Genomic DNA, 57,671 nt, shown 5'->3' on the forward strand with positions numbered 1-57,671 from the left:
TACCAGGTAGATAGGCCGGGCGTGTAAGCCGGGTAACCGGTTGAGCGGACCGGTACTAATAGGTCGAGGGCTTGACCAGAATAGAAGTCGGAGGTCGGAAGTCAGAGGTCGGATTTAAGAAGGAAATCGCTTACGCGATTTCCGGGGAAATTCGACTGAAGAGATCCGGTTTCCGGCTGAAAAGGCGAACTAAACTCCGCTGTGAAGTTTTGAGGGAATACTAAAAGAATAAGTTTTCCGGTGGCCATGCCGGAGGGGAAACACCCGTTCCCATCCCGAACACGGAAGTTAAGCCCTCCAGGGCCGATGGTACTTGGGGGTCAACCCCTGGGAGAGTAGGTCGCTGCCGGAAAATATTTTTCATACCCCCGGTCTATAACCCGGGGGTATTGTTATTTGGTGCGCTCACGAATTGAACGACTTGAGCGAGCAAAAAGCAAGACCAGCAAATATGGAAAGTGATTTTTAGGCTACTAAGTCACATATTGGATTAATTTCCCATAGTATGGTTTAGGAAAATGTTTAGTGACGGAGGTTTTTTGGTGTACCCGTTTCGTTATAAACAGTCTTTCGAGAACAACTGGTATTATGTGACCGATCCTTTGGGTTTCCAGAGCCTGCAGGAGCACGGCAGGCTGATTACTTACCTGATTCCCTTCTGGTACGGCGTGACCTGGGAGGGCGGCCTTGCCGATCAATCTGACCCCCGCTCCCTGGACCTCATTCGCCGCTTAAATCTGCCCGTTTTGGCTATCGTGCATAACTATGCCAGTCCGGAATACCGCACCCTCATTCACGCCTTGTTGACCGATGATACCCTGCGCCGGGCACTGGTCAACAGCATTTTAAACATGCTCCGGCGCACCAGGTTTGCCGGGGTGAATATTGATTTTGAATTCGTGCCCCCCGAGGACCGGCCATATCTAACCAAATTTATGACCGAACTTTATCAGGTCCTGAAGCCGGAAAGGTTTTTAACCACCATTTCCGTACCGGCCCAACTGGATGACAATCCCCGCCATCCATTTTCCGGGGCTTTTAGTTACCCGGAACTGGGCGTGGTGAGCGACCAGGTGTACCTTCTGGCCTATGATGAACACTTTGCCATGCCGGGGCCGATTGCTTCCATCGGTTTTGTGCAACGGGTTTTAACTTATGCCCTTTCGGTAATCCCCCGCATAAAAATCCGGCTGGGCATTCCCGTCTACGGTTATGATTGGACAGAAGGGGTGAACATACCGGAAACGCTATCCTACCGGCAGGCCATAGAGCGGGCCAGGGAACAAGGGGTTGCCCCCCGTTATGACGAAGAGGCCCAGGAATGGACCTACACCTACCAGGTGGACGGCGAAACCCACATCGTATGGTTTGAAGATGCCCGCAGCTTTGCCGCCAAACTGGCCCTGGTGCGGCGGGAAAACTTACGGGGAATTGGCGTGTGGCGCCTGGGTCTTGAGGACTCCCGTATCTGGGCTCTGGTTGGCACGCTTTAACTTTTGTTATCACACGGGGTTAGTCTATAAAATAATTAAATCGATTAGATAAAGGAAATGTGTAACCAGGTAAAGAAATGTAAGACCTCAAAACACCAGGAGGTCTTTTTTTATGACTGACTATCGCAAGTTGTGGTCTGATTTGGGAATGGACCTGGAAAAGCATGACCGGTTAACCAGTGCTTTACCTCTAATTTATGAAGAGGTTTACCTTCAGCAACCGGAACGCCCGCAGGCCATGGAGTACTTCGACCTGGTGGTGGCCGAAATTCATAGCCTGAGGATCGTCGAGCTGGTGGAGCACCGCCGGCGGGGAGGCAAAGTTTGCGGGGCCTTTTGCGTGTTCGTACCCGTGGAGATTATTCGTGCTGCCGGAGCCGTTGCCGTCGGCCTGTGCGGCGGGTCCCAGTTCTGGGTTCCCGACGGGGAAAGGGTTTTGCCCCGCAACCTTTGCCCGCTGATTAAAGCGTCGGTAGGTGCCCGTCTTAGCGGTACCTGTCCCTATTTCCAGTCCTGCGACCTCTTAATTGGCGAAACCACCTGCGACGGCAAAAAGAAAGCCTGGGAAGTCCTGGGTGAATATGCTCCCGTCTACGTAATGGACCTGCCCCAGATGAAACGGCCCCAGGACCTGGCTGCCTGGCGCGGGGAGATCGAGTTGTTCCTGGCCAGAATAGAAGAGTTAACCGGCTGCCGGGTGACCCCCGGGAGGCTGGCGGAAGAAATCCGCCTCCAGAACCGGCTGCGTCAAGCACTGGAACGCCTTTACCATACCCGCAAAGCCGATCCGGTGCCCATAAGTGGGAAGGATGCCCTGCTGGTTACCCAGGTTAGTTTTTACGACGATCCCCGTCGCTTCATTGATAAAACGGAAGCCCTGGTCGCGGAAGTCGAGGCACGCATTGCCTCCGGGCAGGGGGTATTTCCACCCGGAGCCCCGCGCATTCTTGTAACCGGCACTCCGATGGCCATTCCCAACTGGAAGCTGCATCACATTATTGAGACGGCCGGCGCCGCGGTGGTATGCGAAGAAACCTGCACCGGTACCCGCTTTTTCGAGCACCAGGTGGATGAAACCGGACGGACTCTGGAAGAGCAGTTGCAGGCCCTGGCCGAGCGCTATCTGAAAATTAACTGTTCTTGCTTTACTCCCAACTCAGGGCGCCTTGAAGATATTTTCCGCCTGGTTGAAGCTTACCAGGTTGACGGTGTCATCTATTATAACTTGCAATTCTGCCACGGATATGCGGTTGAATATTATACCGTGGAGAAGGCTCTCAAGGAACAGGGTATTCCGGTTATGAAAGTGGAAACCGACTATAGCGAAGAAGATACCGGCCAGCTGCGCACCCGGGTGGAAGCCTTCCTGGAAATGTTACGCTAGCCGGCCCCGAAAGGATGAAAGAATTTAATGACCGTCCTGGGAATTGACATCGGATCCCGGACCATTGCCATTGCAGTTTTAAATGAAAGGGGAGAGCTGCTGGCCGGCCATGTAGCGGACAGCGGGCCCCGCCCCCTGGAGCGTGCCCGGGAGATGGCCGGGAACCTGTCGTCATTCCGGCGTGTAGTGGCCACGGGCTACGGGCGCCACGGCGCCCGGGCGGATTTTGCCACCGATTTGATTACCGAGATCAAGGCCCACGCCCTGGGTGCCCGTCACCTTTTTCCCTTCTGCCGCACCGTGCTTGATATCGGCGGCCAGGACAGCAAGGTGATCCGGTTGGACGAACAGGGCCGGGTGGTGGACTTTATTATGAACGACCGCTGTGCCGCCGGAACGGGTAAATTTCTGGAGGTGATGGCCCAGGGGTTGGGTCTACCTCTGGAGGAAATAGTAGCCGCTGCTTGTACAAGTGATGGGGAAATAACCTTAAACAGCATGTGCACCGTTTTTGCCGAATCGGAGGTGGTATCGCTGCTGGCCGCGGGCCAGCCCGTGGGGGCCGTGGCCCGGGCCGTGCTCAACTCTATTTGCGATCGTACCATGAACCTGCTCCTCCGTTTAGGTATTGAGCCGCCGGTGGTTTTCACCGGCGGGGTGGCGGCTATCCCCGGGTTACCCGCTTATTTTGCACGGCGCATGGATCTTATGGATTTGCAGGTTCCCTCGTCTCCCCAACTGGTAGGTGCCCTGGGTGCGGCCCTGTACGGGATAAAGGTAAAGAAGGCCACGGGATAGCTCCCGTGGCTTATTTACGTGCGTTCATTTTTTCCCGGAACCAGCGGTGGATGTCATCCAGGGCCGGGGGCGCCACGTAGAACACATGGATGTTCGGGGGGAACTGGACCCCGTGATCTTCCCGGATAAAAAGCAATCCTGCTTCTCCGTCTCCCAGGGTTTCATCAATCCGGCGGGAGATATGGGCAAATCTTTTTTCGCTGGCCTCCCGGTAGAACTTGCTGATGATATCAAAAGTTTTCTGGCTCATGACTACTGAAAGGCAATTGCCCCAATCCATACTTTCGGTAAACAGTTCCATGTCCTCGGTGGCTTCCAGGCTGGCCCCCCGGTCGCACTTTTCCTTGATGATCCGGTAGCTTTTTTCGTGAAATTTCTCAATAATGCTCAGTCCAGTCTCCCCGCTTACGGTAAGGGATTCATGGTAAATTTTTTTGATTGGCCCCATTTTTTGTTCCAGGCCGTTTAATTGCTGTTCTACCTGCTGCCAGTAAGCATTGACCTTTTCGGAAAGATCTTCCGGCATCTCCCTGGGGGTATAAACTAAAGGCACCAGATAAATTTTTCTGCCCGCCTGAAAATTATCAATGGAAGGCTTTTCAATCCTGCCGAGCACTTCAGACATAACTGCAACCTCCTTGTTACCGGAACTTTGTCCCCTCTGAATATAGCATATCGCCGTGCTTTTTGCCAGCCGCCATAAACTGTCCCCTGCGGTGGAAGGGCAGCCACTAAGGTAAATCCCAAATCTCCCGCCGCTTTATAAAAACTTTCCCTTTTTCAGGAGGAACTTGTGGTTAGCTGGCGAAAAATGACAACAGGTTCTTTTTGTTGCCTAAAATCAACGGAGGATTGCTATGCTGGCTATTGTGAAAAGTACGGCCCTTTACGGACTGAACGGGCAGGTAGTGCAGGTAGAGGTTGATGTAAGCAACGGGCTGCCTTGCTTTGACCTGGTGGGGTTGCCCGATCTAGCTTGCCGGGAATCCCGGGACCGGGTGCGCGCCGCCATGAAAAATTCCGGCTTTGAATTCCCGGCACGGCGCATAACGGTAAACCTGGCCCCGGCCGACCTGCGCAAGGAAGGCCCCCTTTATGACTTGCCCATTGCCGTGGGCATTCTTGCCGCTACCGGGCAACTGGATCAGTCCGCCGTAGACCGCTATGTGTTTCTTGGTGAGCTGTCCTTGAACGGGCAGGTGCGGGGGGTGGCCGGGGTGTTGCCCAATGTTCTGGCCGCCCGGGAACAGGGTTTACGGGCGGTGGTGGTGCCCCTGGATAATGCCGCCGAAGCTGCTCTGGTCAAGGATGTACAGGTTTACCCGGTACAGAGCCTGGGACAGCTAACCCGCTTTTTGCTCGGGGAAGAGGAAATTTCACCCTATAAGGTGGATCCGGTCCTGTTGATGAACCGGGTTGACGAAAACGGGGCGGACATGGCCGATGTGCGCGGCCAGGCCACGGTACGACGGGCTCTGGAAGTGGCGGCCGCCGGGGGACACAACCTGCTGATGGTGGGAACCCCCGGTTCGGGTAAAACCATGCTGGCCAGGAGGTTGCCGGGCATATTGCCCGATCTTACCTTTGACGAAGCCCTGGAAATTACTAAAATATACAGTCTGGCCGGGTTGTTAAAGCCCGGGGAGCCCCTGGTGACCCAAAGGCCCTTTCGCTCGCCCCATCACAGTGCCTCGGCGGTGGGCCTGGTCGGAGGCGGGCGCCATCCCCGTCCCGGAGAGATCAGCCTTGCCCATCACGGCGTCCTTTTCCTCGATGAGTTGCCGGAATTTCACCGGGACGTGCTGGAGGCTTTGCGCCAGCCCCTGGAAGATGGAGTGGTAACCATCTCCAGGGTAAGCGGTGCGGTGACCTATCCCGCCAGTTTAATGCTTGTGGCTGCTGCTAATCCGTGTCCGTGCGGTTACCTTGGCGATCCGGTCCGGGAATGCACCTGCACCCCCTATCAGGTGCAGCGTTACCTGGGGCGTATTTCTGGCCCCCTGCTGGACCGCATTGACATCCATCTGGAGGTTCCCCGGGTGGATTATGAAGACCTGGCCCGCCGGGAGCCAGGCGAACCGTCGTCAGAGATCAAAAAGCGGGTGGAAAAAGCCCGGGCCATACAGCGCCGGCGCTTTGGTTCTTCCGGGATTACCTGTAACGCCCGCATGACCCCGGCCCAGGTTCGCCGTTATTGTTCCCTCACCCGGGAAGCCCGCTCGTTGTTTTCATCCGTTTTCCGACAGTTGAACCTGAGCGCCCGTTCCCATGACCGGGTGCTCAAGGTAGCCCGTACTATCGCCGATCTTGACGGGAGCGATGTCATTGACGCCGCCCACCTGGCCGAAGCGGTGCAATACCGCAGCCTGGAGGCGAGGTACTGGCCAGGATAGGGGACTGGAACAAAACGTCCCTTATTTTGTCATAAATTTTGAAGGTTCAGATGGGTCATAGGAGTCGGGATGAAATATGGTATGATTGACGTTATGACTCCCGGTATGGTAGGATTTGACCGCGAGGAGGTGCTGGCGATGGAGAAGATAACCGTAAGCCTGCCTTCACCACTTCTGGCTGTCCTTGACGGGTTGGCTCGTAAGTGGTCCACCACCAGGAGCGATGCCGTTGCGGAGCTTATCCGCCGGGTCGAGCAGGAAGAGTTAGAAGAGCAGTTGAAAGAAGGTTACCTCGCGCTGGCGGAAGCCAATAGGAAGGACGCTGGGTTTTTCCTCCATGCGCAGGCCGAGGTGGTGTTGCGGGATGGAAATTAAGCGTGGCGATGTTTTTCTGGTGGACTTTAACCCGGCGCGGGGGAGCGAGCAGGCGGGCATAAGGTCTGCTTGTTCAGAACAATGTTGGTGGTACGAAACCATTCTGCCGGAAGTGAGTCCGTTTCCTGAAAAAGGGAGCGGGCTTTTCTTTATGGTAGTACCTGCTGGACGTCCTATCTAAGCAGGCTTCAAGATGAAACCTGTTTTTGGTAACTGTTGGTCCAAGAGAGGACGGACAATAAAATAGGCATATGTTAATATTTCAAGCAGGAAAAAGTGGAAAAGTGTAGAATTTCATAGCAAAAACAACCAGGTTTCTCATTTAGGTTGTGGAAACCATATAGGAGTGCGGCTATGGAAAGTTCGTGGATTTCAATTATAATTCCCCTAGTGCAATTAAATGCTTCAATGTCACAGACCTCACTGGCTACCGTGATCGTATGGGTCTTCTGTCTAATTATATTTGGTTGTTCCTTGAGGGGTTTCGTTCCTAAGCTTCGCAAACTTAGGTTAGGGTTAAAGGAATTCGCCTCGAATGTTGAAGCACTGGTCGCTCGGCAAATTGACTTTGATACCCTCAGCCACCGTTTAAATTCCCAGGATAATCCCGTGGTGGCAAGGGCCTGGAACGATTACGATTCGACGCTCCTCAAAGTGCCGGAGGGTGAGAAAGGCATACGGGTCTACTCCACAATTTCAGCTAGATTCATCTTTAACTCAGATGACCTTTTCCTTGAAAACTCAGGCCTGCATTCCGTAGCCCCAGCTCTTCTTACCGGTTTGGGTATTTTAGGTACTTTTTTGGGGTTGAGTTTGGGACTTACCAATGTCAATCTCGCAAGCGAGGATTTAGTCACCTTAAAGCAGGGTATAAGAAGCCTGCTTGCAGGGGCACATACGGCTTTTGTCACTTCGGTATGGGGAATTGGTCTCTCTATAACCCTGACCTGGCTTAAAAAAATATATTTCAATCAAATTTCCGTATTGTTGGATAGGATATGCGATTGGCTCGATCAGTCGTTTCCCAGAAGACTAGCCGAGGCGTGGCTTTCTGAAGTATATAGGGAGGCCAGGGAACAGACCGCGGAACTGAAAAAATTCAACGATGAGCTTGCCTGGAGCATAGCCGCAGCCCTCGATGAAAAACTGGCGGCGCGGATAACGCCGGCACTTGAAAACCTGCTTGGCGCAATAGAAAAGCTCACAGAGACCGGGAGCGCGGAGGTAGCCCGGGTCATATCCCGTGAGGCCGGTGCAGAAGTAGTTAAGCTGGGAGAAATCCTCCAGCAAGCCTCTGATGTTTTAAGCAACACCTTACATGCGTCCTCTGAACTTCAGCGGAACATCGGCGAAACCGTAAGCCGACAGCTGGCGCTGACCGCTTCGCATGTTGAGGAAAGTCTCGGGAATTCCGTTGTCCGGTTTGGAGAGCTCACCCACCAGGTGGAGCGTGCGGTGGAACAAGTGCGTCAATCCATAGCCGAGCAAATCTTACAGCAAAAACAGTACTTTGAGGAATCCATGAATAGGTTACAGGAAACCACGAAAAGTTATCTGGAAGATTTTCTGGTAAAGGTTGACCATGCCGTCGGGCATGTAAGCGAACGGAGCAGCAATGTGGTTTCAGAAGTGGGCCACGAGATCGGCAGATTGTTAGAGGAACTAAGTGTTCATGTGAAGGAGTTGGGTGATGAATATACGGCCAGAAGGAACGATTTACGGGCGGCCGTGGACGAAATTACCACCCTGCTGGCCATGATTGAGAAGTTGGTTGGAGAGGCGTCCAGAGTTTTGGATGCCTACCGGGAAAGCGCCCAGCCCGTGCGGGAAGCGGGCGTGATCCTCGCGAAGTCGGTAGAGACATTTACGGAAGCGGGAACCACGTTGCGGCAGGCAACGCAGGAGTTCAGTGGACTGTGGGACGAGTACCGCAGGCACTCCGCCCAGGTAGTGTCGGAAATAAGGCAGGCGCTTCAGCATACCGAGTCCGCATGGCGCGCCTACGAAAGCCGGTTGGGACAAATACGGCAGGAACTGGAGTCTGTCTTCGGAGTTATTGAGGACGGGCTGCGTAGGTACGCTGAAACGGTCCATGAGGGAATGAGCAGGTACCTTAAAGAGCTGGATGGGGAAATGGGCAAGGCAATTGGGAGTCTGGGTGCCGCCGTGGGTGAACTGGGAGAGACGTTGGCAGATTTCCTTGAACAGCTTCATGAGCGGAGGTAAAACCGCTACGGGGGTGACCGGATTCACATGAATTCTCGCTTTGCTTTTAGTTACCGCCGTGAAGGTGAAGAGAATCCCTTTCTCATTTCCATCAGTGACCTTATGGCCGGGCTTCTTACCATTTTTATGCTGGCACTTGCTTATTACGTCCTTAGTTTCGGCCAGCAGACGGCAAAACTCACGGAAAATGAAGATAAGAGGGCGGAAATACTTGAAATTCTGAGAAAGGAATTACAAAATGCTGGTATTACTGTACGTGTAGATGAAGGAGTACTGCACCTGCCGGAAGGCATTCTCTTTGACGTGGGAGAGGCGGAAATTAAGGAAGAGGGCTGGCGGGCCATTAAGGTACTCGCGCCCGTTCTCAGCGACGTTCTGCAGCGCCCTGAGTACGCAGGTACGGTCGAAACGGTGTTTATAGAAGGACACACCGATAACGCCCCCATCAGTACGCCCCGCTATCCGTCGAACTGGGAACTCTCGACACAGCGAGCCATAAATACTTGGAATGCCATGCAGAAGGTGTGCCCGGAGCTGGGAAACTTAACAAACAAGAGCGGTCAACCTCTGTTTTCGTGCAGCGGCTATGCCGACACCAGGCCTATTGCGTCGAACGACACCGTGGAGGGCAGGAGGGCCAACCGGCGCATCGACCTGCGCCTCACAATGACGCCTCCGGGAAAACCAGAGTGAGGTAAGGTACAATGTCCGTTGGCAGAGAATTTCTTGAGAATTTTAAGCGGGTGATCATTAACGTTTTAAAACCGCCTGAAAGGTTTCCCGAGCCTCAAAAAGTTCGGGCAGCAGCGGCTAAAATTGCCGAAAAGTTCGAAGGAGAGCCCAAGAGTCCTGAAGACTTTGATCTTCAGCGGCTTGCCAGTATGGTTTGGGGTCTCTGGTTACGTGAGCATCGTACTGGACTGGAGAAGATTGACTACCCTAGATTAAGAAAAATTCCCTGGATACTTTATGGAGGCCCTCGTCCCGTCGCAGCAGACCCGGATCTAACTGCTGCTCTCCTGGATCTTTTGGCCAGGAAATCCCGGGTAGCTTTTAGCCGGTTGCCGTACGTGTATCTTCTTGGATATGCTCCTGACCTGCCTGGCACGGAAATGATAAGGCGGGCTGTTCATGATTTCCTTATTGGTTACGTCGGAAAGCGCCATCAATTTCTACTATGGAAGGAAGCCCTGATTTTTCTTTTTGTTCCTCAGGGACCTCGTAATACCGCCCATTGGCTCATGGAGCAAAGCGGCGAGCCCACTGCTGTACTGGGCTCTCTAGGTATAAGGGGACAGTTGCTTGCAGGGAGATTCGTCCGCCAGGTTGCAGCGCAAGTGTTGGGCGCCGTGTCCAAACGTTTTCCGGCCCACCTGGAGCTTTTGTTGAAGCTTTTGGTTGACGACGGAGGCCGGGTTCGTTTCCCCGACGTACTTTGCGAGGCAGCCTCTTTATTGATACCTGAAGCAGATAATCTCGATTCCGAGGACGTAAGGAAACAGCTAAAGCAGTTTTTCCTTAAACATTTGGGGGACCCCCGTTGGCCGGAAGGGCGAGTGAAGTGGAGTAGGGTTTCGGAGAAGGCCCGCCGCATAATGACGAAATGGCTTGCAGAGGAAGACATCCTTTTCTTTTTCGACATGCTCAGCCGGGTTGTGGACCAGACTACCTGGGAGTACAGGCGGGCCTTCTGGTCGTTTTACTTACCATATATTGATGCCACCTGGGTAGTGCTTTCTGCAGACGTCAGGGCACAGATAGGGGAACCGGCCGAGCAACGCATTCGCTCGGGTGCCTGTGGGGAGTTCAGTGGAAGCAACCAGGGCCGCAGCATGCTGGCCATTGAAATGGGTGGCTGGGTCTTCCTGGAATGGACACACTCCGGGTCCTGTCGGGGTTGGCGTAAGCAGGATTTCCCGTTGACTTTGGGGAAGCAACGTTACCGCATAAGCGAGGTTAATAGCATCTGGCGCAGCTGTTCACATTCACATGAAGTAAGGCACTATGGGTCGGAGAACTACAGGTGGCAGAACGAATTTGCCGCGTGGCTCTCCAGTGAACTCGGGTTGCCGGACTAGTTTTTAAGGTTTAATTGGGGGAGGCTCTTTTCATTGTCCAGGGAAAGACTTTACTGGGAGGTTACCGACAACGGCTTTCTATTCAGGTTTCGGGATTTATCGAGTGACCTAACTGAATGGGGTCGGGCCGACCTGGATCCATCGGATTCCCTTGCCGTCCAGATGCTTGAGCAGTTAACTTCCGAAGGGCGGGGTCACTATGTCGACAACGGCGTACTAATTCCACACGAGATGGTGGCCGACCTGGACGAGGAGGAACGGACGATCCTCGGCCTACCAGAACCATTTCCTTTCGACGTGGAGATAAAATCTTCCGGAACGCTGGACGCGCCGGACTTCAGATATCTTCTTCTTTTTATGAATGGTAAGGACCAACCCTTTGTAAATCCAGCACGGCAGGGCGCTTACTTAAGAGTGGGTGCGGATCAGGAATATCTTTTAACGGGCGACCTTTTTCGTCTGATCGAGTCCGTAGAAAGATTCAATGCCCGGGCGGGATCTATACCCCGCGCTGCCCCGGAAAGACTGCTGCGGTTCGCAGAAATTGCCGGCCTTGCCCGGAACGTCGGCGCCACCCTCGATCATTACCTGAACAGTCAGAGCGTGGTGACTCCGGAAAGGGTTTCTGTCCGGTTGCGGAGTTTGCCTGACGGGTCACTGGAGGTGGACCCGATATTCTGCGAGGAAGTTCCGGGCAAAGATGAGGGTTCCGAAGTACGGCCCTTACTTTCCCAGGAGGCAGAAGCAGACTTTCTCAAAAAGTTTGATGCCCTTCGGAACGTCAGGGACGTTTATCCCCTGCAGGACGGCGTCAAGGTGGTTCTCGGTGAGCGCCAGAAGGAGGCGCTCCGCCGGGTAAAGGCGTGCCGACGGCTTACCGGTGCAGAAAAGGAGGCCTTCCTGCGGGCACCGCAGGAATTTTTAGATCCCGAATTGATCGACCTCGATCACCTCGATCACTTCAGTGACCGCGTCGTAGAAATCGGCGTATACAGGCCCCGCTTCTTCCCGTTCCTGAGTGCTACCGGCGAATCGTGGTTTCCGGAGGGCGGAGTAATCGTCGAAACTGCCGGAGGGTCGAAAGGGGTCTACGTCTCTCCCGAGGAGGTTCCGGCCCTTAAAGAGCGGGTTCAGGAAGCCCTCAGCAGCGGCAAAACCGAAATCCGGTGGAAGGAAGAGGTTTTGCCCGTATCAGCCGACCTCACTGAGGCCCTTAAAGAACTGGACATCGCTTACAAAACAGTAAAGGATTCTTCTGTAGAATCACTGGCGCGGGCCAGGACGGTTACCAGGAAGATACTGATAATTAAGGACAATTTCGAAGAACTGGTTTATAAATGTGAAGAGAAGCCACGTTCCGTCGAAATCGGCAGGCTTCCGAAGTACCTCAAGCCCGAAGTCCGGCTACTCGAGCACCAGTACGAAGGCATTAAATGGCTGCAGAACGCCTGGGTTTGTGGCCGTCGGGGTGCGCTTCTGGCGGACGACATGGGCCTGGGGAAGACCCTTCAGGCGCTTGTGTTTATGGCGTGGATCCGGGAACTTATGGACGAGGAATTCATTGAAAAGCGTCCCATGCTGGTGGTAGTTCCGCAGGTCTTATTGACTAACTGGGCGGAGGAGTACACCCGGTACTTGAAGCCGGAAGTTTTCGGTCCACCGTTAATTTTGCATGGAGATGTACTCCGGAGACTCCGCTATGATGGAGGAGAAAGTGAAGGTGAGGAACCGGGGACGTACATCAGGAAAAAACGGCTGAACGTTGAATATGTGAAAAAAAGGAGACTTGTTATTACTACCTACGAAACCGTGCGTGACTATCAGGTTTCGCTTGGCCAGGTTGACTGGGGCGTGATGGTACTCGACGAAGCCCAGAAGATTAAAAACCCTACCGCCCTGGTAACGATGGCCGCGAAGGCCATGAAGTATGAATTCGGAATTTGCCTGACGGGAACTCCCGTTGAAAATTCCTGGATCGACCTTTGGAGCATACTGGACTTTGCAATTCCCGGGCATCTCGAACCCCTCACCGATTTTGCCCGCAAGTACCATTATCCCCTGAAGAAGCAGGGTACGGATGTGGAAGCCCTGGGGCGCGAGTTGAAAGAAAGGGTAGCTCCGTATTTTCTGAGGAGAACGAAGGAGGAGAATTTAAAGGGGCTGCCCGAAAAAAAAGTGATGTACTACCGCGTTCCCATGCCAGATTGCCAGTTGCGGCGGTACATGGAGTGTGTTACGCAAGCTCGGCGTACTCTTCCGGACCCGCAGGGCGGCGGGAGTGGTAGACACATATTAAGGGCCATTCAGTTGCTTTACGAGATTTCGCTTCACCCCGATCTTCCCTGTTTGAACGAGGCCAGTCTTGCTTCTCAACCGGCCGGGGTGTTTATTTCGGCATCGGCTAAGCTCCTGAAGACTTTTGAAATCCTGGACGACGTGCGCCGGGTGGGTGACAAGGCGGTAATCTTTTTGCGCAGCCGAAAGCTGCAACGGCTGCTGCAGCGAGCAATATATGAGCGCTACGGGTTAAAAACGGCAATTGTCAACGGTGAAACGCTGGGTGAGGTGCGTAAACGGCTGGTTGACGAGTTTCAGGCAAAGCCCGGTTTCAACGTGATCATTATGTCTCCCGACGCGGCGGGGGTCGGACTGAACGTGGTGGCCGCCAACCACGTGATCCACCTCAGCCGTCCGTGGAACCCGGCTAAAGAGGACCAGGCGACAGACAGAGTCTACCGGATTGGACAGAAGAAAACGGTATTTGTACACATACCGCTGGCCGTTCATCCCCTATTTGAGGGGGGATCTTTTGATGAAAAGCTCGACCGCCTTCTGTCCAGAAAGCGACAACTAAGTACTACGGTCCTCCTGCCCCCTCAGGTCGAAGAGTGGGAGAAGCTATCTTTAGCTGAAGACGTCATTGCTTGTGATGCCGGGGAGCCGGAAGAAGGGTCATTCCTCACACTAAGGGATGTAGACGAAGCGGCACCCACGATTTTTGAAATGATTGTGGCCGCGCTGTTCAGGAAGATGGGTTACGTGGCGGAACCGACGCCAACGCACGACCGGGGGGCCGACGTAGTGGCGGTAGTCGGTGAAAGTGGAGGCGCTCGGGGCATGCTTATTCAGTGCAAGCATGTAAAGCGACCGGGGGAAGCGGTGGGACCCGCCGCCGTACGGGAAATAGCTGCCGCACGCGGCATCTACGAGCTCCTTCACGGCTGTACATTTAATCTCGCGGTGGTCACGAACGCGTACGGTTTCACCAGGTCGGCCGTAGAATTGGCGGACGCCAACGGCGTGACTCTGGTGGCGAGGGAAAAACTGGCCGTGTGGTTAAGAGATTATCCGGTCGAGCATGCGGAGGTTTGGTTTAGTATTCATGGGGGTGGTAATCTTGTCCCCTAACTCCGGAGAACTTCTGCTCCCGCGTGAGGTTGCGAGTATGTTCCGGGTAACCATCCGTACACTGGGCAATTGGGAAAGACGGGGCTTTCTAACGCCGGTTCGATTGCCGTCGGGTCAACGGCGTTATAGAAGAAGTGAAATTGAAGCGGTTACTGAAGAAGGGAAGCACGTGTCGAAACCTGAGCGGGGTGGAGGAAGTTGATTAAGGTCCGAAATAACGTAGCTTACCGCTTCGGCCGTGATTTTGCTTACTCATCGCCATGTTCCTTACTGGTTGTAGGGGAAAAACTACCACATTAAGTACTAGTCTTGCGGTGCAAGATAAGGGTACCCAAGGACAAATAACGGGTTTAATCCCTGTTAGTTAAAAGAATGTCGCAAAATAGAACTAGATATCAAGAGGGGTGATCTGTCCTATTTTAGCTGCCTTTTATTGTCAGAATAAGTTTCTGACCATTTGATTGCCATAGTTTAGGGCTGAATTCCCATTCATGCCTCTTAGAAGTTATTTCTTACCAGCTCGGAATCTGAATTTTGCAGGTCACACATATTAAATTAATAAAGGATTAAAGTCAACATCTTTAATGCCATACTCCTTCATTTTGCGGTAGAGGGTGCTGCGGGAAATTCCCAGGTGCCTGGCGGCTTCCGTTTTGCTTCTGAATCTTGCCAGACAGCTGCGGATCGCCTGTTCTTCGGCGCTTTTGATTAAGGCTGCTTCTTTTTTAGCCGGAGAGGTCTTCCTGGAAGTGACAGATTCGATCAGGCCCGGTGGAAGCAGGTCGGTGGTTATTACCGGTCCGGTAGCCAGGTTCACCGCCCGTTCCACCACATTTTGCAGTTCGCGGATATTGCCGGGCCAGTGGTAATTGAGGAACAGGTCCAGGACTTCGGGAGCAAAACCTTCCACGTCTTTGCCCAGGCGCCCGCTGATCCGCTTCAGAAAATGGGTGGCCAGTTCCCGGATGTCTGCTTTCCGTTCCCTTAACGGGGGCAACTGGATAACTATTACACTCAGGCGATAAAAGAGATCCCGGCGGAAGTTGCCTTTTTCAACTTCAAGCGCCAGGTCCTTGTTGGTGGCGGCGATGATGCGGACATTAACGGGAATGTATTCCCGCCCCCCTACACGCATCACCTGGCGTTCTTCCAGTACCCGCAACAGGGCAGCCTGCAGGTCGACGGGCATCTCTCCGATTTCGTCCAGGAAGATCGTCCCCTGGTCGGCCAGTTCGAATTTGCCGGGGTTACCGCCTTTCTTAGCCCCGGTGAAAGCGCCTTCATCGTAGCCGAATAGCTCGCTGGCAATCAAATCTCGCGGGATGGCGCCGCAGTTGATGGCCACAAAGGGCTGTTCCGCCCGCACGCTGGCGTTATGGATGGCCTGAGCGAAGAGATCTTTCCCTGTCCCGCTCTCCCCCAACAACAGGACATTGCAGTCGGAGGCGGCGGCAGCTCGCCCAATTCTTAAAGCTTCTTTAAAACAATCTTCTTTCCCGAACAGTTCGGAAAAATGCACTCTGGCCCGGGAACCGACCAGCCTGTTGACGAGTCGATTGACTCTTTTGATTTCCTGCAGCACCACCACCCGACCCATGTCCTGTCCATCTTGGTCGATTAGCGGGCTGCAGCTTACGGTGCATCTAACCGTTTCGTGGTTTCTGGTCAGGTTTACCACCGTATCGGTAATGATCTTTTTCGAACGGACCAGGTTGATGAAATAGTAATTGCTTTCTTCGTCACCCAGGACCTGGGCCAGGTTCTGGCCGATGACCTTTTCCCTATCCAGATGCAGCAATCTGGCAGCCGACCGGTTCAGGTGAGTAATATAACCCAAGTTATCAGTGGTCACAATCCCGTCGCGAATAGATTCCATTATGTAGGTCTTGTACTGGTTGGCTAGAAGGTTTTCCCGCAGGGCTTTTTTCAGGGCCATCTGATTTTCGATGGCGCTCACGCCGGCCACCACCATACCCAGGGTATGGTGGTGTACTTTTTCAAAGGGTCCGGTGATGTCCAGGACTCCAATGATCTTGCCCTCTGCGTTCCGGATAGGTGCCGCCGAGCAGGTGGAGTTATAGGCGCAAATGCAAAAATGCTCGTAGCCGTAAACCTGTACCGGCTTACCTTCCACTAGGCTCAGGCCAATTGCGTTGGTCCCCATCACGTCTTCAGACCACCTGGCTCCCTCAACAAAATTGGCCTTCCTGGTAAATTCAATGCCTTCCTCATCTCCCACCACCACCAGCAGGGTACCCTCCCGATCGGCCAGAGCCACCACAAAGCCGCTTCCCTTCACAACTTCAAAGAGGTTTTTGATAATGGGCAGGGCTACCTCCACCAGTTCCCTGTTCTCTTCAATTTTCAGGGCCAGCTTCTCCGGGGGCAGTACCTGCCGGTTCATTTTTAAAAAAGGGCTGACCCCGTATTCCATGCTTCTGGCCCAGGAAGCCCGGATCTTTTCACGCACCTTCCACTCCTGATCATGAGATAATCTCATCTGTTTCCACAGGGATAACATATGTTCTGAAGATTTGGTCATTTTAGAATTCACACTCCTTACCTAGCGCTTGGGGCGCTAAGAAATGCCCTGGATTTTTAAAGACTTTGTTCTGTTTTATTTTAACACACGGATGACTTTGTTTCAGCAGCCGGCAGATAATTCTTTTTATGCCTGCACATCATGAGACAGGTTGAAACAACCTGTGCCAGAGTGTCTTATTATGGGACATGTGGCTTTTAACAATAGATATGCTTGCCTAAAAGTTAAACGTTCGATCCCCGTTTTTCTTAAAGATTTATCGATTTTAAAGATTTAAAAAATTTGTCCCTTAAGGAACGATTATTGCGTGTTTAAATTATCAGCGCCTAAGGGCAAAGGGGGTGAGATACAGAGAATGGTCTTCGAGCAGATTCAGGTGGGCGACCGGGCCAGTTTCAGCAAGACCGTCACCGAAAGCGATATTACACTTTTTGCAGGAATAACCGGGGATTTAAATCCGTTGCATGTGGACGCGGAATTTGCGCGGCAGACTGTTTTCGGGGGGCGAATTGCTCACGGGATGTTGACCGGCGGTTTAATCTCGGCAGTTCTGGGTACCAGACTGCCGGGACCCGGAACAATTTACCTGTCTCAATCGTTGCAGTTCCTTCGCCCGGTATATCCTGGCGATACCATAACAGCCGAAGTGGAAGTCATTGAGAAAGTTCCCCGCAAAAACAGATTGCGTTTGCGCACCACCTGTCATAACCAGAAAGGGGAGCAAGTACTGGACGGCGAGGCCGTGGTCATGCTGAAAGAAGAGGTGGACTGATGAGTTATACAGTGGTGAAATACCAGAAAGAAGAGGGCGTGGCGCTGGTAACGTTGAACCGCCCGGAGAGTCTGAATGCCCTTAACAGCGCTGTGTTCATGGAACTGGGAGCGGTTTTTGACGAGATAGCACAGGATCCGGAAGTGCATGCGGTTGTGCTCACCGGCAGTGGTGACAGGGCTTTTGCGGCTGGTGCTGACGTAAGCGAGTTGAAAAATCTTTCCCCCTTGGAGGCCAGGGAGTTTGCCCTGATGGCTTACCGCACCCAGGAGAAAATATGTAACCTGTCCAAGCCAACCATAGCTGCCCTCAATGGCTATACCCTGGGCGGGGGTTGTGAGCTGGCCATGTGCTGTGACCTGCGGATTGCCGCTGAAACGGCCAGACTTGGTCAACCGGAAATTAATCTGGGGATTATACCGGGTGGCGGCGGTACCCAGAGGTTGGCCCGCTTGGTGGGATTGAGCCGGGCAAAGGAACTGATCTTTACCGGCAAGATTATCACGGCGCAGCAGGCGCTTGAGTGGGGGTTGGTCAACCAGGTGGTGCCCGCCGGTCAGTTACTGGAAGAGGCTTTCAAACTGGCCCGGGATCTGGCCGGCAAATCCGCTCCAGCCCTGGCCTTGGTCAAGTCAGCTCTTGACAGGGGTATAAATATGGATCTTAGCAGCGCCTTGCATTACGAGATAGATTGTTTTGCCTGCTGCTTTGCTACCGAAGACCACCGGGAAGGAATTGCTGCGTTCCTGGAAAAGCGCAGGCCAGCTTACAAAGGAAGGTAGCTTTCGAACAATCAGCAAGTAAATTTATCTGTCAAAGTGAAAGAGTAAAACCAGCAGGAAGGAGTTTATCAACCCATGGATATTAAAACGGATATTAAAAAAGTTTCGGTAATCGGCGCCGGAACTATGGGCTCCGGCATCGCCCAGGTTTGTGCTGCCGCAGGTTACCAGGTGAGTCTGTACGACAGCTCTCCCCAATCCCTGGAAAAAGCTTTGGCCACCATTAAAAAAAGCCTTTCCAGGTTTGTGGAAAAAAATAAGATTTCCAGCGACGAGATGGCAAGCACACTGGCCAGAATCCAGATTGCAGACAGCCTGGCAGGCGCTGCCGCCGGGGCGGATCTAGTAATTGAGGCTGTATTCGAAGATCTGGCGGTGAAAAAAGAAATCTTTGCCCAGCTCGATACGGTTGCGCCGGAACATGCCCTGCTGGCCTCCAATACTTCTTCCCTGCCCATAACAGCCATTGCCGCCGCCACAAAGAGGCCGGAAAAGGTCATCGGCCTGCATTTTATGAACCCCGTACCGTTGATGAAAGGGGTGGAGGTCATCCGTGCCCGGCTCAGTTCGGATGAAGCGGTGGCAACCGGAATCGAATTTGTGAAAAGCCTTGGAAAAATTCCCGCCGAAGCGGTGGATTATGCCGGTTTTATTGTAAGCCGGGTGCTGGACGTCATGCTCAACGAGGCAGTGTTCTGCGTCATGGACGGCAACAAGCCTGAGGAAATTGACCGAGCTATGAAAGTATGCGCGAACTTCCCAATGGGTCCCCTCGAATTGATTGACTTGGCCGGGGCAGACATTTTGTTACATGTTATGGAATGCCTGCAGAAAGAATTCGGTGACAAGTACCGCCCGGCTCCCCTGCTGGCTCAGATGGTCAGGGCTGGGCATTTAGGCCGTAAAACTGGGCGGGGATTTTATGAATACAAGTAATGAACGAAAGGTTGGTTGAAATGATGAAGGTCCAGGAGTTGTTCAATCTTGAAGGAAAGGTGGCTGTAGTTACCGGCGGTTCCAGCGGACTGGGGGAGCAGGCGTCCGTCGCACTGGCGGAGGCCGGAGCCTCTGTGGGGGTGGTTGCCCGGAAAGTGGAAAGGTGCGAGAGTACGGCGGAACGTCTCCGCTCCGTTGGAGTCAAAGCAATCGCGGTAAAGTGCGACGTAAGTAAGCCGGCCGATATCGACGCCATGGTGGAATCCGTGCTAAAAGAATTCGGCCGCATAGACATTCTGGTTAACAGTGCCGGCGTTACCTGGGGTGCTCCAGCCGAAGACTATCCCCTGGAGAGATGGCAGCAGATTCTTAATGTTAATGTTACCGGCACGTTTCTCTGTTGCCAGAAAGTCAGCAGAGTAATGATTGGGCAGCGGTACGGCAAGATCATCAACCTGGCCTCCATCGCGTCTTTCAGGGGGGCCGAACCGGAGGTCATGGACGCCGTAGGATATCAGACCAGTAAGGGTGCAGTGGCGATCATGACCCGCGACTTGGCTGCCAAATGGGCCCGGTACGGTATTAACGTTAACGCCATAGCTCCCGGCTGGTTTCGCACCCATATGACCAGGTCATTTCTGGAAATAAAAGGAGAAATGGTGTTAAAGCATATCCCTCTCCGGCGGTTTGGCGGAGAGGAAGATTTAAAAGGGGCTGTAGTGTTCTTAGCTTCAGAGGCGTCCAGATACGTCACGGGACATGTTTTATGTGTAGACGGTGGGTATCTCTGTATATAAGGGGAGAGGAGTGAAATATTTTGAGCGATAATTTGAACGATATTGTTGTGGTTAGTGCCGTGAGGACTCCCTTCGGCCGATTTGGAGGTTCTTTAAAGGATATAGACTGTTATGACTTGGGCGCCGTGGTAATGAAGGAAGTCCTGGCCCGCGTGGATCTCGACGCTGCCTTGGTGGATGAAGTTTTTTGGGGTGTGGGGGATACAACCTGCTGCAAAGATCCTTATACGCCGGTAGTTGCCCGTCAGTCCTTGCTTAAGGCGGGCCTACCGCCGGAAACGCCGTCCTGCTCCCTGGACAAGGCTTGCGTCTCTGCTATGTCTGCGGCAAACTACGGCTGCCGGACCATTCGGGCAGGTGAAGGTGAAATCATTATGGCTGGAGGGGTTACCAGCTTCAGCACCGTACCCTTCTTGTTACGCGGGCAGCGTTTTCAGGGTAAGAAATTGGGCCACCTTACTCTGGAGGACCCGCTATTTGAACTGGGATATAAGGATTACGCTCCGGTGGCTAAAGATGCCGGGGAGGTAGCTCTTAAACACGGTATCGGGCGGGAAGAGCAGGATGCCTGGGCTGTCAGAAGTCACCAGCGTTATGGTGAGGCGCATGCGGCGGGAAAATTTCGGGAAGAGATGATGCCGCTGGAACTGCCGCAGAAAGATGGGTCGACCAAAGTCTTGGATATAGACGAACAGTACCGCCCCGGCACAACGATGGAGCAACTAGCTAGGCTCAAGCCCATTTACGGCAGCCCAACTTGTACGGCCGGCAACTCGCCGGGGCTCAACGATGGCGCAGCGGCTCTGCTTCTCACCACCCGCAAAAAAGCGAAGGAACTGGGTCTGGAACCTCTGGCCACCATCTTGAACATGGTAAGCATTGCCACAAAACCTTCACTGTTGGCCGAAGGCCCGGCGGTTGCCATCAGTAAGTCGCTGACCAGATCCGGCTTAAGTATAGATGATGTTAATTTAATAGAAATAAACGAGGCTTTTGCCGCGGTGACCCTGGTGAGTACCAAAATGCTGGCTGGCGGTGATACGGCAAAATACAAAGCCTTACAAGAAAAAGTTAATGTTAATGGTGGTGCTATTGCCATTGGTCACGCCAATACCGCCAGCGGGGCGCGGATAATGATGACGTTGATTTATGAATTAAGGCGCCGCGGTGGGGGGATCGGAGTAGCGGCTATTTGTGGGGGCCTAGCCCAGGCGGACGCAGTATTGATTAAGGTTGGTTAAAATGGTAACTGAGGAGGGTATAGAACTTTGGTAAGTTTTCAATTAACCGATGAACAAACAGCTATTAGGGACCTAGCGCGCAAATTTACCCAGAAAGAGATTGTGCCGGTGGCTGCAGAATATGACGAAAAGGCGGAGATGCCGTGGCCGGTTATTCAAAAGGCTTTTGAAATTGGTCTCTGGAACCTGAACATCCCTGAAAAATACGGGGGGCAGGGACTGGACGCGCTTACCCAGGTTCTAATTTACGAAGAGCTGGCCTACGGGTGCCTAGGCATTTTTGGCGCTTTTGGCGGTAACGCTCTAGCGGTCACACCTCTTTTAATTGCCGGTACCGAGGAACAGAAAGAAAAATTTCTGACTCCATTCTGCGCCAAGCCTTCGCTGGCCGCCTTTGCCCTAACCGAGCCCAACGCCGGTTCCGATGTATCCAATCTGGCCACCACGGCTACTCGCAAAGGCGACGAGTACATTTTGAACGGGACTAAGTGCTTCATTACCCACGGGGGGATAGCGGATCTTTACACCATCTTTGCGAGTACGGATAAAACCAAAGGCACCAAGGGTATCAGCGCTTTTCTGGTTCCAGGTAACACGCCGGGGTTGTATATGGGTAAAAAGGAAGATAAAATGGGCGACCGCGCTTCACATATTGGGGAGGTGATTATCGAGGAAGTACGGGTACCGGCTTCAAACCTCCTGGGGCGGGAAGGGGAAGGCTTTAAAATCGCCATGCGCACCTTGGATATTACCCGACCTAGTATCGGTGCCGCCGCCTTGGGTGTAGCCAGGCGGGCATTTGAAGAAGCTCTGAAATATTCAAAAGAGCGGGTTCAATTTGGCAAGCCCATCAGTGCTAACCAAGCCATCCAGTTCATGCTGGCCGATATGGCTACAGGCATCGAATGCGCCCGAGCCTTGGTGTGGAAGGCGGCTTGGCATATCGATCAGGGTAAACCTAATACCATGCTTTCGGCCATGTCTAAGTGTTACGCAAGTGATATGGCCATGAAGGTGACCGTGGACGCTTTGCAGATATTTGGCGGGTACGGTTATATGAAGGATTACCCGATGGAAAAGCTCATGCGTGATGTTAAAATAACGCAGATTTATGAAGGTACGAACCAGATTCAAAGGATGGTTATTGCCAGCCAGTTGCTCAGGTAGGCAGTGGAAAATTTACCGGTCGGGTGGGAAACGATGTTCCTATTCCTGCTTAACTGCTCGAAATTGGAAGTTGTAAGCTTAAGTTTATATTATTTGTATTATTAGAAATTTTAAAAATAAAGCTAAATGTATAACCTGCAAAGCTTCCAGCTTTTAAACTGGCAGCTCAATAGAACGGTGGATTTGCTACTAAAGCAACACTTGGCTTTGGACAAACTGACCCGGCAAGGAATTGATAAAGTTTTTGTTTGCACCTTGGTAAAACTGAAGGACACAGGATAGGGCCTTAGGTTTCGCAAGTCCTGGTTAGGTAACCTTCAGTGCTTATTCCATTAAATGGTGCGACCCGGAGGGGGTAATATATCCCTTTGGGTGCTGGTTATAGTGTCCATTAACTGGACTTTGACAGCGATCCCTGAAACCCTTGTCATTACTCGACTTTTCGCGTGGTACAATTTAAGGGGTCCAGGAATTGGAAGTGACCTCATTCCTACAGCCTCAAGGCTTTCAAATTTTTAGGTGTCAAAGTCAAGATTAAGATTGGTTTTGTTAACTATGACGGATTGTAAAACAAAATTGCCATCATGATGCAAGAAACCAGATACTGCCATCAAGAGCTGTTAATTTTGCAGGTCATACTTAGAAGAAAATTTAAAAGACAATTATGAGTTTAGGGAGGTTTGCCCGATGATTATACCCCTTACCCCTCTGGATTTTAGACGCAGAGCACTTAAGCTTTACCCTGAAAAGACTGCCGTGGTTTGTGGCGACAAAAAGTTTACCTACCGCGAATTTGGAATTCGTACCAACAAACTAGCTAACGGATTGTTGGACATGGGAGTAAAACGGGGAGATCGGGTTGCCTTTATTAGCTACAACTGCCACCGCCTGTTGGAAGCTTACTACGGTGTGTTACAGGCTGGAGCCGTTTTGTTGCCCATAAACATCAGATTTTCCCCCAGAGAGATAGCTTACATACTTAATGATTCGGAAGCAACGGCGCTGTTTTTTAACCCTGATTTCATTGATTTAATAAAACCGATCATGATTAATCTTAAAACGGTCAAAAATTTCGTGATGCTCTGCGACGAAAATGAATCTTATGACTTTGATGCTGACAATTATGAAAAGATGCTGGCCCGTTCATCACCTAATGATCCACCTGAACTGGAAATAGATGAAAATGAAATGGCCGAGCTTTTTTATACCAGCGGTACGACAGGAGCTAACCCAAAAGGTGTGATGCTTACTCACCGCTCGCTGTACCTCCACGGACTCGGTGTGATTATCACCCACAACCTCAACGACTCGGATGCCATGCTTCACACGATACCTCTTTTTCACGTAAACGGCTGGGGCACCCCCCAAGCGCTGACCTGTATGGGCGGTACCCACGTAATGTTGAAAAAATTCGACCCTGAAACCATCTGCCGGCTAATTGAGCAAGAGAAAATTACCAAGATATTCCTAGTTCATACTATGGCTAATATGTTAATGAAATACCCCGGGCTCAATAATCATGACTTTAGCAGCTTGAAAAGAATTGTGCTGGGCGGCGCGCCCGCTCCCTGGCAGATGATCAAAGAAATTGAGCAACGTTTGAAGTGCGAGTGCATTGCAGGGTACGGCTTAACGGAAACGTCACCTTATCTAACGTCGGGCGCCCTTAAAAGTTATCTCATGAATGAACCGGAGGAAGCAAGATGGATCAGACAGGCCAGGACAGGATTAGAAGTAGTCGGAGTAGATCTCAGGGTGGTAAATGAACAGGGTGAAGATGTACAACGAAATGATCGGGAAGTTGGAGAGATTATTGTAAGAAGTAACTACGTTATGCAGGGATACTGGAAACTTCCTCAAGAAACAGCTAAAGTAATCAGGGACGGGTGGTTTTATACCGGTGATATGGCCACTGTTGATAAAGAGGGCTATGTCAAGATTGTGGATCGGAAGAAGGATATCATCATCAGCGGCGGCGAGAATATCGCCAGCATCGAAATAGAACGGGTGTTATACGAACATCCGGCAATATACGAATGTGCCGTTATCGGTGTGCCGGATGAGAAGTGGGGTGAAGTTCCCAAGGCTATCGTAGTTTTAAAAGAAGGCTACACGGCTGAAGAAGAAGAGCTGTTGAAGCATTGTCGGGAGCGCTTGGCCAAGTTTAAAGTTCCTAAATCAATAGAGTTTACCGATAGCCTACCCAAAGGAGGCACCGGCAAAATTCTCAAGCGGGTAATACGGGAAAAGTACTGGCAGGGATATGAAAAAAGGGTGTATTGAATCCGGGGAGAACAATTCAACCGTCATCAATATCCGTAGCAAGAGTTACCGGCTACGTGAACGCAAGGCTTCACGGCTATGCGAATCCTACGATCCGGGTTTCCCTGGTCATTTCGTAAAACAATCATTGCGCTCCTTAACCGATTTTGCCAGTGGATGTTGCCAGTTGGAACTGATGGTTGGCAAGTACTTGTTTCTAGTGCATACCAGGCTATCCAGTTTATGTTGGCAGATGTGGCAATAAGTATTGAGAACGTCCGCGCGTTGCTCTGGAGGATCGCTTGGCAGATTGACCAAGGATAGTCGAATGTAGTACTCTCGGCCATGTCAAAATGTTGTGCAAGTGAAATTACTACGAAGATGGACTCCAGAGGATAAGAGGGGTGACCGGTGGATTTGTTATAAACCATTCTTACCTCTAAAGGGATGAACTCTTTGGTGACGACATAGTCAGTGAGCATTTTGAGTTTGTTTGTAGTAGTTGTCTACTGAAAATTATTTGTATAGGTTACAATAAAGAGACTCACCTCCAGTAATTATCTAAATATACCAAATAATTTGGAAATCCATCCCAAAAAATGGCAATATTCCTTAATTTTTAAGGTTGTTGGGGTTTTACGAGAAGCAAAAGAAATTATTAAACCAAAAGAAAGGAGGCAAGTAAAATATGGACACTTTCTTGGGCATTCCGTGTAAAGGTTGGCCTTCCATTGCTCTGTGGATTGCCGTCATCATTATTCCCTGGACGTATTCCCTGTATTTTTTAAAGCAGATTGATCGTTCAGGGGTAGAACGATGGGGTGCCAAAACAGCAAAAAAGGATCAATCAAGCAACAATTTATCAATTCATTAAAAAGTGAAGGAGTGAGTAAGCGTGAATGCGGTGCAGGTTACGGTTTTTATCATATATTTTATTTTATTAATTTATTTCAGCAGGCAGGGGTATAAAAAAGCAGGTACCTTAGATGATTTCACGGTGGGCGGATGGAGTATGGGGTTGGTAATCAACGTGGCCACTTTTACCGCTACCTGGGTAAGCGCGGCATCCGTGCTGGGTGTCCCTAGCATGCTGTACGGTGTAGGTTTTGCCGCTATCACTGGCTGGTTTGCGGGCTGGTTTTTTGCGAACGCCCTTATGCCAATTTTAGCTTACAAAATAAGGAGACCGGAGTTTCCCGTCAGAACTGTTCCTGAGTTTATGAGATTGCGTTACGAACCCTTTGCAGAAAGAAGCTATATCCAGATTATTGCTTCTTTAACCATGATCGCTGGTTATTTAATTTATGTCACTATCCAGATTAAAGGATTAGGTATGATAATTGCTACGCTAACAGGTATACCATATGAAGTAGGCGTTTTCGTATTTGCATTTTTTATCCTGGTAACTGTTTTTGGCGGCATGTGGTCAGTAGCTACCACCGACCTATTTAACACCGTTATAATTATGATCGGCTTGGTCATTGCTGCCATAGCTATTTTACCTCAAGTTGGCGGCTGGTCCGAAATGTTTGCTAGGGCGATGGAAATTTCAACACCAGCCGTACAAGGAGGTAAACCTACACCACCAGGAGGCCTGCTGGATCCACTAGGTACCTTTACTCTTTCAGCCATGATCGGAATATTTATCTCTAACTCTTTGGGCGCCTCGGTGGCTCCCCACTGGCCTACGCGCCTACTTGCGGCCAAAAATTTGCGAACTGCCATCCTAACTCCTTTAATTTCAACGTTTATAATTGCAATTGTCTTTCTTTGCTTAATGGTTTTGGGTATCGGGGGTCGTGTACTTGTTCCCACTATGCCTGCCGGTAAACAAACAGACTGGGTTATGCCCATGTTGATTTCCCAGTTTATGAACCCCGTAATTGCCGGTATAATGCTGGCAGCAATATTTGCGGCAGCTCTTTCCACGGCCAACGCCATGACGTTCCATAGCGCTCTAGCAATAACCTATGACATAATTCGTAATTTAAGCCGTAAAACAATCAACCCACAAACTCTAATAACCATGACCAAATTTACGTTAGTCATCTTAGGCATTGTTGCGATTATTTTGGCTCTTAACCCTCCTGCATTTATAGCTATGGCTGCCGCGTGTGTTTTCGGCCTTTTCGGTGGGACTTTCATTGCCCCCATGTACCTGGGCCTGTACTGGAAAAAAGCCAATAAATTGGGAGGTTATCTAGGTTCCATAGTTGGTGGCTTAACTTATGTCATCACTAACTACCTGATCACAATCAAAGCGATGCCTGGCACAATTCCGGCAATCGTGCTGGCAGTGGCTGCATCCACTCTTTGCATCGTCATAGCCGCTTATGTTTCTCCGCCACCACCGAGAGAAGCCTGGGAACCTTATTTTGAGCCAGAAATCAGCGAAAATACCAGACAGGTTATCTTTAAGGCCATGAAAAACATATCCAAATAGTGATGTTTCTGGACCTTCGGTACAACGTTTCTACCAGAAACGATTTAAAGTGACATTGGTGGTAGTCCGCGGTACCAGCGAAAGGATTATTGCCCATATTCAGGACCACGAGATATGTTTTGCCATTCCCTGGGTACGGCTCGAAGATGTGCTTACTGGCTTGGGAGCAACCCATAAAGCGGGTGCCATGCGCTTCCCCAATCCTTTTCTGGGTATGCGTAGCAGGCTGGTGTTTCCGAAAAGTTACCATGCTCTGGAGAAAGCTTTTGGGATAAAATGATAAAATAAAGCTATTTAAGGGCGCAAAAAAAAGCGCCCTTAAGTATATGGGTAAGCGTAAAATAAACCCCACCTTGCAATCAGGTGGGGACATAATCTGGCTTATTTATTAGCCCTGCAGACAGGGGGTAATGAATTGGACCAGGGGAGCAACTGATCCAGGGCGTTACTATCTTTAGGGTCCAGGTTGGGAAGTTTTTCAAAAAGATAACTGAGGTACTGGAAAGGATTCAACCCATTCTCCTTTGCCGTTTCTATGATGCTGTAAGTAATAGCGCTGGCCCGGGCTACCATAACTGCCTGGGGCTGATGCCTTCATGGGCGGCGCACCATTCTCTGACGCTTTGCCCACTCATCTTGTATTCGGCTATTCGGGTTTCCCATAGCGCTTCCCGTTCGGCTTTGGTCATAAGAAAAAATCCTCCTCATCGAGCTTATTTTTTGAGGAAGATTATCCCTTAAACTTGGGTATTGTGCCAAGGTGGGTTGTGTTTGACGCTTACCAAAGTTTTTACATCAACACCAATTGCGAGCAAATTCTTCTTTGGTAAAGCCGTGATACATCAGAGCTTTTCTAATCCTTTATCCGAGAGTTTTTTCCGGGAGACACTCGAAACAGCCCAAGTGAAATATTTGTACATTAAGGGCATCTGCTAATTTGCGCAAATTCGAGAGGCTGACTTTACACCTACTCGTTTCGAGATTACTAATAGCCTCCGGTGTCATATTTACTACTGCCGCCAGGTCCCTTATAGTCATATTTTTTGCGACTCTAGCCTTGCGAAGACGGGCTCCTGGAGTATCACCATCCCAAAGATGGCCGAGTAGCCATGCGGGTAATTTCGTCCGCCGTTCTATAGAAAGGTCAAGGTTATTCTCCTCACGGTTGTCCCTGCGGCTTCCTGGGCGATCCGGTCCGGGAATGCACCTGCACCCCCTATCAGGTGCAGCGTTACCTGGGGCGTATTTCGGGCCCCCTGCTGGACTGCATTGACATCCACCTGGAGGTTCCCCGGGTGGATTACGAGGACCTGGCCCGCCGGGAGCCGGGCGAACCGTCGTCAGAGATCAAAAAGCGGGTGGAGAAAGCCCGGGCCGTACAGCGCCGTCGCTTTGGTTCTTCCGGGATTACCTGCAACGCCCGCATGACCCCGGCCCAGGTTCGCCGTTATTGTTCCCTCACCCGGGAAGCCCGCTCGTTGTTTTCATCCGTTTTCCGCCAGTTGAACCTGAGCGCCCGTTCCCATGACTGGGTGCTCAAGGTGGCCCGTACTATCGCCGATTTTGACGGGGGCGATGTCATTGACGCCATCCACCTGGCCGAGGCGGTGCAGTACCGCAGCCTGGAGGCCAGGTACTGGCCGGGGTAGACGCCCTTTGCCGCCGTTTGCTTTTCCGGCCCGGACAATCTGTTAAAGACTGGCCGGAGACAGGGGCCTGATTTTAACCGGGCGGGGGAATGCCCCGGACTCCACGGGAAGAAGACGCCGGAGGAAATAATCGAGGTTGACGGTTTTAAAAGTGAAGCTGGCCTTGACCGGGCGGCAACATCACCCAAACCGGTGATTACAAACCCCGGGACGCCGCTTCCGGCCTCCGTCCCGCCGGTCGCTCGCCGTTTGCACGTACCCCTCCTGGGATCCGGCCGGGAGCCGTTCCGAAAAAAATTACCTCCGGTAAGCGCCGGCGGTGAATTCTTTAGATTTATGGCCGAAAGCTAAAATGAGAGATGAGATAACCAGGAGGAGTGGGACGGTGAAAATTCGCTGGAAGATATTAATTGGCTACATTATCGTGCTGTTGGTTTTTGCCGTTGCGGCCGGTTTCCAGGTTTACCAGATGCGCCAGGCCAGGGCGGGTTACGAACGGATTATCCAGCGGGAGGTTTTCAAAGCCGCGGAGGCGCAGAAGTTCCTCCTGCTTTTCCAAAGGCTGCCCATTTTGTTCTAGAGCTACATCTTAACTGGCAACGAAGCGGAATTTAAAAATTACAGCAACCAGAGCGCCGAAGCTGTGCTGCAGCTCAGGAAGCTGGAGGACCTTTGTGATTCGGAGGAGGAAAAAGCGCTGATCAAGGAGATCCAGCGCAAGCTGGATGATTACCGGTCAGTGGCGGGGTATTTAACAACCCTGAAAACGCAGGCGATCGACTATGAGGCGGAATTAAAAGCCCTCCCCGCCACCGGGAGCAATATGGCCAGAAGAATGGATTTAATCGGGCAACTGGAGGATCTTCAAGAAGAAATATCTTCCTATCTTGCGGAAAAGCACGGCGTGATAGATGCGGCGCTCAAGGCGGGCCAGGATTTTGTGAGTTTGCAGGAAAAATCCCTGCAGTCGGCGGTTGAAAGCAACAGCGTCCTGGTAAACAAGATAGAAATGGTGAACTACCTGGCCGTCGGCATGGCCATGCTTTTGGGCTTGCTAATCGCCTTTTGCACCGGACAGTTGATCGCCCGGCCCGTTCAGATGGTGGAGGGGGGCGTCTCCCGCATAGCCGCGGGTGATTTGTCCGTGGCCGACCTCAAAAGCAGCTCCCGGGACGAAATTGGTTCCCTGGCACGTTCGTTTAACCAGATGAAGCAAAACCTGCGGGAAATTGTCCAGAAGGTGGCCGAAGGAGCACGTTCCATTTTCCACGCCGCCAGCCAGCTGTCCGAGAGCGCCCGGCAGACCAGCGAGGGGGCCACCAGCACTGCTTCCACTATTTCCGAAATTGCCGCCGCCGTTGAAGACGGGGCCGGTAATGCCGGGCAGGTGGCGCAGGCCGCTGAAAAGGCGGCGGCTCTGGCCGAAGAGGGCCAGGCCAAAGTGGAAAGGCTGGTCACCCAGATGGAGAGCATCGAGCACTCGACCAACCAGGTGGCCAGGGCCATTGCCGAGTTGGGGGAGACCTCCCGGGAAATTTCGAAAATTGTCGAAATGATTACCGGCATTGCCGACCAGACCAACCTCCTGGCTTTGAACGCCGCCATCGAGGCGGCTCGGGCGGGCGAGCGGGGCCGGGGGTTTGCCGTGGTGGCGGAAGAAGTAAGAAAGCTGGCCGATCAGTCGGGCGACGCGGCGAAGGATATTTACCAGCTGGTGCAGCGGATTCAGGAAAGGGCCGCGGGCACTATTGCGAACATGGAGGAAAATGCCCGGCAGGTGCAGGCCGGTAATTTCATCGTCAGGGAAGTGGGGGAACTTTTTACCGGAATTACGGAAACAGTCCGGAAACTAAACAACCAGATTCAAGAGGTGGCGGCCGCCACCGAGCAAATCGCCGGCAACGTGCAAAATGTGGCCGGTACCACCCAGGAGCAAACGGCGGCCATGGAAGAGGTTTCAGCTGCGGCGGAGAGCCTGCAAAAACTTGCCGCTGAACTGGAAGAAGCGGCCGCCCGGTTTAAGATTTGAAATGGTGCCAGGCACTTAACTTATTAACTTAATTTAGGTAAGCATGTGTCCGCGGCCGGCGCTCCGGTGGATTTAACCTCGGCCGGAGCGTTATTCTTGTCGGGGCCGGGGTGAGGGATGGCCGTTACCGTTGAGATATATTTACGGGGGTTGCCAGGCGGAACTCCCATGGGATAAGATAATGCTGAAGTGATTTCAGCTTAATTTTCGAGGGAGGTGCGCGCCAGGTGATGGAATGCCATGTGGAAAAAAATAAAATTCAATGTACCTGCACTTATGAGCCCTGTTCCCGGAAAGGAAAGTGTTGTGAGTGTATTGCCTATCACCGTAAACAAAACCAGCTGCCCGGTTGTTTCTTCCCCCCGGATGTTGAAAGGACGTACGACCGTTCCATCGCCCGGTTTATTCAGTCTTACCGCGGTTAAAAACTTCTAATAAACCCATTTCATCGGGCCGTTTTTTTCTGGCCAGGGGGTCCGAGAGGTATTCATGGGTACCGCTGGCTGCTGCCGCCACTAAAAAGGCGTTTACAAGCGCCAGCCCCACCGCTTCCAGGCTTAAGGTCCCCCGGACGGCCACCACAAACAGTTGGGTTAAAAAAGCTACCGCGATGGCCAGCGGGCGGACGGCCCAGTCTCCCCACCGTTCCTTAATGGGAGTTTTCAGCAGGGCGGTAACTATGGAAACAAAAAGAACCAGCCCGCCAAAGGTGCTTAAGGTTTCCACGGTGAAGAAATCATGGGGGATTTCAGGCATTGGATTCCCTCCTTTGTGTCGCGCTTTTGCTGTATACTATGTATGCCATGTGTGATGTGTACCCGTACACACTTGAAGCGTTGCACCCGGCATGTCGTGGAAGCATCTTGCCTGAGCCATGAGGGGGTGTGACTTTTTGCTGCGCAAGCGCGTTTATATCAGCGGCAAAGTGCAGGGCGTGTACTTTCGTGTTTATACCCGGGATGCGGCCGTCAAATTTGGCGTAACCGGTTGGGTGCGTAACCTCAAAGACGGCCGGGTGGAGGCCATCTTTGAGGGCGAAGATGGGGCGGTAGAGCAAATGCTCCGCTGGTGCTGGGAAGGGTCGCCTTCTTCCCGGGTGGAAAAAGTAGAAGTGATCGATGAACCTTACCGGGGAGAATTCAATGATTTTACCATTGCTCCTACGGTCTAGCTTTTTAGAGCTCCCTTTTTACCGCGGGGGCTTATTTTTTATTTCAAGCATTTTTTCTTTTCGGTAAAAAAGGAATCCATCGTATTATCGCGAAATAACAATATAGCAACCCAATAGTAACAAAGGGGGATCAACCATGGATGAAAAAAGAAAAAGAATATTGATTATCGGAGGCGTGGCAGCGGGGCCGAAAGCGGCTGCCCGGGCCAGGCGCTGCGACCCCGGGGCGGAAATAACTATTGTTGAAGAGGGAAGTTTCCTTTCCTATGCTGGTTGCGGCATGCCCTTTTACATTGGAGGCATGGTGGAAAAGCATGAGGAGCTGATGGCTACGCCGGCAGGGGTGGTGCGGGATGTGGCCTTTTTCCGCAATGTTAAGGATATTAACGTACTCACCGGTACCAGGGCCGAAGCCATCGACCGGAAAAATAAGACCGTCCGGGTGACCAATTTAGCCACCAATGAAACGTACGACCTCCCCTACGATAAGCTGGTTCTGGCTACCGGCAGCAAACCGGTCCGGCCGCCCATTCCCGGTGTGGATCTGGCCGGTGTATACACACTGGGGAATCTGGATGAAGCCCGGGCTGTTCGCCAGGCGGTTGAGCAGGTTGCCCGCCGGGTGGTCATTATTGGGGGCGGCTTGATTGGCCTGGAACTGGCCGATGTCCTGGGAACAAAAGCCGAGATCACCATCGTGGAGATGATGGACCACGTTTTATCAACCCTTTTAGACCCGGAGCTTTCCATCCTTGTGGAAAGGGTTCTGCGCGGCAAAGGTGTGCAATTAATCCTGGGCAGCAGGGTGGAACGCATTGAAGGTGATGGGAATGGTGCTGTGGCCCGGGTCGTCACCACCGCCGGTTCCTTTGACGCGGATCTGGTGGTTGTGGCGGCGGGGGTAAGGCCGCGGGTGGAACTGGCCCGGGAAGCGGGGCTCGATCTCGGTGAAACGGGAGCCATTAAAGTAAATGAGTATCTGCAGACTTCGGATCCGGATATCTATGCCGGCGGGGACTGCGTGGAAAACACCCACCTCATTTCCGGCCGGCCGGTATACACCCCCATGGGCTCTGTGGCGAACCGTCACGGCCGGGTAATTGGCGATAACGTGGCCGGAGGCCGGGACACTTTCCCCGGAGTTTTGGGAACAGCCATTCTCAAAGTTTTTGAAATGAATATCGGCCGTACGGGCCTTTCCGAAAGCGAAGCCCGCCGCCTGGGTTACAATGTACAGTCCTTTATCTGCCCTGCGCCCGACCGGGCCCATTTTTACCCGGGGAGCAAGCCCATTATCATCAAGCTGGTGGCCGATGCTTCCACCCGCAAGCTTCTGGGTGCCCAGATCCTGGGACCGGGGGATATTGGTAAACGTCTTGATGTGGCGGTGGCGGCCCTGAGCATGGGGGCAACGGTGGATCAGCTGGCCTCTTTTGACCTGGCTTATGCGCCGCCCTTCTCCACCGCCCTGGATCCCCTTACCCATGCCGCCAACTGCCTGCGCAACAAGCTTGACGGGCGGGCCAGATCCATCAATCCCCTGGAGGTGAAGAAACGCCTTGCGGCCGGGGAGGATTTTGTGCTTCTGGATGTGCGTACCCCGGCGGAGTTTAATGAAGTGCGCCTGCCCTATCCCAATGTGGTATTCATACCCCTGGGCAAGCTGCGGGAACGGGCTAAGGAACTGCCTAAGGACCGTGAAATCATTGTTTTCTGCAAGGTAAGCCTGCGGGGCTGGGAGGCCCAGACCATTCTGGCAAGCCTGGGCTTTACAAACGTAAGCTTCTTTGAAGGAGGCATTGCCGCCTGGCCCTTTGAGCTGGATACCAGCCCGCGCCAGTCATAAGGCTTAATAACTACGGGCGCCCGGTGGTTTTCTCATCCGGGCGCCTTAATCTTTTTCCATTGCCAGGCTTGTGGGAGTTCATTTATAATCTACTTGAGGTAGGAAGTATGCAAAAAATGGTAAAAGAAAAAGTCTGGCGTGTTAAAGAAGAAAATCCGGTGTTGCAGCAAATCCTCTCCCGGGAGTTGGAAATTTCGCCGCTGCTTGCCCGTCTACTGGTCAACCGGGGAGTGTTGACGGTTGAAGATGCCCGGCTTTTTCTTAAGGGCAATTTAAATCAGGCGGGAGATCCATACCTGCTACCGGACATGCACCGGGCCGTAGCCAGAATTCTGGCGGCCATAAAGAACCGGGAGAACATCCTGGTTTACGGAGATTATGATGCGGACGGCATTACAGCCACCGCCCTTATGGTTAAGGTTTTGGAGCGATTGGGTGTCCGGGCGGATTATTACATACCCCACCGCTTAACCCAGGGCTACGGCTTGCATGAAGATGCGTTACATTGGGCCCGGCAGGCCGGGGTCGATCTCCTCATCACCGTGGACTGCGGTATCAGCGCAAAAAAGGAGGTGGAAGCAGCAAACAGGGCCAGCGGGCCGGAGATCATTATCACCGATCACCACCAGGTACCGGAGGAAATTCCACCCGCGCTGGCGGTAATTAACCCTCAAAGAAGGGATTCCCCCTATCCCTTTAAGGAACTGGCCGGAGTAGGGGTGGCCCTGAAACTGGCCCAGGCGCTTTTGCAGGCTGCCGGAGAGGGAGAAACTGCCTGGCATGATTATCTTGACCTGGCCTGCCTGGGAACGGTAGCCGACATTGTACCCCTCACTGGGGAAAACCGCCTGCTGGTCAAGCACGGTTTACCCAAACTGGCGGCCACAGCCAATCCCGGACTGCAGGCCCTGATGCAGGTAAGCGGCGTGAAGGCGGAAAAAATAGGCACCAGGGAGGTGGGTTTTGCCCTGGCTCCCCGGTTGAATGCTGCCGGCCGCATGGGTGACTCCCGGATGGCCGTGGAACTCCTGCTTTGCCTGGACCCGGTACGGGCCGGGGAACTGGCGGCACAACTGGACCGGGAGAACCGGGAGCGCCAGCAGGTGGAGTCCCGGGTTCTGGCGGAGGCCCTGGGTATGCTGGATGCCCTGGGTCGTACCCGGGATCTGGTGGTGGTACTGGCTTCACCCGGCTGGCATCCTGGCGTTATTGGCATTGTGGCCTCCAAGCTGGTGGAAATTTTATACCGGCCCGTGTTGCTGGTATCCCTGGATGGCGGCCAGGGGAAGGGTTCCGGCCGCAGTATTCCCGGCTTTCATCTTTACCAGGCTTTATCTTCCTGCCGGGAGCATTTGCTGGCCTTTGGGGGGCATGAGGGTGCGGTGGGTTTTACCATAGCTGCCGACCGGGTGGACGCCTTGCGGGAAGCCATTAATGATTATGCCGCCGGTGTTATGTCCCCGGACTTGTTGCGGCCCGGGCTGGAGATAGACGCCCTGGTTTCACTGGGAGACATTCCCTGTGAAGTGGTGGCCGAGCTGGATAGCCTGAGCCCTTACGGCCATGGCAACCCCGAGCCGTTGCTGGCCTGCTGCGGTGTGGCGGTAATTAATTGCCGGGAAGTGGGGCGGGACGGCCGCCACCTGAAATTGCTGGTGCGGGAGAATGGAACGGTACGGGATAGCATTGGTTTTGATCTCGTCGGTTATCTGGAGAATCTTGCTCCGGGAGAAGCCGTGGATCTGGCGTTTGTGCCTTCCCTCGACCGGTGGAACGGCAATGTACGGGTGCAGCTGGAAATCAAGGATCTGCGACGAGCCAGAGACTGGGAAGAGGTATCGCCACGGCAGGAACCTGGCATATTCCCGGATCGGGGGCTGGATGATTTTCTGGTTGCTCTGCATACTGAAGTTGAAAAATCTCCGGTCCAGAGCCCTTATTTCTTTTTTCCTGAATTTATCCAGCGCAAACTGGCAGAATATGAGCAAAAGGGGTCCGGTCCTCTCGGAGCGACACTGCAAATTCCTGGCGGCCTGAACTTCCATGAAGCTACCCCCCGGGTTGCCTGTACTGCAGAAAGGGCAACGGATACTTTGCAGCTAACCGCAGAACTCCCCTTTCGGATAGAAGACTTACGGGGGCAATTTGCCCGGCCATCCTGGCTCGCCGGGCTGGCCGACGCGAGGCAGCGTCTTCTGGTGGTGGTCGGTTCGGCCCACCGCACGGTCGAGCTGGCCTTTTACCTGCGCCGGGCTTGCTCCGGCCCCGGGAGGCAGGTGGCCTTTTGCCACCCCTGGCTGAGCAGCCGGCGGCGGGAACTGCTGCGCCAGCTTTTTGCCCAGGGGGAGATAAACGTGTTGCTGACCACGCCGGCTCTGGCCCCCGCCCTGGCCGGTGCCGGGACCGGCCACCTGGTGATTTATAACCTGCCCTACCATCGTGAGGAGTGGGACCTGCTGCTGGCGGCGGCCCTGGCGGGAGAAGTACAGTCTCTCTGGCTGCCCTTTGGTGCGGAAGACATGCAGGAGGCCCGTTTTTACCTGGCGGCCCTGGCGCCGGACAGGGATCCCCTGGCCAGGTTGTATACCCTTTTACACCGGGCCACCAGGGAAAACAGTGCTCGCCCGCATGGCCGGGAGGCCGGGTCCGTGGAAACGGGTGGGGATGGCTTTTCCCGCCAGCTGGCCGGCCTGCTGCGTCGCGGCGGCTGCCCCTGGGTGCAGGATTTTACAGTGGCCCTGGGTTTAAAGGTCTTTTCTGAGCTGGGTTTGGTGGAGTGGTCGCCCCCGGGAAGCGGGTGGCCGGTTTCTTTGCGTCCTGCAGGCGGGCAAAAGCTGTCCCTGGAGGCGTCCCCCACTTACCGCCGGCTGCACCAGCTCAAAAAAGAGGCCCTGGCCTGGCAAAAACACGCCCTGGAAGCCCCCGTTCGGGAAATTGTTGCCGGTCCTTTAACAGAAGGGAGGCGGTAAAATGGACCTGAAACAGAAAATTCGTGTGATTCCGGACTATCCCCGGGAAGGAATTAGCTACAAGGACATCACTCCTTTGTTGCGGGACGGTCAGGCCTTCCGCTATGCCGTCCAGTCCCTGGCCGCCGAGTGCAAAAATAAAAGAGCAGAACTGGTGGTCTGTCCCAAGGCCCGCGGCTTAATGATCGGGGCACCACTGGCCTACATCCTGGGAATTGGGCTGGTGGTTTTGCGCAAGCCGGGCCAGTTGCCCGGAGAAGTTTTTACCTGGCACTACGACCTGGAGTTTGGCGGCGATGCTCTGGAAGTGCATCGGGACGCCATCCGGCCGGGGCAAAAGGTGCTGGTGGCCGATGAACTTCTGGCCACCGGCGGTACGGCCTACAATGCCATCCGGCTGGTGGAGGAACTGGGAGCAGAAGTGGTGGGGGCAGTCTTTTTGATTGAACTAACCGGGCTTGGGGGCCGGGTTAAACTAAGAAATTATGACACAATCTCCCTGGTGCAGTATAATTATTAAAGGAACAGTTTTTGCTTAACTTCTAGGGAAGTGACTTTAATGCTCCAGGATCTGGTACACAGGGTAATTTTATATAATCCTCAAGCAGACGTGGCCCTTTTGAGCAAGGCCTATCGTTTTGCGGAACAGGCCCACCGGGACCAGAAGCGCATCTCGGGAGAACCCTTCATCACCCACCCCGTGGCGGTAGCCCATATTCTGGCGAACCTGGAGATGGACTTGCAGACCCTGGTGGCCGGCCTGCTCCATGACGTGGTGGAAGATACCAGCGTCACCCTGGAGGAAATCAAGACCACATTTGGTGACGAGGTGGCCCTGCTCGTAGACGGAGTGACCAAGTTAAGCCGCCTTGAGTACCGGTCCAAGGAGGAGCATCAGGCTGAAAATTTGCGCAAGATGTTTTTAGCCATGGCCCAGGACATCAGGGTAATCCTGATTAAACTGGCGGACCGTCTGCACAACTTGCGCACCTTGAAGTACCACACTGAAGCCAAGCAAAAGGAAATAGCCAGGGAAACCCTGGAGATCTACGCTCCCCTGGCCCACCGCCTGGGTATATATCATTTGAAATGGGAACTGGAAGATCTGTCCTTCCGTTACCTGGAGCCGGAAAAGTATTACGAACTGGCCGAACGGGTATCCCGCACCAGGCGGAAGCGGGAGGAATATATCAGGGGAGCCATTCAGATTTTACGGCGGAAGCTGGCCGAAGTAGGCATTTTTGCCGACATCCAGGGGCGGCCCAAGCATCTGTACAGCATTTATACCAAAATGCAGAAACAACAAAAGGACCTCAGTGAAATTTACGATGTGATGGCTGTACGGGTGGTTGTAGAGTCGATACGGGACTGCTACGCCGTCCTGGGTACGGTGCATACCCTCTGGAAGCCCATCCCCGGTCGTTTTAAGGACTACATCGCCATGCCTAAATCAAATATGTACCAGTCCCTGCATACTACCGTTGTCGGCCCGCAGGGAGAACCCCTGGAAATCCAGATCCGCACCCGGGAAATGCACCGTACGGCCGAGTACGGTATTGCCGCCCACTGGCGGTACAAGGAAGGCGGCAAAACGGACCGGGACCTGGATCAAAAGCTGGCCTGGTTGCGGCAGATTCTGGAATGGCAGCGGGAGCTGCGGGATGCCAGGGAATTCATGGAAAGCTTAAAGATCGACCTGTTCTCCGACTCGGTGTTTGTCTTTACGCCGAAGGGAGATGTGGTGGAACTTCCGGCGGGATCGGTGCCCATCGACTTTGCCTACCGGGTGCACACGGAAGTGGGGCACCGCTGCGTGGGGGCCAGGGTCAACGGGCGCATCGTACCCCTTGACTACCAGCTGAAAAACGGTGACATTGTCGAGATTCTCACTTCAAAAAACGCCGTGGGCCCCAGCCGGGACTGGCTCAACGTGGTCAAGACCTCCCAGGCCAAGAACCGCATCCGCCAGTGGTTTAAAAGGGAACAGCGGGAGGAAAACATCATCAAAGGGCGGGAGGCGCTGGAGCGGGAGGCCCGTAAGCAGGGTGTGGATGTGGAATTACTCAAAGGGGAGAGGGTTGTACAGTTCGGGCGGCGGTTCAACCTGGCCACCGTCGAAGATGTGTATGCGGCCGTGGGCGACGGTACCCTTACCGCCCAGGCGATAATAAATCGCCTCAAGGAAGAAATCAAAGCGCCAAAGGTTCCACCCGGGACAACCCGGCCTGCAAGGGCGAAACCTCACCAGGAATCCGCATCCGCCCAGGGGATCCGGGTTAAAGGGACCGGCAACCTCCTCATCCGGCTGGCCCACTGCTGCAACCCCATACCCGGGGACCCCATTGTCGGCTACATTACCCGGGGGAGAGGAGTGTCCATTCACCGGGTAGACTGCCGCAATGTGGTTTTGTTTCAGCAGAGGGAAAAGGATCGTTTGGTGGAAGTGGCCTGGGATGGGGATTTCCAGTCCCCCTTCCTGGTTAAACTGGAAGTGTCCGGTATGGACCGGGCCGGGCTTTTGAGCGATGTCATGGCCATTTTGAGCGAATTGAAAATCAGTGCCAACTGGGTAAATGCCCGGGGGCTGAAAAACCAGCAGGCCGTAATTGAATTGCTGCTGGAAATGAAAAGCAAGGAGCAGCTCGATTTAATTGTCAATCGCATTAACCGGGTAAAGGATATATATGAGGTCAGGCGCACCAGCTAAAAGAGGGATTGATCATGCGGGCAGTAGTGCAACGGGTAACCAGGGGTTCGGTCACGGTTGATGGGGAACGGGTGGCGGTTATCGGGCCCGGGCTCGTGGTGCTGCTGGGGGTCGGGCGGGAAGATGACGCCGGTGATGCCCGTTACCTGGTGCAAAAAGTGGCCCATTTACGCATTTTTGAGGACGAACAGGGCAAAATGAACCGCTCGGTGCTGGACACCAGGGGTGAAGTGCTGGTGGTCTCCCAGTTCACCCTTTACGGCGACTGCCGGCAGGGCAGGCGGCCCGGTTTTGACCGGGCCGCCAGGCCGGAACAGGCCCGGGAGCTCTACGAGCTTTTTGTCCGCCTGCTGCGGGAAGAGGGCCTGGCAGTGGCCACCGGCGTCTTTGGTGCCTACATGCAGGTGGAGATCATCAACGACGGCCCTGTGACCATGCTCCTGGACAGTAAGAAGGAATTCTAGTGGAGCGACGCTAATCAAGAAAATGAGGAGGTATGCTTGTTGATTTTAGAGGGATTTCCCGTAGGGTCTATGGAAGCCAACTGTTACATCATTGGTTGCCCGGAAACCAAAGAAGCTGCCGTGGTGGATCCTGGGGCCGAAGGGGGCCGCATCTTGCGCCGCCTGGAACAATTGAGCTTGAAGTGCCGTTATATCATTTTAACCCACGGTCACGTGGATCACATCGGTGCCCTGGGACAGGTTAAAGAGGCCACGGGGGCCGGGGTGCTCATCCACCGGGATGATGCCCACATGCTTACCAGCGCCGGCAGCAACCTTTCACTCTACATGGGTTTATCCATCAGTTATCCCCCGGCAGATCGTCTTCTGGAGGACGGGGATGTCATTACCGTGGGTAAGCAAACCCTGCGGGTCATACATACTCCCGGTCACACTCCCGGCGGCATTTGCCTGGAAGTGGGGGACAGCCTGATTACCGGGGACACCCTTTTTGCCGGTTCAGTGGGCCGTTCCGATTTTCCGGGGGGCAGTCACCAGCAGTTGATCAAATCGATTAAAGAAAAACTCCTCTGCTACCCACCGGAAACCAGGGTGCTCCCCGGTCATGGGCCGGCCTCCACTATTGGTGAAGAAGCCAAATACAATCCCTTCCTGAACGGGCAGTGGTGAAAAAGGCCGGGGACTCCCGGTCTTAATCATGGCATTCCTCCTTCCCGGTGAAGTATGGGGAGGCTGATGGTTACGGTGGTACCCTTTCCCGGTACACTTTCTACCTTTATATCACCCTGGTGTTTATGTACAATCTGTTTGGCGATGAACATGCCCAGGCCCGTGCCGGATGCTTTGGTGGTAAAAAAGGGTTCAAAGATGTTTTCCAGAACAAGTTCATTCATACCCATTCCAGTATCGGAGATGGTGATTAAAAGCTCCTGGGTACGGCAACTGGTTTCAATGGTAACCTGTCCACCTTCGGGCATGGCTTCCAGCGAGTTTTTAATGATGTTCACCAGCACCTGTTTCATCTGCTCGGGATCAATCCATACCGGGGGCAGCACTTCAGGGATAACCTGTCTGATGGTAATATCTCTCAGAGCAGCCTCGCTTTCCATTAAGAGGCAAACCTCGGACAGCAGTTTTTCCGGGGCGTAACGTTTCCAGCAGGAACATCCCGGCCGGGCCAGCTGTAAGAAATCGGTAATAATGGCGTTGGCATGGTCTATGGCTTCCAGCATGATGTCCAGGTATTCCTGCTGCTTGGGAAAATTGTGGCTTTCTTCTTTTAGCAGCTGCAGAAAACCTTTAATGGTGGTGAGAGGGTTTTTCACTTCATGCACCACCTGCGCGGCCAGCTGGCCCATAATTGCCAGTCTATCTGCTTTCATTACCGTCTGCTGCATCTCCCTGAGGTGGGCGTTTTCCGTGAACAGGGCCAGCGCTCCGGTAATGGTCCCGCCGGCGGTAATTATGGGCCGGCAGCTTGCCGCGAGAATGCTTGTGTGGGGTACCGGGAGAACCTCCTCTGCTCTGATCTGATCATAAACTTTGCCGGTGTAAAGGGCCTCCAGAAGTTTTAATTTATTGGTACCAGGATAAATTTCCGGGTACCGTTGCCCGATCATCTGTTCTGCTGGAAGGCCGGTACGATTTGCCAGGGTGCGGTTAAAAATTCTGATCCTGGCCTGGTGATCGATAACGAGCAGCCCGGCGGGGAGGTTGTCCCAGATGAAATCAGGGGAAAACATGGTTTTGTCCTCCTTAAAAATGAGCTGGTCTTTGACCTTCTCTGCTCCCGGAGTATGACTTAATGGAAGAAGCTTTCATCAGCCTTAACTCTGGTGGGCTTGAGCTGAGGGGTCGCTGGAGAAACACTCATTTTTTGTGTTTTCCCCCGCATTAAGGGTGATGAATTCCCCATGTTTCAGGCGGTAGATGGCTGCACCTGAACCCTGATGGCCAACAAGTATACCCAGAGCGACAAGGGAGGATACCGCCAGGGATACCGCCGAGAGGGGCCGGTGTAGCCGTCTGGCCAGGCCTTCAATGGTATCCCGGGTATAGGGGTTGGCCCGAAAAAAAGCCAGCAGTTCAATGCGCACCATACTTAACAGGACTGGATCAACCTGCTCGGTGGGAGGCCTTTTCAAACCCCCTCACCCCTACTCATTAGCTGGGGTTCCACCGGCAAAGTTAAGAACTCGCAACAGGGATATCCCATGGATTGACACTGAACTTCCTCACAAAAAATTTCCCTCTGGAGCAACTCAGTTAAACAGGCAGCGAAAGTGCCCCGGAGGAGATCGCAAACCACCCTGGGGGTACGATAAAGTTCCCCGTATTTGCTTATGGAGTCCACCTGGAAGGAGTCGTGGCAGCGGATAACTGCCTTGCCGGCATCCGCTTCCAGAGAAATCAGTTCCATGTGGCCCAGGCCGTGCTGTTTCAGCTCATCCAGGAGGATATTCAGACACTCCAGGGCTTCGGGATACATTTTCCTGGCCCGGCGGGCAAGTCTAAGCCCGGACCGGAACCCGGCATCATAAAGCACGTGTACCAGTACGTGGGGTGCATGTTCCCGGATGGATGCCAGGATGGAGGCGTAGGTGGCCATGGGCATGAGCATGGCCCGCTCGCCTGCGATTTTCAGCATGTGTCCTTCCCGGATGACAATTTCACTGCGGGGAAGGGGGCTGGGGAAGAGTCTGCCGCGGCAGATATTTTCTTGTTGAGCGACTTCGATGGAGTAGGTATAGTCCAGGTGCAGGAAGCTTTTTAGCACGCCCCGCAGGGCATTCATCCGGATGCAGTACATGGGAAATTCTTTATGCTGTGCATGGACGCAGAAGTCCCGATAAACACACCTGGAGAAGTTAACCTGCACGTGGATTTCTTTACCTTCCTGCTGAAGGTGATAATCTGATGCCTGCAGGAATCCTTTGTTTTCCAGCAATTTTAAGTAGCTGGTGCATATATCTACAGGTTCGTCTGAGGTGATTTCTAACTCGTTGCCGTGCTCGTTCAGGACATGCAGGGCGGTGCCCTGTACTATCTCCTCCATCCAGTAACGGCCGCTGAAAGGAAGGCGGTCCATGGTTTCCATTATACTTGAATACATATACCCAATTACTTTTATAGCAAAATTCTGGCTCATGTTCCCACCTCCATATTGGTAAATACCAGAATGCCAAAGACCGGATCTATGGTAAACGGGTACTTGTTGGCCACAAAGCGCTGGCTCTTAAGCTTACCTACCTGCAGCATCCGGCTCGGGTGGGTGGGGGACCCGCTGAAGTTCATTTTCAGGATGACATTGTACAGGTGGCTGGTGACCGTAATTAAGCGCTCCGGCAGAACCCCGCTGACGAAAATGTCCATGGTAAGAACTCCCTGTCTTCTGAGCCACTTCAGCCGGCTGCGATGAAATTCCACAATTTCGTTGCTTTCCATGTTGGTCATGAGTGTGCTCAGACTGTCCACCACCAGGCGTAACCGCTGTCCGGCAAATTGCCGGATAATTGACTTTTCCAGGACAAAATACTTATCGAGGCTGCGCTGGTCGTAAAGGCAGTAGGTTTCGGAACTTTCTTCCTCTTCGTAGGCGTCCACAAACACCAGGCGGTTCAGCTCCTCATAAACCCGGGTACCCACCTTAAAGCTTAAAAGGTGCCTGCGCATTACATGTGGCGGTTCGTCAAATGCTACGTAGATGCAGGTGTCCCCGCAGCGGAGCCCTTCTTTGATAAATTCTCCCGCCAGGACGGATTTGCCCACACCGGTATCTCCCAATACCATGATCTGGGAACCGTAGCTCAGCCCCTTTTCCAGGGTCTGGTCCAGTCCTTCCACACCAAAATAAGCCGGGTACACCTTACCAACCTCCTATGCGGGGGAAAACTCGAATGCCAGAGGCGTTGATCTCCATCAGGTGGTTGCCCATGACGTGGTTCACTCCTCGTAATTTGTAAACCTCCAGATATCTTAGGCGACGGTTGTGAGAAAGGTTAGATTTAAGTAAAATAATTCCCTGCATAATGGACTCTACTATTGAACTGATCGGACTGTCTTCCATGGCTGGAAACAGAAGGAGGCTGGTGCACCCCAGGTTATTTAATTGGCTTACGAGGTAATATATTCTCTCTCTTATAAGTACCGGGTCTTGTAGTTGGGACAATAGCCCTGCTAGAGAATCAATTACCAGCCGCTGGGTCCCCGTAGACTGCACCAGTTTTCCCAGTTCCACAATCATCTCATCAATATCCGTTCCCACCATGGATTTATAAAGCACTTGTACCTTTTTCTCCTGATGCAGGGAATACAGATCCCAGCCAAAGCTGCCAGCTGTGGCAAAAAGCTGGGCCGGGGTTTCCTCCAGGGAAAGGTATAATCCCTTTTCCCCGCAGTTCCTGGCACCTTCCACCAGGAACTGCAGTCCCAACACCGTTTTTCCTGTACCAGAACTGCCGTATACAGCCACGGAAATTGCCGGTGGAAAACCGCCGCCCGTTACTTCATCCAGGCCGGCCACACCTGTCGGGATGCGGCAGCTTTCTCCGGCACAGGGACAGGCTCGGGGCTGGTTCCTTAAGGTAAAAATCCTGATTCCGCACGAAGAAATTTTAAAGGTATGCTTGCCGGGAATATGTTCCTGGCCTCTGGATTTAACCACTTCCAGCATGCGCTGCTTGCGCCAGTTGTCCTCGGAGCGGTTGTGCAGGTGTATGACCGTATCCACCACGTATTCCTCAAAGTTATGGCTGCGACCACCTGTTTCTCTTTCCTTGATGAGAAAGGCAGTCAGGCCTAGGCGCCGCAGTCCGTTACAGAAACTATAAATTGCCTGGCGCAGGGCCAGAGGCTCACTGATCGCATTACGAAAATGGGTAATGCTGTCCACCACAATACGCCTGGCCCCTATTTCCCTGGCCACATCTTCAACCAGGCTCTCCTGCACATCCAGCAGGAGTTCCGGTGAGGTACAAACCACCCGTAGCTTGTTGCCCCTTTCCAGTGCCCGCAGATGCCAGCCAAAATTGAGGGCGTCCCGGTAGATGGATTCCGGAAACTGCTCGCAGGTGATCACCAGGCCGCTTTCGTTAAAGTGCGTGATCCCTCGGTAGATAAACTCTATCCCGAAGGTGGTTTTGCCGGCTCCCGGAGGACCATCGATAAGTATCATGTTACCCCTTAAAATGCCTCCAAAAAAAAGTTCATCCAGTCCTTCGATTCCCGTTCGGACAATTTCCAATTTTCATAACCCCCCTTTCTTTCCTTTCCTTTCCTTTCCTTCTTTTTGTAACTTTCTCCATTATTCGCTGCTTGCATCTCAGATCCTCTCGTATTAAGGGCAAATTTTATTAAAATACTGCAGATTATGATATTTTGCGAAATCATAACAGGCAGGAAAATTCTAGACCAGGAAAGAAATAACTTTGGTAGGAGATACAAGGAATGGATGAAAAAAGAGAAAGGGGAGGAAATGCTCATGAAATTTATTCCTGCTCTCTTGGGGGAACACAACCTGAAGGACTATGCTCGAGCCAGGGAAGAGTTTGATTTTCAAAACGTGGAGAAAGAGTTTAGCTGGTATGCTACTGGACGGGTAAATATCGTTTACGAAGCCGTGGACCGTCAGGTGGAAGAACGGGGGTTGGGGCAACAGGTTGCCCTTTATTTCGAATCGGGGGACAGGCAGGAAGAGTATACCTTTGGCCGCTTGCAGAGCGAGGCCGCCCGGTTTGCTGCGTTTTTGAAAAAATACGGCCTGCAAAAGGGCGACCGGCTGGGTATTTTTATGCCCCGCAGTCCGGAGCTCTATATCAGCTTTTTGGGGGCCGCCAGGCTGGGGGTGGTGGTCGTGCCCCTTTTTGAGGCCTTTATGGCCGAAGCCCTGAAGGATCGCCTGGGGGACTGCGGGGCGGTAGCCGTGGTAACCACTCCCGAACTTTATCCCCGCCTGCCCCTGGAACAATTGCCGGCTTTAAAGCACGTTTTTGTGGTGGGGGAAAACGTCCCGGCCGGTACGGTGGACTGGCACAAGGAGATGTCCCTGGTTACGGAAACGCCCCCCATGGAGTGGGTGGGCAGGGAGCATCCTTTATTTATCCTTTATGCTTCCGGAGCCGACGGCAAGGCCCGGGGACTGGTACACGTGCACAACATCATGGTCGGCCTGTTGATCACCGCCCGCTGGGTGCACGACCTGCGGCCCGGCGACGTTTACTGGTGTACCGCCGATCCGGGCTGGATCACCGGCATTGCCTACGGCTTCCTGGCTCCCTGGTTGCTGGGGATTCCGGTAGTGGTGCGGGGGGGCCGGTTTAATGCCGAAGACTGGTGCGCCACCCTGGCCAAATACCGGGTGTCGGTGTGGTACAGCGCTCCTACGGCCTTCCGCATGATCATGTCCGGGGGTGAGGAGCTGTTGTCCCGGTACGATTTAAGCCGCCTGCGCCACGTTTTGAGTGTAGGCGAACCCCTGACGGAAGAGGTAATGGAATGGAGCCTGGCCAAGCTAGGGCAGCCTATCTACGATACCTGGTGGATGAGCGAAACGGGCATGAACATGATTTGCAATTACCGCTGCATGCCCATTAAGTTTGGTTCCATTGGCCTTCCCTTTCCGGGGATCGAAGCGGCCGTAGTGGATGATGAAGGCCGGGAATTACCCCCGGGCAAGATCGGCAACCTGGCCATTCGTGCCGGATGGCCAGCCCAGTTCCGGGCGGTGTGGAATGACCCGGCGCGTTACGAGGAATATTTCCGTTACAAACCCTGGTTTATGTCCGGTGACGCCGCATACAGGGATGAGGATGGCTACTTCTATTTCCAGGGGCGCCTGGACGGTGTGATCAATACCTCCGGTGAGCGGGTAGGTCCCGCGGAGGTGGAAAGTAAACTGGAGGAGCACCCGGCAGTGGCCCGGGCCGGGGTGGCCGGAAAGCCCGACAAATTGCGGGGGGAAATCGTCAAGGCCTTTATTGTCCTCAATCCCGGTTATACCTGGTCAGACGAGCTGGCCGCGGAACTGCGTGAGTTTGTCAAGACGGGCCTGGCGGCCCACGCTGCCCCCCGGGAGTTTGAAGTCAAGGAATCCATCCCCCTGACCAGGGATGGCCGGGTGGATCGCCGGGTACTGCGGGAATGGGTGCTGGGATTGAGTGAAGATTGATGCGGCCTTCACCCTCATTATACCATGCCTTTTTCATTCCTATCCTGAAAACTTCCTTTTTCGGGCAGGATTTTTAATATAGTGATAGAAAAATAAATCTTAAGAGATTTTTTCGGGGGTGCGGTCATTGGCACAAAAAAAGATTGCCGTATACGGTGCTAGAGAAGGAAGTGGCAAAACCGTGGTGGCCCGGGAACTGGCCGGGGCTTTTCACCTGCGGGGGAAGAAAACCCTGCTGGTGGATATGGTTTTGGGGGAAGGTCAGGTAACCCGGGCTCTGGGACTGTCACCCGAGCCAAACCTGGGTCAGTGGCTCCAGGAAATTGACAGGCAAATAAAAAGCGGCCAGCCCTATTTTGAACTGCATTTTTCTCCGGAGGAGATAACTTCTTATATCCAGCGCCACTATACCGGGCTGGACGTTCTGGCCACCAGCCCCGTGGATTTTCCTGGACAGGCGGCGGGAATGGTGGAAGTAGTGGTCACCCACTTAAGAAGCCTGCCCTATGAAGTGGTTATTTTTGATACCCGTTCGGGTATCCGGGAGTACATTTTGCGTATTTTGTCCATGGTGGATGTCGTACTTCTGGTGGAAGACGGCTATCACTATCATATTCAGCATGTGGCTGAAGTTCTGGAGCGCCTGCGGGAAGCCGGCGTGAAGACAGATCATTTTCAGCTTGTGTATAACCGTATGCCTTCCGTGGTTGACGAATCCCCCGAGGAAGCGGCTGCCGATTTAGGGCTGCCACTGGCGGGCGTGCTGCCCGAACATCCGGAACTACGCCAGCAGCGTGGTGGTATTAAGATTTTATCCCACGAAGTTGTAGATCATTATACTCATGCGATGGATGACTTAATTGTGCGTCTGGAGTAGTATTTCCCGCGGTGTTTTTAGAAATCGGGTAGCAGGCTAAAAAGGGCAAGGCGGGTCGTCCGATCATCTTCCAGGAGCAGGACCGGCCGCGCCAGGGTCGTTTTGCATAAAAGGCCTTTCCGGCGCGGTTGACAAAACTTTTCCTTTTGCATACAATGAAGGGCAGAAAGTTACGGGAAATACTCCCGTCCTGGCTGTGTTTCCAGGGCATGGCCAGGTGCGGGAGTTTATTCTGTTTTTGGTTTTAAGCAAAACATAGTGTTTGGGAGGGAAAGCCATGTTGACCACCCGACCCCGGGGAACCAGCGATATACTACCCGGTCAGGTAGAGAAGTGGCAGTATCTGGAGCAGGTGATCCGCCGTCTCTGCCGGGAGTACGGGTATTCGGAGATCCGCACGCCCATTTTCGAGCATACGGAGCTTTTTGAGCGGGGTGTGGGTGAGACCACCGATATTGTTCAGAAGGAAATGTACACTTTCCGGGACCGGGGTGGGCGCAGTATCACTTTAAGGCCCGAGGGCACCGCCGCGGTTGTGCGGGCCTACCTGGAGAACAAACTTTATGCCGGCCCCCAGCCGGTGAAGCTCTACTACACCGGTCCCATGTTTCGCTATGACCGCCCCCAGGCGGGGCGTTACCGCCAGTTCCACCAGTTTGGGGTGGAAGTTCTGGGTTCCCACGACCCGGCGCTGGATGCCGAGGTGGTGGCCATGGCCATGGACCTTTATGCCCGGTTGGGTTTAAAGGACCTGGAACTGCATATCAACAGTGTGGGTTGCCCCCGCTGCCGGCCGGTGTTGCGGGAAAAACTGCAGGATTTTTTCCGTGCCCGGCCGGACAAGCTGTGTCCCAATTGCCGGGACCGGCTGGAGCGCAATCCCCTGCGCATCCTGGACTGCAAGGAGGAAAGCTGCCGTGAGGCAGGCCGGGGAGCTCCCACTTCCCTGGACCATCTCTGCCCGGGGTGCGGCGATCATTTTCAGGCAGTATTAAAGCACCTGGACAATTTGGGGATTGCCTACACGGTGGACCGCAGCCTGGTGCGTGGGCTGGACTACTATACCCATACGGCCTTTGAGATTATCGCCCGGGGCATTGGGGCCCAGAACTCCATTGGCGGCGGGGGACGCTATAACGGCCTGGTGGAAGAATGTGGCGGCCCCGACATCCCCGGGATTGGCTTTGCCCTGGGCCTGGAGCGCATCCTTCTCACCATGGAGCAGCAGGGTGTCGCCTTTCCCCGGCCCCCGAAACTCGACGTTTTCCTGGCTACGGCCGACGCGGCGGCTCAGGACCAGGCTCTGGTCCTGGTTCAGAAACTGCGGCGGGAAGGGCTGGCTGTCGACAGGGATTACCTGGGGCGGAGCTTAAAGGCCCAGATGAAATATGCCGGCAAACTGGAGGTTGGTCTGGTGGCCATCCTGGGGAGCGACGAGCTTGAGCGCGGAGTGGTCGCCCTGCGGGATATGGCCACGGGCAACCAGGAAGAGGTGCCCCTGGACCGCCTGCCGGAAGAGATCAAGCAACGTTGTTCTGAAGTCAAGTTACAGTATAGCTAAAGGGGAGTATGGTGGCATGATCGATACGATGCAAGGGCTAAAACGTACCCACCACTGTGGTCTGTTGCGTACCGAACACGTGGGCCAGACGGTGGTGTTGATGGGCTGGGTACAGCGCCGCCGGGATCACGGGGGTCTGATCTTTATTGACCTGCGGGACCGTTCCGGCCTGGTGCAGGTGGTCTTTAGCCCGGACCGGGCCGGCCGGGCTTTTTCAAAAGCCGGGGCCGTGCGCAGTGAGTACGTCCTGGCCGTGGTAGGGCAGGTGGAGGCCCGCCCTACCGGCACGGAAAACCCAAACCTTGCCACCGGTGAAATTGAGGTAGTGGCCCGGGACATGCGCATTTTAAACCCGGCCAAAACCCCGCCCTTCTACATTGAGGACGGGGTGGATGTGGATGAAAACGTACGGCTGCGCTACCGTTACCTGGATCTGAGACGGCCGGAAATGCAGCGGGCCCTCATTTTAAGGCACCGGGCGGCCAAGGTGGTGCGGGATTTTCTGGATATGCATGGTTTTCTGGAGATTGAAACTCCCATGCTTACCCGGAGCACTCCCGAGGGTGCCCGTGATTTCCTGGTACCAAGCCGTTTAAACCCGGGGCGCTTTTATGCCCTTCCCCAGTCCCCCCAGCTTTTCAAGCAGATCCTGATGGTGGCCGGCATGGAGCGGTATTTCCAGATCACCCGCTGTTTCCGGGACGAGGATTTGAGGGCCGACCGCCAGCCCGAGTTTACCCAGATCGACATTGAGATGTCCTTTGTGGATGTGGACGATGTCCTGGAACTGATGGAAGAAATGATGGCTTACCTGTTCCGGGAAACCATCGGGGTGGAGGTGCCCCGGCCATTTCCCCGGCTGTCCTATCAGGAGGCCATGGATCGATTTGGCACCGACAAGCCCGACACGCGCTTTGGGATGGAATTGAGGGACGTTACCGACATCGTGGCCGGGTGCGGCTTCAAGGTTTTTGCCTCGGCGGTAGCGGCCGGGGGCCAGGTGAAGGGAATTAACGCTAAAGGCTGCGCCCACTTCAGCCGCAAGGATATTGACGATTTAACCGCCTTTGTGGCCAATTACCGTGCCCGGGGCCTGGCTTACTTTTTCGTTACCCCCGATGGGGTTAAGTCGCCTATCGCCAAGTTTTTTACCGGTGAAGAGATTGAGGCCATTTTAAAACGTTTGGAAGCCGAACCGGGGGACCTGCTGCTTTTCGTGGCGGATCAACCGGCGGTTGTGGCCGCTTCCCTGGGGGCGCTGCGCGTGCAGCTGGCCCGGCGCCTGGACCTGATCCCCGGGGATACTTTTAACTTCCTCTGGGTGGTGGATTTTCCCCTCCTGGAATATGACGAGGAGGAAAAACGTTTCGTCGCCGTCCATCACCCCTTCACTTCCCCCAGGGAAGAGGATATTCCCCTGTTAAAGACGGAGCCGGAGCGGGTGCGTGCCCGGGCCTATGACCTGGTTCTAAATGGCATGGAAGTGGGTGGGGGCAGCATCCGTATTCATCGCCGGGACGTGCAGGAGCAGATGTTTGCCGCGATCGGGCTGGGCCCCGAAGATGCCCGGGAAAAGTTCGGTTTTATGCTGGAAGCCTTTGAATACGGTACGCCTCCCCACGGCGGCATTGCCTTTGGTTTTGACCGGCTGGTTATGCTTATGGCCGGAAAGAAAACCATCCGGGACGTGATTGCGTTCCCAAAAACTCAAAGCGCCACCGACCTGATGACTCATGCTCCCGGGGAGGTTTCCCCGGAGCAGTTGAAGGAGCTGCACATCCGGGTTCACCTGCCGCCGGAGGTAAAAGCAAAGTAACGAAAGCCACAAGGCACTTGCCAAAGGCCGCGGTTTGTGTTAACATAATAGCTGCAAAGGCAATTACCCTGCTATGTACGTGGACTCCTTGAAGTTTTGAGCCAACACCTATACAAAGGGAGCCCGGCCTCTGGCTGTGGCTTGTACGCCTCGCACAAGAGGACACAAAAAGCAGCCAGGAGGGCACCCACCTTGTGAGACCGGGTTCAAGAAACTTGAGGGTTCACGGCATTAGTGGGGTTTTTGTAACGTTACTTGCAAGAAGGTTTCCGGCCCTGATGCCGGAAACCTTTTCTCGTGTTCCGGAGGTGTGCGGTGGAAGGGCGTTTTTCACGCACGGAGCTGCTAATCGGGGAAAAAGGTCTGCAAATACTCGCCGGGAGCCGGGTGGCCGTTTTCGGCCTGGGCGGGGTGGGTTCCCACGCCGCCGAGGCCCTGGCCCGGGCCGGGGTGGGGAATCTGATGCTGGTGGATTTTGACCGGGTTAGCCCCAGCAACATAAACCGCCAGCTTCATGCCCTGACTTCTACCGTGGGAGAACCCAAGGTTCTGTTAATGGCGGAACGGGCGAAGCTCATTAACCCGGACATCCACGTCGAAGCAAGAGTGGAACGCTATTTGCCCGGACTGGCGGAGCAGTTTTTCAACCCTGCACCCGATTATGTGGTCGATGCCATTGACGATGTTCCCGCCAAGGTTGATCTCATTGCCAGCTGTGTTCACGCGAACATTCCGGTGGTTTCCAGTATGGGGACGGGCAATAAGCTTGACCCTGCTGCCTTTAAGGTGGCGGATATTTCCCAGACCGCCGTTTGTCCCCTGGCCCGGGTAGTCCGGCGCCGCTTGCGCCAGCTGGGCATTACTTCCGGGGTAACCGTGGTTTTTTCTACGGAGCCTCCCAGGCGGTGCGGGTTCGGGGGCGAAAGCCCTGCAGTGCCGGGGAGCATTTCCTTTGTGCCGCCGGTAGCCGGGTTTATCCTGGCCGGGCTGGTCGTACGCGGTCTGTTGTCCTGTAATGGGTATACTATGTAACGAATTGACAGGGACTTTTGGCGGGTATTATAATTAGAAGGTAGTCAGTTGTCCCTGTGGGAGAGTGAGGGGGATTACAGTTTATCTGGGAAAGGGGAGAAAGGTGTGGTCAGCGAGAATATTCATACCTTAACAGACGCCACTTTCAGAGAGTTTGTAGCAGCGGCCCAGGTTCCCGTACTGGTGGACTTCTGGGCTGAGTGGTGCGGCCCGTGTAAGATGATTGCCCCGGTGGTGGAGGAAATAGCTGCGGAATATGCAGGCAAGGTACAGGTAGCCAAGCTTAACGTAGATGAAAACCAGAAAACACCGGCAGACTATAAAGTTATCAGCATCCCCACTCTGATCGTCTTTAAGAATGGACAGGAAATAGAGCGTTCTATTGGTTTCAAAACTAAAAAGGAAATCAAGGCCCTGCTTGACAAGCACTTATAAATCTCATCATTCCGCGGTGGAAAGAATTAAGGCACGTTCGGCAACGAACGTGCTTTAAATTTTTTTGCGTAAACGTATTATCTCGTTAAAGAAATGACCATACTATTAGCAAGGTCGGGGATTTCAAAGGGAGGTGAAATCTGTGACGGGAATCAGTCTGGTGGAGTACTTTCAGAAAGTGAGTGAACGCCTGCCTACTGAAGCGGAAAGGGTCCTGATTGCCCTGATGGAACAGGGCAGCATGAATAAGGAGGAACTTTCCCTGACGGCAAAGGTAAAAAGGGCCGTTTTAGACCACGTGGTCATGCAGCTCTATGCCCTGGGCCTGGTTGATGTCTCCACCGAAGGCAAGAGTAAAATCTGCAGTGTGACCAAACTGGGCGGGGACTTTTTAACCCTGATCAAGAAGGCCAGCTAAACATGGCCGTTCAACTGACTGGTTGGCGCCGGCTTGGAAGCCGGCGTTTTTTTAGTATAATTTACCTGAGGTGAGTTTTCAATGGACAACCTGTTCACCCAGTCCCTGGAACGCACGCTGGAGCGGGAGGCTCCCCTGGCCGATCGGATGCGCCCCACCACCCTGGATGAATTTGAAGAGCAGGCTGCCGTTGTGGGCAAGGGCACGCCCTTGCGCCGGGCCATCGAAGCCGACCAGCTGCGTTCCATCATTCTGTGGGGCCCGCCGGGGACGGGGAAAACCACCCTGGCCCGTATCATCGCCCGCATGACCCGGGCGCATTTTACCAGTCTCAACGCGGTCATGGCCGGGGTAAACGATATCCGCCGGGTGGTCCAGGAGGCAAGGGACCGGCGGGCCTATTACGGTCAAAAAACAATCCTCTTCATAGATGAAATTCACCGCTTCAACAAGGCCCAGCAGGACGCCCTCCTCCCCTCGGTGGAAAACGGCTTGATAACCCTCATTGGTTCCACCACGGAAAACCCCATGTTTACCGTCAACCGTCCCCTTTTAAGCCGTTCACAACTCTACCGCCTGGAACCTCTATCCGGTGAAGCCATTTACCGTATCCTGCAGCGGGCGCTTGCCGATAAAGAACGGGGCCTCGGGAAGTACCGGGTTGAAATCGAGCCGGAAGCATTGCGGCATTTCGTCCGGACGGCCAACGGTGATGCCCGGGCAGCCCTGAACTTTTTGGAAATGGCGGTGCTGACTACTCCCCCCGGCGAGGAAGGGGTACGGCGCGTTGATCTGGCGGTGGCCGAACAGGCCTCGGGGCGCCTGGTACTCAAATACGACCGGGAAGATGAGCATTACGATGTGGTCTCCGCCTTCATCAAGAGCATGCGGGGTTCCGATCCCCAGGCCACCGTTTACTGGCTGGCCCGCCTTATTTATGCCGGGGAAGATCCCGCCTTTATCTGCCGGCGGATGATGATCCATGCCGCCGAGGATGTGGGCCTGGCCGATCCCCGGGCCCTCCTGGTGGCCACCGCCGCGGCCCAGGCCGTGGAGCGGGTGGGACTGCCGGAGGCCCGCATTATTATGGCCGAGGCCGCCCTGTATATCGCCAGGGCGCCCAAGAGCAATTCGGTGATCCGGGCCATTGACCGGGCCATGGCCGTGGTGGAAAAGGAGAGATCTCACCCGGTGCCCGTTCACCTGCGGGATGCCAGCTATCCCGGCGCTGCCGCCCTCGGCCACGGGAAGGGCTACAAGTACCCCCACGACTACCCGGGCCACCATGTGCCCCAGCAGTACCTTCCCCCGGAATTAACGGGTAAGGTGTTTTACGAGCCTTCCGGGCAGGGAGAAGAGAAGGAATAAATCTTAGTGTTTTACTCGGTTTTCATTGACACCCCTGATGGGATATGTTACAATCATCCCAAGAAATCCGAGTAATTTAGTATGATTTGAACATGGATTCATAACCCGGGGGAGGTGACGGTTTGCGCCTGTCCACCAGGGGACACTACGGTCTTAAGGCCATGTTCGATCTGGCTCTACATTACGGGACGGAACCCATTCCCTTGAAGAGTGTGGCCGAAAGACAAAACCTTTCCGAGCACTATCTGGAACAGCTGATTGCCAGGTTACGCAAGGCCGGTTTGGTCAAAAGTGTCAGGGGAGCCCAGGGGGGGTATATCCTGGCCCGGGAGCCGGGGAAGATTACGGTGGGTGAGATAATCCGGGCCCTGGAGGGACCCATTGCGCCGGTGGAATGCGTCAAGGAAGTGGATCCAAAAGAATGCGACCAGGCTGACTACTGCATTAGCCGTATTGTCTGGGCCCGGGTACGGGACAGTATCGCCGAGGTACTGGATTCCATCAGCCTGGCCGATATGTGCCGCGATGCCGCAAAGATCCATCAAACCAGGGAGCTTTGACCAAAAAAGAGGAGGCTAGACGCTGTATGACCCGTCGAGTTTATTTCGACCACAGTGCCACTACTCCCGTACACCCGGAAGTGGTGGAGGAAATGTGCCGCTTTTTAAAAGATAATTTCGGTAATCCCACCAGCCTGCATTACTTTGGCCAGAAGGCCCGGAAGGCGGTGGAAGAAGCCAGGGAAAAGGTGGCCGCGGCTATTGGTGCCAATCCCGCCGAAATTGTTTTCACCAGCGGCGGTACGGAAGCCGATAACATGGCCATTCACGGAGTGGCCTATACCAACCGCAACCGGGGCAACCACATTATTACTTCTGCCGTAGAACATCATGCCGTCCTCAATACCGTAAAAGCCCTTGGCAAGCAGGGATTTACCGTTACCATTTTGCCGGTAGACCAGTACGGCATGGTCAGCGTGGAAGACGTAGCAGCCGCCATTACCGATAAGACCATTTTAATTACCATTATGCATGCCAACAACGAAGTGGGTACCATCATGCCCATTGCCGAAATCGGGCGCCTGGCCAGGGAAAGGGGCATTTTATTCCATACCGATGCGGTGCAGAGTTTTGGTAAAATTCCCGTCAATGTCGATGAATTAAACGTAGACCTGTTGACCATCTCCGGGCATAAGATCTATGGCCCCAAAGGCATTGGCGCCCTTTATATCCGTAAAGGTACCCGCTGGAGACAGACCCTCTTCCATGGCGGCGCCCAGGAACGGCTGCGCCGGGCGGGGACGGAGAACACTCCCGGAATTATTGGCCTGGGCAAGGCAGCGGAGCTGGCCATGGCCAATATGGAGCAGGAGGCGGCTTACCTCACCAGGTTGCGGGACAGGCTCATTCGTGAGGTGACGGAAAAAATAAGTCACGTGCGTCTCACGGGCCATCCCACCAAACGTCTGCCCAACCATGCCAGTTTCTGTTTTGAGTTTATTGAAGGCGAGTCCATGCTTTTAAGCCTGGACCTGCAGGGTATTGCCGCTTCCAGCGGCTCGGCCTGCACTTCCGGTTCCCTGGAGCCATCCCACGTTTTGCTGGCCATGGGCATCCCCCACGAAGTGGCCCACGGTTCCATCCGTATAACTCTGGGCAGGGATAATACGGAAGAAGATATCGATTACTTCCTGGAGGTCATGCCACCGATTGTGGAAAGGCTACGGGCCATGTCTCCCCTGGATCAGGAGACGGAATTTGCCCTTTCCGACCGGTGTAACGGTTGCCGGGTCAGTCATACCTGTCGTGTTTAAGGGGGTTCGCCAAAGCGATGTATTCAGAAAAAGTAATGGACCATTTTACCAATCCCCGCAATGTGGGAGAAATTCCCGATGCCGATGGCGTGGGCCAGGTGGGCAACCCGGTATGCGGGGATATCATGAAAATCTATATTAAAGTAAAAGATAATATTATCGAGGACATTAAGTTTAAAACCTTTGGTTGCGGGGCGGCCATTGCCACCAGCAGCATGGTAACCGAACTGGTTAAAGGGAAGACCCTGGAAGAGGCCATGCAGGTGAGCAACAAGCAGGTGGCCGAGGCTCTGGGCGGGCTGCCTCCCCAGAAAATGCACTGTTCCAACCTGGCCGCTGATGCCCTGCATGCGGCCATCCAGGATTACCTCAGCAAAAAGAACGGGTGAAATTATGAAACCAAGGGTTGTCGTGGCCATGAGCGGCGGCGTGGACAGTTCGGTCACTGCCGCCCTTTTGGTTGAAAGGGGCTATGAAGTAATCGGGGTGACCATGCAAATCTGGGATCCCAGCGTCACCGAGGTGGCCGGGGAACACGTGGGCTGTTGTTCCCTGGCCGCCGTTGAAGACGCCCGCCGGGTGGCCCACCGGCTGGGTATTCCCTATTACGTGCTTAATTTCCGCGAAATTTTTGAGGATAAGGTGGTAAACTATTTTTGTGCGGAATATCTCCGGGGGCGGACACCCAACCCCTGCATTGCCTGCAACCGCTATATCAAGTTTGAAAGCCTGCTGCAAAAGGCCCGCTCCCTGGGAGCCAGTTATGTGGCCACAGGCCATTATGCCCGGATAACTTACGATGAGGACCGGAGGCGTTACGTTTTGCGCCGGGCGGCCGACACCCACAAAGATCAAACTTATGTGTTATACAACATGACCCAGGAGCAACTGGCGCACACGTTGATGCCTTTAGGGGATTATACCAAGGAACAGGTGCGCCGCATGGCGGCGGAAAGGGACCTGCCGGTGGCGGAAAAGCCTGAAAGCCAGGAAATCTGCTTTATCCCCGATAACGATTACCACCACTTCTTAAGAGAGCGGGCGGGGGCTGAAATTAAGCCGGGGCCTTTCCTCGATCTCCAGGGTAACGTTATTGGCCAGCACCGGGGTATACCCTTTTATACTATCGGCCAGCGCCGGGGATTGGGCATCGCCGCGGGGCAAAGGCTCTATGTGGTGGACATTGACCCCGAGCGCAATGCTGTTGTGCTGGGGCCGGAGGATGCCGTCCTGGGGGATGAGCTGGTGGCGGAG

At 53.7% G+C, this 57,671-nt stretch carries 54 protein-coding genes, 1 rRNA gene, 1 other RNA gene and 2 pseudogenes (1 of these 58 only partly in view); 47 read left to right on the forward strand and 11 right to left on the reverse strand.

Translation table 11 applies throughout. The features are described 5' to 3' along the window. Nucleotides 1-236 precede the first annotated feature (236 nt). The 4 genes from rrf (at nucleotide 237) to D7024_RS06595 (ending at nucleotide 3,675) form a co-directional block, all read left to right on the forward strand. A 5S ribosomal RNA gene (rrf, locus tag D7024_RS06580) occupies nucleotides 237-352 on the forward strand. A 190-nt stretch (nucleotides 353-542) separates the two neighbouring features. Further along, the gene (locus D7024_RS06585; RefSeq protein ID WP_121451072.1) at nucleotides 543-1,493 is read left to right on the forward strand and encodes a glycosyl hydrolase family 18 protein; all 951 of its coding nucleotides are present in this window, start codon (nucleotides 543-545) and stop codon (nucleotides 1,491-1,493) included. Nucleotides 1,494-1,605: 112 nt separating this feature from the next. Next, nucleotides 1,606-2,877 (forward strand): double-cubane-cluster-containing anaerobic reductase, encoded by a 1,272-nt coding sequence (locus D7024_RS06590; RefSeq protein WP_121451073.1) that lies wholly within the window; start codon nucleotides 1,606-1,608, stop codon nucleotides 2,875-2,877. Between the two features lie 27 nt (nucleotides 2,878-2,904). Continuing rightward, on the forward strand, nucleotides 2,905-3,675 hold the full coding sequence (locus D7024_RS06595; RefSeq protein WP_121451074.1) for an acyl-CoA dehydratase activase: 771 nt from the start codon (nucleotides 2,905-2,907) through the stop codon (nucleotides 3,673-3,675). Nucleotides 3,676-3,685: 10 nt separating this feature from the next. Here the strand turns inward: D7024_RS06595 and D7024_RS06600 are convergent, their stop codons facing one another. Further along, on the reverse strand, nucleotides 3,686-4,300 hold the full coding sequence (locus tag D7024_RS06600) for a hypothetical protein (RefSeq protein WP_121451075.1): 615 nt from the start codon (nucleotides 4,298-4,300) through the stop codon (nucleotides 3,686-3,688). A gap of 232 nt (nucleotides 4,301-4,532) precedes the next feature. Between D7024_RS06600 and D7024_RS06605 the strand changes: the two genes are divergently transcribed. From D7024_RS06605 to D7024_RS15585, 8 genes are all read left to right on the forward strand, one after another. After that, nucleotides 4,533-6,068 (forward strand): YifB family Mg chelatase-like AAA ATPase, encoded by a 1,536-nt coding sequence (locus D7024_RS06605; RefSeq protein WP_121451076.1) that lies wholly within the window; start codon nucleotides 4,533-4,535, stop codon nucleotides 6,066-6,068. Between the two features lie 81 nt (nucleotides 6,069-6,149). Further along, nucleotides 6,150-6,443, forward strand: a complete 294-nt coding sequence (locus D7024_RS06610; protein ID WP_121452492.1) for a CopG family ribbon-helix-helix protein — start codon at nucleotides 6,150-6,152, stop codon at nucleotides 6,441-6,443. Beyond that, entirely contained in the window at nucleotides 6,433-6,624 is a 192-nt protein-coding gene (locus D7024_RS14930) for a type II toxin-antitoxin system PemK/MazF family toxin (protein WP_207666901.1), read from the forward strand. The genes D7024_RS06610 and D7024_RS14930 overlap by 11 nt, the downstream gene beginning before the upstream one ends. Before the next feature lie 173 nt (nucleotides 6,625-6,797). After that, nucleotides 6,798-8,669: an anti-phage ZorAB system protein ZorA gene (gene zorA, locus D7024_RS06620; protein WP_121451077.1), complete on the forward strand. Its 1,872-nt coding sequence runs from the start codon at nucleotides 6,798-6,800 to the stop codon at nucleotides 8,667-8,669. Nucleotides 8,670-8,696: 27 nt separating this feature from the next. Further along, a complete protein-coding gene (locus D7024_RS06625) occupies nucleotides 8,697-9,362 on the forward strand; it encodes an OmpA/MotB family protein (protein WP_121451078.1) in 666 nt (221 codons plus the stop codon). 11 nt (nucleotides 9,363-9,373) lie between these two features. Then, the gene (locus tag D7024_RS06630) at nucleotides 9,374-10,747 is read left to right on the forward strand and encodes an EH signature domain-containing protein (RefSeq protein ID WP_121451079.1); all 1,374 of its coding nucleotides are present in this window, start codon (nucleotides 9,374-9,376) and stop codon (nucleotides 10,745-10,747) included. A 33-nt stretch (nucleotides 10,748-10,780) separates the two neighbouring features. Continuing rightward, on the forward strand, nucleotides 10,781-14,155 hold the full coding sequence (locus D7024_RS06635) for an SNF2-related protein (protein WP_121451080.1): 3,375 nt from the start codon (nucleotides 10,781-10,783) through the stop codon (nucleotides 14,153-14,155). Continuing rightward, complete coding sequence (locus D7024_RS15585; protein ID WP_121451081.1) at nucleotides 14,130-14,357, forward strand: MerR family DNA-binding transcriptional regulator; 228 nt, start codon at nucleotides 14,130-14,132, stop codon at nucleotides 14,355-14,357. The genes D7024_RS06635 and D7024_RS15585 overlap by 26 nt, the downstream gene beginning before the upstream one ends. A gap of 348 nt (nucleotides 14,358-14,705) precedes the next feature. Here the strand turns inward: D7024_RS15585 and D7024_RS06645 are convergent, their stop codons facing one another. Continuing rightward, nucleotides 14,706-16,697 carry a sigma-54-dependent Fis family transcriptional regulator gene (locus D7024_RS06645; RefSeq protein WP_121451082.1) on the reverse strand — a complete coding sequence of 664 codons (1,992 nt, stop codon included), beginning with the start codon at nucleotides 16,695-16,697 and terminating at the stop codon, nucleotides 14,706-14,708. Nucleotides 16,698-17,043: 346 nt separating this feature from the next. Here D7024_RS06645 and D7024_RS06650 point away from each other — a divergent pair, with 346 nt between their 5' ends. From D7024_RS06650 to D7024_RS06695, 10 genes are all read left to right on the forward strand, one after another. After that, nucleotides 17,044-17,469 carry a MaoC family dehydratase gene (locus tag D7024_RS06650; RefSeq protein WP_341466998.1) on the forward strand — a complete coding sequence of 142 codons (426 nt, stop codon included), beginning with the start codon at nucleotides 17,044-17,046 and terminating at the stop codon, nucleotides 17,467-17,469. Next, a complete protein-coding gene (locus D7024_RS06655; RefSeq protein WP_121451084.1) occupies nucleotides 17,469-18,251 on the forward strand; it encodes an enoyl-CoA hydratase/isomerase family protein in 783 nt (260 codons plus the stop codon). Before D7024_RS06650 ends, D7024_RS06655 begins: the two co-directional genes overlap by 1 nt. A gap of 75 nt (nucleotides 18,252-18,326) precedes the next feature. Then, nucleotides 18,327-19,187, forward strand: a complete 861-nt coding sequence (locus D7024_RS06660) for a 3-hydroxyacyl-CoA dehydrogenase family protein (RefSeq protein ID WP_121451085.1) — start codon at nucleotides 18,327-18,329, stop codon at nucleotides 19,185-19,187. A gap of 20 nt (nucleotides 19,188-19,207) precedes the next feature. Next, complete coding sequence (locus tag D7024_RS06665) at nucleotides 19,208-19,984, forward strand: SDR family oxidoreductase (RefSeq protein WP_243113718.1); 777 nt, start codon at nucleotides 19,208-19,210, stop codon at nucleotides 19,982-19,984. 20 nt (nucleotides 19,985-20,004) lie between these two features. After that, nucleotides 20,005-21,225: a thiolase family protein gene (locus D7024_RS06670; RefSeq protein WP_121451086.1), complete on the forward strand. Its 1,221-nt coding sequence runs from the start codon at nucleotides 20,005-20,007 to the stop codon at nucleotides 21,223-21,225. Between the two features lie 27 nt (nucleotides 21,226-21,252). Continuing rightward, the gene (locus tag D7024_RS06675; RefSeq protein ID WP_121451087.1) at nucleotides 21,253-22,392 is read left to right on the forward strand and encodes an acyl-CoA dehydrogenase family protein; all 1,140 of its coding nucleotides are present in this window, start codon (nucleotides 21,253-21,255) and stop codon (nucleotides 22,390-22,392) included. Nucleotides 22,393-23,079: 687 nt separating this feature from the next. After that, nucleotides 23,080-24,675, forward strand: a complete 1,596-nt coding sequence (locus D7024_RS06680) for a fatty acid--CoA ligase (RefSeq protein WP_121451088.1) — start codon at nucleotides 23,080-23,082, stop codon at nucleotides 24,673-24,675. Between the two features lie 156 nt (nucleotides 24,676-24,831). Further along, nucleotides 24,832-24,978: an acyl-CoA dehydrogenase family protein gene (locus D7024_RS15590; RefSeq protein ID WP_165859299.1), complete on the forward strand. Its 147-nt coding sequence runs from the start codon at nucleotides 24,832-24,834 to the stop codon at nucleotides 24,976-24,978. A 364-nt stretch (nucleotides 24,979-25,342) separates the two neighbouring features. Beyond that, nucleotides 25,343-25,528 carry a hypothetical protein gene (locus D7024_RS14775; protein ID WP_121451090.1) on the forward strand — a complete coding sequence of 62 codons (186 nt, stop codon included), beginning with the start codon at nucleotides 25,343-25,345 and terminating at the stop codon, nucleotides 25,526-25,528. A 21-nt stretch (nucleotides 25,529-25,549) separates the two neighbouring features. Further along, nucleotides 25,550-27,097, forward strand: a complete 1,548-nt coding sequence (locus D7024_RS06695) for a sodium:solute symporter family protein (protein WP_121451091.1) — start codon at nucleotides 25,550-25,552, stop codon at nucleotides 27,095-27,097. A gap of 381 nt (nucleotides 27,098-27,478) precedes the next feature. On the opposite strand, the pseudogene D7024_RS06705 reads toward D7024_RS06695, so the two are convergent. From D7024_RS06705 to D7024_RS15595, 3 genes and pseudogenes are all read right to left on the reverse strand, one after another. Further along, nucleotides 27,479-27,664: pseudogene (locus D7024_RS06705) on the reverse strand (transposase domain-containing protein); the annotation flags it as partial. Further along, nucleotides 27,664-27,786, reverse strand: a complete 123-nt coding sequence (gene tnpA / locus D7024_RS15645) for an IS66 family insertion sequence element accessory protein TnpA (protein ID WP_435374058.1) — start codon at nucleotides 27,784-27,786, stop codon at nucleotides 27,664-27,666. The pseudogene D7024_RS06705 and the gene tnpA, both read right to left, overlap by 1 nt. A gap of 172 nt (nucleotides 27,787-27,958) precedes the next feature. After that, complete coding sequence (locus D7024_RS15595; RefSeq protein WP_121451093.1) at nucleotides 27,959-28,135, reverse strand: helix-turn-helix domain-containing protein; 177 nt, start codon at nucleotides 28,133-28,135, stop codon at nucleotides 27,959-27,961. A gap of 140 nt (nucleotides 28,136-28,275) precedes the next feature. Here D7024_RS15595 and D7024_RS15355 point away from each other — a divergent pair. The 5 genes and pseudogenes from D7024_RS15355 to D7024_RS15135 form a co-directional block, all read left to right on the forward strand. Beyond that, nucleotides 28,276-28,395, forward strand: a pseudogene (locus tag D7024_RS15355) (ATP-binding protein); the annotation flags it as partial. After that, entirely contained in the window at nucleotides 28,393-28,746 is a 354-nt protein-coding gene (locus tag D7024_RS06720) for a magnesium chelatase subunit ChlI family protein (protein ID WP_279221018.1), read from the forward strand. The pseudogene D7024_RS15355 and the gene D7024_RS06720, both read left to right, overlap by 3 nt. 385 nt (nucleotides 28,747-29,131) lie before the next feature. Beyond that, nucleotides 29,132-29,326 carry a hypothetical protein gene (locus D7024_RS06725; protein ID WP_121451095.1) on the forward strand — a complete coding sequence of 65 codons (195 nt, stop codon included), beginning with the start codon at nucleotides 29,132-29,134 and terminating at the stop codon, nucleotides 29,324-29,326. Between the two features lie 63 nt (nucleotides 29,327-29,389). Continuing rightward, on the forward strand, nucleotides 29,390-30,775 hold the full coding sequence (locus D7024_RS06730; RefSeq protein ID WP_121451096.1) for a methyl-accepting chemotaxis protein: 1,386 nt from the start codon (nucleotides 29,390-29,392) through the stop codon (nucleotides 30,773-30,775). Between the two features lie 230 nt (nucleotides 30,776-31,005). Further along, a complete protein-coding gene (locus tag D7024_RS15135) occupies nucleotides 31,006-31,200 on the forward strand; it encodes a DUF6485 family protein (protein WP_121452494.1) in 195 nt (64 codons plus the stop codon). On the opposite strand, the gene D7024_RS06740 is transcribed toward D7024_RS15135, so the two are convergent. Beyond that, a complete protein-coding gene (locus D7024_RS06740; protein ID WP_121451097.1) occupies nucleotides 31,178-31,531 on the reverse strand; it encodes a hypothetical protein in 354 nt (117 codons plus the stop codon). The genes D7024_RS15135 and D7024_RS06740 overlap by 23 nt on opposite strands. 136 nt (nucleotides 31,532-31,667) lie before the next feature. Between D7024_RS06740 and D7024_RS06745 the strand changes: the two genes are divergently transcribed. From D7024_RS06745 to D7024_RS06775, 7 genes are all read left to right on the forward strand, one after another. Then, the gene (locus tag D7024_RS06745; RefSeq protein WP_121451098.1) at nucleotides 31,668-31,946 is read left to right on the forward strand and encodes an acylphosphatase; all 279 of its coding nucleotides are present in this window, start codon (nucleotides 31,668-31,670) and stop codon (nucleotides 31,944-31,946) included. A 136-nt stretch (nucleotides 31,947-32,082) separates the two neighbouring features. After that, nucleotides 32,083-33,792 carry an FAD-dependent oxidoreductase gene (locus tag D7024_RS06750; RefSeq protein WP_121451099.1) on the forward strand — a complete coding sequence of 570 codons (1,710 nt, stop codon included), beginning with the start codon at nucleotides 32,083-32,085 and terminating at the stop codon, nucleotides 33,790-33,792. Nucleotides 33,793-33,899: 107 nt separating this feature from the next. Next, nucleotides 33,900-36,761, forward strand: a complete 2,862-nt coding sequence (recJ, locus tag D7024_RS06755; RefSeq protein ID WP_121451100.1) for a single-stranded-DNA-specific exonuclease RecJ — start codon at nucleotides 33,900-33,902, stop codon at nucleotides 36,759-36,761. A gap of 1 nt (nucleotide 36,762) precedes the next feature. Further along, nucleotides 36,763-37,281 (forward strand): adenine phosphoribosyltransferase, encoded by a 519-nt coding sequence (locus tag D7024_RS06760; protein ID WP_121451101.1) that lies wholly within the window; start codon nucleotides 36,763-36,765, stop codon nucleotides 37,279-37,281. A 39-nt stretch (nucleotides 37,282-37,320) separates the two neighbouring features. Then, complete coding sequence (locus tag D7024_RS06765) at nucleotides 37,321-39,468, forward strand: RelA/SpoT family protein (protein WP_121451102.1); 2,148 nt, start codon at nucleotides 37,321-37,323, stop codon at nucleotides 39,466-39,468. A 14-nt stretch (nucleotides 39,469-39,482) separates the two neighbouring features. Further along, entirely contained in the window at nucleotides 39,483-39,932 is a 450-nt protein-coding gene (gene dtd / locus D7024_RS06770) for a D-aminoacyl-tRNA deacylase (RefSeq protein ID WP_121451103.1), read from the forward strand. Between the two features lie 39 nt (nucleotides 39,933-39,971). Beyond that, the gene (locus D7024_RS06775; protein WP_121451104.1) at nucleotides 39,972-40,601 is read left to right on the forward strand and encodes an MBL fold metallo-hydrolase; all 630 of its coding nucleotides are present in this window, start codon (nucleotides 39,972-39,974) and stop codon (nucleotides 40,599-40,601) included. A 26-nt stretch (nucleotides 40,602-40,627) separates the two neighbouring features. Here the strand turns inward: D7024_RS06775 and D7024_RS06780 are convergent, their stop codons facing one another. From D7024_RS06780 to D7024_RS06800, 5 genes are all read right to left on the reverse strand, one after another. Continuing rightward, on the reverse strand, nucleotides 40,628-41,674 hold the full coding sequence (locus D7024_RS06780; RefSeq protein WP_121451105.1) for a two-component system sensor histidine kinase NtrB: 1,047 nt from the start codon (nucleotides 41,672-41,674) through the stop codon (nucleotides 40,628-40,630). Nucleotides 41,675-41,758: 84 nt separating this feature from the next. Continuing rightward, nucleotides 41,759-42,076, reverse strand: coding sequence for a hypothetical protein (locus D7024_RS06785; protein ID WP_121451106.1), 318 nt, complete (start codon nucleotides 42,074-42,076; stop codon nucleotides 41,759-41,761). Continuing rightward, nucleotides 42,073-43,080 (reverse strand): V4R domain-containing protein, encoded by a 1,008-nt coding sequence (locus tag D7024_RS06790; RefSeq protein ID WP_121451107.1) that lies wholly within the window; start codon nucleotides 43,078-43,080, stop codon nucleotides 42,073-42,075. Before D7024_RS06790 ends, D7024_RS06785 begins: the two co-directional genes overlap by 4 nt. Next, on the reverse strand, nucleotides 43,077-43,796 hold the full coding sequence (locus tag D7024_RS06795; protein WP_121451108.1) for an RAD55 family ATPase: 720 nt from the start codon (nucleotides 43,794-43,796) through the stop codon (nucleotides 43,077-43,079). The genes D7024_RS06790 and D7024_RS06795 overlap by 4 nt, the downstream gene beginning before the upstream one ends. A 1-nt stretch (nucleotide 43,797) precedes the next feature. Continuing rightward, on the reverse strand, nucleotides 43,798-45,174 hold the full coding sequence (locus D7024_RS06800; RefSeq protein ID WP_121451109.1) for an ATPase domain-containing protein: 1,377 nt from the start codon (nucleotides 45,172-45,174) through the stop codon (nucleotides 43,798-43,800). A 207-nt stretch (nucleotides 45,175-45,381) separates the two neighbouring features. On the opposite strand from D7024_RS06800, the gene acsA reads away from it, so the two are divergent. From acsA to mnmA, 13 genes are all read left to right on the forward strand, one after another. Next, nucleotides 45,382-47,097: an acetate--CoA ligase gene (gene acsA / locus D7024_RS06805; protein WP_243113720.1), complete on the forward strand. Its 1,716-nt coding sequence runs from the start codon at nucleotides 45,382-45,384 to the stop codon at nucleotides 47,095-47,097. A 127-nt stretch (nucleotides 47,098-47,224) separates the two neighbouring features. Next, on the forward strand, nucleotides 47,225-47,974 hold the full coding sequence (locus tag D7024_RS06810) for a CpaE/TadZ family protein (RefSeq protein ID WP_165859301.1): 750 nt from the start codon (nucleotides 47,225-47,227) through the stop codon (nucleotides 47,972-47,974). Between the two features lie 277 nt (nucleotides 47,975-48,251). Further along, nucleotides 48,252-49,535: a histidine--tRNA ligase gene (hisS, locus tag D7024_RS06815; RefSeq protein WP_121451111.1), complete on the forward strand. Its 1,284-nt coding sequence runs from the start codon at nucleotides 48,252-48,254 to the stop codon at nucleotides 49,533-49,535. A gap of 16 nt (nucleotides 49,536-49,551) precedes the next feature. After that, nucleotides 49,552-51,351 (forward strand): aspartate--tRNA ligase, encoded by a 1,800-nt coding sequence (gene aspS / locus D7024_RS06820; RefSeq protein WP_121451112.1) that lies wholly within the window; start codon nucleotides 49,552-49,554, stop codon nucleotides 51,349-51,351. Between the two features lie 62 nt (nucleotides 51,352-51,413). Then, a non-coding RNA gene (gene ssrS, locus D7024_RS06825) (6S RNA) lies at nucleotides 51,414-51,596 on the forward strand. Between the two features lie 70 nt (nucleotides 51,597-51,666). Next, the gene (locus D7024_RS06830; RefSeq protein ID WP_121451113.1) at nucleotides 51,667-52,383 is read left to right on the forward strand and encodes a tRNA threonylcarbamoyladenosine dehydratase; all 717 of its coding nucleotides are present in this window, start codon (nucleotides 51,667-51,669) and stop codon (nucleotides 52,381-52,383) included. Between the two features lie 105 nt (nucleotides 52,384-52,488). Next, a complete protein-coding gene (gene trxA / locus D7024_RS06835) occupies nucleotides 52,489-52,818 on the forward strand; it encodes a thioredoxin (RefSeq protein ID WP_165859403.1) in 330 nt (109 codons plus the stop codon). Nucleotides 52,819-52,960: 142 nt separating this feature from the next. Next, complete coding sequence (locus tag D7024_RS06840) at nucleotides 52,961-53,236, forward strand: transcriptional regulator (RefSeq protein ID WP_013823117.1); 276 nt, start codon at nucleotides 52,961-52,963, stop codon at nucleotides 53,234-53,236. A gap of 81 nt (nucleotides 53,237-53,317) precedes the next feature. Beyond that, entirely contained in the window at nucleotides 53,318-54,604 is a 1,287-nt protein-coding gene (locus D7024_RS06845; protein WP_121451115.1) for a replication-associated recombination protein A, read from the forward strand. A gap of 122 nt (nucleotides 54,605-54,726) precedes the next feature. Next, nucleotides 54,727-55,164, forward strand: a complete 438-nt coding sequence (locus tag D7024_RS06850) for an RrF2 family transcriptional regulator (RefSeq protein ID WP_121451116.1) — start codon at nucleotides 54,727-54,729, stop codon at nucleotides 55,162-55,164. A 26-nt stretch (nucleotides 55,165-55,190) separates the two neighbouring features. Further along, nucleotides 55,191-56,417 carry a cysteine desulfurase NifS gene (gene nifS / locus D7024_RS06855; RefSeq protein WP_121451117.1) on the forward strand — a complete coding sequence of 409 codons (1,227 nt, stop codon included), beginning with the start codon at nucleotides 55,191-55,193 and terminating at the stop codon, nucleotides 56,415-56,417. Nucleotides 56,418-56,434: 17 nt separating this feature from the next. Next, the gene (gene nifU / locus D7024_RS06860) at nucleotides 56,435-56,806 is read left to right on the forward strand and encodes a Fe-S cluster assembly scaffold protein NifU (RefSeq protein ID WP_121451118.1); all 372 of its coding nucleotides are present in this window, start codon (nucleotides 56,435-56,437) and stop codon (nucleotides 56,804-56,806) included. Between the two features lie 4 nt (nucleotides 56,807-56,810). After that, nucleotides 56,811-57,671, forward strand: the 5' portion of a protein-coding gene (mnmA, locus tag D7024_RS06865; protein ID WP_121451119.1) for a tRNA 2-thiouridine(34) synthase MnmA. 243 nt of this gene lie beyond the right edge of the window; the window shows 861 of its 1,104 coding nt (coding positions 1-861); it begins with the start codon at nucleotides 56,811-56,813; the stop codon falls past the right edge of the window.

The organism is Desulfofundulus salinus, assembly GCF_003627965.1.
Taxonomy (GTDB): Bacteria; Bacillota; Desulfotomaculia; order Desulfotomaculales; family Desulfovirgulaceae; genus Desulfofundulus; species Desulfofundulus salinus.

Excerpts from the sequence above, each read along its gene's own strand:
- D7024_RS06590 (WP_121451073.1), top strand. The coding sequence starts at position 1,606 with ATGACTGACTATCGCAAGTTGTGGTCTGATTTGGGAATGGACCTGGAA.
- D7024_RS06595 (WP_121451074.1), top strand. The coding sequence starts at position 2,905 with ATGACCGTCCTGGGAATTGACATCGGATCCCGGACCATTGCCATTGCA.
- D7024_RS06600 (WP_121451075.1), bottom strand. The coding sequence starts at position 4,300 with ATGTCTGAAGTGCTCGGCAGGATTGAAAAGCCTTCCATTGATAATTTT.
- D7024_RS06605 (WP_121451076.1), top strand. The coding sequence starts at position 4,533 with ATGCTGGCTATTGTGAAAAGTACGGCCCTTTACGGACTGAACGGGCAG.
- D7024_RS06610 (WP_121452492.1), top strand. The coding sequence starts at position 6,150 with ATGATTGACGTTATGACTCCCGGTATGGTAGGATTTGACCGCGAGGAG.
- D7024_RS14930 (WP_207666901.1), top strand. The coding sequence starts at position 6,433 with ATGGAAATTAAGCGTGGCGATGTTTTTCTGGTGGACTTTAACCCGGCG.
- zorA (WP_121451077.1), top strand. The coding sequence starts at position 6,798 with ATGGAAAGTTCGTGGATTTCAATTATAATTCCCCTAGTGCAATTAAAT.
- D7024_RS06625 (WP_121451078.1), top strand. The coding sequence starts at position 8,697 with ATGAATTCTCGCTTTGCTTTTAGTTACCGCCGTGAAGGTGAAGAGAAT.
- D7024_RS06630 (WP_121451079.1), top strand. The coding sequence starts at position 9,374 with ATGTCCGTTGGCAGAGAATTTCTTGAGAATTTTAAGCGGGTGATCATT.
- D7024_RS15585 (WP_121451081.1), top strand. The coding sequence starts at position 14,130 with ATGGGGGTGGTAATCTTGTCCCCTAACTCCGGAGAACTTCTGCTCCCG.
- D7024_RS06645 (WP_121451082.1), bottom strand. The coding sequence starts at position 16,697 with ATGACCAAATCTTCAGAACATATGTTATCCCTGTGGAAACAGATGAGA.
- D7024_RS06655 (WP_121451084.1), top strand. The coding sequence starts at position 17,469 with ATGAGTTATACAGTGGTGAAATACCAGAAAGAAGAGGGCGTGGCGCTG.
- D7024_RS06660 (WP_121451085.1), top strand. The coding sequence starts at position 18,327 with ATGGATATTAAAACGGATATTAAAAAAGTTTCGGTAATCGGCGCCGGA.
- D7024_RS06665 (WP_243113718.1), top strand. The coding sequence starts at position 19,208 with ATGATGAAGGTCCAGGAGTTGTTCAATCTTGAAGGAAAGGTGGCTGTA.
- D7024_RS06680 (WP_121451088.1), top strand. The coding sequence starts at position 23,080 with ATGATTATACCCCTTACCCCTCTGGATTTTAGACGCAGAGCACTTAAG.
- D7024_RS15590 (WP_165859299.1), top strand. The coding sequence starts at position 24,832 with ATGTTGCCAGTTGGAACTGATGGTTGGCAAGTACTTGTTTCTAGTGCA.
- D7024_RS14775 (WP_121451090.1), top strand. The coding sequence starts at position 25,343 with ATGGACACTTTCTTGGGCATTCCGTGTAAAGGTTGGCCTTCCATTGCT.
- tnpA (WP_435374058.1), bottom strand. The coding sequence starts at position 27,786 with ATGACCAAAGCCGAACGGGAAGCGCTATGGGAAACCCGAATAGCCGAA.
- D7024_RS15595 (WP_121451093.1), bottom strand. The coding sequence starts at position 28,135 with ATGACTATAAGGGACCTGGCGGCAGTAGTAAATATGACACCGGAGGCT.
- D7024_RS15135 (WP_121452494.1), top strand. The coding sequence starts at position 31,006 with ATGGAATGCCATGTGGAAAAAAATAAAATTCAATGTACCTGCACTTAT.
- D7024_RS06740 (WP_121451097.1), bottom strand. The coding sequence starts at position 31,531 with ATGCCTGAAATCCCCCATGATTTCTTCACCGTGGAAACCTTAAGCACC.
- D7024_RS06750 (WP_121451099.1), top strand. The coding sequence starts at position 32,083 with ATGGATGAAAAAAGAAAAAGAATATTGATTATCGGAGGCGTGGCAGCG.
- recJ (WP_121451100.1), top strand. The coding sequence starts at position 33,900 with ATGCAAAAAATGGTAAAAGAAAAAGTCTGGCGTGTTAAAGAAGAAAAT.
- D7024_RS06760 (WP_121451101.1), top strand. The coding sequence starts at position 36,763 with ATGGACCTGAAACAGAAAATTCGTGTGATTCCGGACTATCCCCGGGAA.
- D7024_RS06765 (WP_121451102.1), top strand. The coding sequence starts at position 37,321 with ATGCTCCAGGATCTGGTACACAGGGTAATTTTATATAATCCTCAAGCA.
- dtd (WP_121451103.1), top strand. The coding sequence starts at position 39,483 with ATGCGGGCAGTAGTGCAACGGGTAACCAGGGGTTCGGTCACGGTTGAT.
- D7024_RS06780 (WP_121451105.1), bottom strand. The coding sequence starts at position 41,674 with ATGTTTTCCCCTGATTTCATCTGGGACAACCTCCCCGCCGGGCTGCTC.
- D7024_RS06790 (WP_121451107.1), bottom strand. The coding sequence starts at position 43,080 with ATGAGCCAGAATTTTGCTATAAAAGTAATTGGGTATATGTATTCAAGT.
- acsA (WP_243113720.1), top strand. The coding sequence starts at position 45,382 with ATGAAAAAAGAGAAAGGGGAGGAAATGCTCATGAAATTTATTCCTGCT.
- hisS (WP_121451111.1), top strand. The coding sequence starts at position 48,252 with ATGTTGACCACCCGACCCCGGGGAACCAGCGATATACTACCCGGTCAG.
- aspS (WP_121451112.1), top strand. The coding sequence starts at position 49,552 with ATGATCGATACGATGCAAGGGCTAAAACGTACCCACCACTGTGGTCTG.
- D7024_RS06845 (WP_121451115.1), top strand. The coding sequence starts at position 53,318 with ATGGACAACCTGTTCACCCAGTCCCTGGAACGCACGCTGGAGCGGGAG.
- nifS (WP_121451117.1), top strand. The coding sequence starts at position 55,191 with ATGACCCGTCGAGTTTATTTCGACCACAGTGCCACTACTCCCGTACAC.
- nifU (WP_121451118.1), top strand. The coding sequence starts at position 56,435 with ATGTATTCAGAAAAAGTAATGGACCATTTTACCAATCCCCGCAATGTG.